The organism is Janthinobacterium rivuli (genome assembly GCF_009208735.1).
In the GTDB taxonomy this organism is placed as follows: Bacteria; Pseudomonadota; Gammaproteobacteria; order Burkholderiales; family Burkholderiaceae_D; genus Janthinobacterium.
Genome location: NZ_WFLJ01000020.1, coordinates 1 through 56,132 on the forward strand (window position 1 = coordinate 1; position 56,132 = coordinate 56,132).

A 56,132-nucleotide genomic window follows, 5' to 3' on the forward strand; every position below is an offset into this window, starting at 1 on the left:
CGCTGTGGCCGGCATTGGCCCTGGCCAGCGACCGCGACGACGGCGCCAAGCCGCCCGCCATCGTGCTGGCCTTGCCCGATCCGCCCGCCTGGCGGCGCCTGCACGACGCGGCGCCGGGGAGGCCGATCTGGCAGGCGCCGTATGCGGGCGCGCCCGCGCTGTTTGCCGCCAGCTATGCGCGCCAGGACGGCGCTGGCGCGCCGGTGGGGCTGCAATTGCACTGGTATGCGCGCCAGGCGCGCGATGCCGAGCTGCTGACGCATCAGACGTCGCCCTACGGCGCGCGCTGGATCCCCTTGGCGCAACGCATGCGGCAGGTCGACCTGGCCGGCGGCGCCCTGGGCGTGCGCGAAAGCGTGCTGTCCTACGGCGGCGAACGCCTGCTGGTGTGGCGCCTCTACCGCCAGGGCGGCATCGTCACGGCCAGGCCCGCGCTGGTCAAACTGCTGCTGGCGCAAGCCAAGCTGCTTGGCAGGCGCCAGGACGGCGCCGACCTCATCGTCTTTGCCGCCTATGACGAGCTGGCGCCGCCGCCATACGCGCAGCTGCAGGCGTTCTTGCAGGCGGCGCTGCCCGTCATCGAACAACGCTTGCAGGAGCTGCCGCATGGTCCCTGACCTCGACACCGGTGGCGCGCATGCGGTCAGCAGCGCCCCGCTGATCGTGCACGTGATCCACCAGCTCGACGTGGGCGGGCTGGAAAACGGCCTGGTCAACCTGATCAACCATTTGCCGCCGGAGCGCTACCGGCACACCATCGTCTGCCTGAAAAATGCCACGGCATTTCGCCAGCGCCTGACCACCCCAGGCGTCGACATCATCAGCCTGGGCAAGCGCGAAGGCAAGGACTGGCGCCACTACCTGCACCTGTACCGCGTCCTGAAACAGCTGCGCCCGGTGCTCGTGCACACGCGCAACCTGGGTTGCCTCGAAGCGCAACTGCTGGCCTGCCTGGCCGGCGTGCGCCTGCGCGTGCATGGCAAGCACGGACGCGAGATGAGCGACTTGCACGGCACCCGCCGCAAATACCGGCTGCTGCGCAAATGCATGCTGCCGCTGGTGCAGCACTTCATCGCCGTCAGCGCCGACCTGGGACTGTGGCTGGTCGATGCCATCGGCGCGGCGCCCGCGCAGGTGTCGCACATCGGCAATGGCGTCGACAGCGTGCAATTCCATCCGCGCCTGGGGCCGCCGGCCGCCGTGGGCCCGCCCGGATTCCTGTGCAATGGCGCCTTCGTCATCGGCAGCGTGGGCCGCATGACGGCCGTCAAGGACCATGTCTCGCTGGTGCAGGCGTTCCTGCTGTTGCTGGCGCAGCCGGGCGCCCGCGCGCGCCTGCGCCTGCTCATCGTGGGCGACGGGCCGTGCCGCCAGACCTGCCTGGATCTGCTGCGGCAGGCCGGCGCGGCGCACCTTGCCTGGCTGCCCGGCGCGCGCGACGATGTGGCGCAGCTGCTGCGCGCCATGGACCTGTTCGTGCTGCCGTCACTGGCCGAAGGCAGCTCGAACACCATCCTCGAAGCGATGGCGACGGGGCTGCCCATCGTCGCCACGCAGGTGGGCGGCAACGCGGAACTGGTGCAGTCGGGCTGGAGCGGCACCCTGGTGCCGCCCGGTTCGCCCGAGATGCTGGCCGATGCCATGCTCGACTACTACAGCATGCCCGAACTGGGCCCCCGTCACGGCGCGCGCGGGCGGCGCCAGGTGCTGGCCGAGCACAGCCTGCCCGCCATGGCCGGCGCCTACCTGGCCGTGTACGACCGCCTGACGGGCGCGCGCCAGCCTTCTCCCCTGTCCACCCCTCCCTGAAAGGCCTCCCATGTGCGGCATCAGCGGCATTTTTGACTTGCAGGGCCAGCGCGACATCGACGTGCTGCTGCTGGCGCGCATGAACCACAGCCTGCGCCACCGTGGGCCGGACGAAGGAGGTCTGCACCGCGAGCCGGGACTGGGCCTGGCGCACCGGCGCCTGTCCGTGATCGACCTGGCCAGCGGCCAGCAGCCGCTGTTCAACGCCGACCGCAGCATCGCCATCGTCTTCAATGGCGAAATCTACAACTATCGCAGCCTGATGGCCGAACTGCGCCAGTTCGGCCATGTCTTTCGCACCAGCAGCGACACGGAAGTCATCGTCCACGCGTGGGCACAATGGGGCGAGCAAAGCGTGCGGCGCCTGCGCGGCATGTTCGCCTTCGCCCTGTGGGACCGCCGGCGCCATCTGCTGTTCCTGGCGCGCGACCGCCTCGGCGTCAAACCGCTGTACTACGGCGAGGCGCAGGACGGCACGCTGCTGTTCGGCTCCGAACTGAAAGCCTTGCTCGCCCATCCCGCCATGCCGCGCGTGCTCGACCCGCTGGCGGTGGAAGAGTATTTCGCGTACGGCTACGTGCCCGAGCCGCGCAGCATCTTCCAGCAGGCGCGCAAGCTCCCGCCCGGGCATACGCTCTGCATCCGCGCCGGCCAGCCGCTGCCCGCGCCGCAAGCGTACTGGGACATCCCGTTCACGCCGAATCCGCCCGCCAGCGAAGCGCAGGCGGCCGACGAACTGCTGGCGCGCCTGCGTGAAGCCGTGCGCATCCGCATGGTGGCCGACGTGCCGCTGGGGGCGTTTTTGTCGGGCGGCGTCGATTCGAGCGCCGTCGTGGCGCTGATGGCCGGTGCCAGCAGCACGCCCGTCAACACCTGCTCCATCTCGTTCGGCGACCCGGCCTACAACGAAGCGCGCTACGCCGACCTGGTGGCGCGCCGCTACGGCACGGCGCACGTTGCGCGGCAGGTGGAGCAGGACGACTTCGAACTGATCGACCTGCTGGCCAAGCTGTACGACGAACCGTTCGCCGACAGTTCCGCCATGCCGACTTACCGCGTCTGCCAGCTGGCGCGCCAGCGCGTGACGGTGGCGCTGTCGGGCGACGGCGGCGATGAAAGCATGGCCGGCTACCGGCGCTACCGCCTGCACATGCGCGAGGAGAGAATACGCATGGCGATGGACCCCTTGCTGTCGGGCGGCCTGCGCCAATCCCTGTTTGGCACCCTTGGCCGCTGGTATCCGAAAGCCGACTGGGCGCCGCGCTTCCTGCGCGCCAAGACCACCTTCGAAGGCCTGGCGCGCGACACGACGGACGCGTATTTCCACGGCGTCTGCCTGCTGGGCGACGCCATGCGCGCACGCCTGTTCAGCCCCGAGCTGCGCCGCAGCCTGCACGGCTACCGGGCCGTGGAGGTGCTGCGCCGCCACGCGCTGGCCAGTCCCGCGCAAAATCCCCTGTCGCAGGTGCAATACCTGGACCTGAAGACCTATCTGCCCGGCGACATCCTCACCAAAGTCGACCGGGCCAGCATGGCGCATGCGCTGGAAGTGCGTTCGCCCCTGCTGGACCATGAACTGGTGGCGTGGATGTCGGGCCTGCCGCCGCAGTTGAAACTGCGCCGCGGCGAAGGTAAATACCTGCTGAAGAAGGCGCTGCGCCCGCTCTTGCCCGACGACGTGCTGTACCGCCAGAAGATGGGTTTTGCAGTGCCGCTGGCCGGCTGGCTGCGCGGGCCGCTGCGCCAGCGCCTGCAGCAGCGGCTGCTGGGCCCCATGCTGGCGCAGTGCGGCCTGTTCGACATGGACTACGTGCGCCAGCTGCTCGACTTGCATGCGAGCGGCCGGCGCGACTACAGCGCGCCACTGTGGGCGCTGCTGATGTTCGAGTCCTTCCTGCGCCAGGTGCTGCCAGTCGACGGCCGCAAGACGCTGGCGCCCGCACCTGCCATGGCGCTGGAGTGAATCCATGCGCATCCTGCACATCCTCGACCACTCGCTGCCGCTCCACAGCGGCTACACCTTTCGCACCCTGGCCATCCTGCGGCAGCAGCGCGCGCTGGGCTGGCACACCGTGCAGCTCACCAGTGCCAAGCAGGGGCCGTCCGCTGGCCCGCAGCAGCTGGTCGATGGCTGGCATTTCTACCGCACGGCGCCCGATGCGCGTTGGTGGGCGCGCCTGCCCGTGCTGCGGCAAGTGGCCGTCATCGTCGGCCTGGCCGTGCGCCTGCGCCAGCTGGCGCGCCAGGTCAGGCCCGACGTGCTGCATGCGCACTCGCCCGCCCTGAACGCCATCGCCGCCCTGAACGCTGGGCGCGCGCTGGGCATTCCCGTCGTGTATGAAGTGCGCGCTTTCTGGGAAGACGCGGCCGCCGACCATGGCAGCAGCCGGCCCGGCGGCCTGCGCTACCGGCTCACGCGCGCGCTGGAAAACCATGCGCTGCGCCGCGCCGACGCCGTCACCACCATCTGCGAGGGCTTGCGGCGCGAGCTGCGCGCGCGCGGCGTGCCGGCCGACAAAATCACCGTCATTCCAAACGCCGTCGATGCCGGCGCTTTCCATGCCGCGCATGATCCTGCACTGGCGCACACGCTGGGACTCGATGGCCATCCAGTCATCGGCTTCATCGGCTCGTTCTACGCCTACGAAGGCCTGGCCCTGCTGCTGCGCGCCATGCCGCGCATGCTGGCCGCGCAGCCGGCGCTGCGCCTGCTGCTGGCCGGCGGCGGTCCGCAGGAGGCGGCGCTGCAGGCGCTGGCGGCGCAGCTGGACATAGCGCACGCCGTCGTCTTCGCCGGCCGCGTGCCGCACGCGCAGGTGGCCGCGTACTATCAGCTGCTCGACATCTGCGTGTATCCGCGCCTGCCCATGCGCCTGACGGAACTCGTGACTCCCTTGAAACCGCTCGAGGCGATGGTCCAGAGCCGCCTCGTGGTAGCGTCCGATGTGGGCGGCCACCGCGAGCTGATCGAGCATGGCAAGACGGGCCTGCTGTTTCGCGCCGGCGACGCCGAGGCGCTGGCGCGGACGGTATTGAACCTGCTGCTGGCGCCCGACAGCTGGGCGCCGCTAAGGCGCCAGGCGCGCGCCTTCGTGGGCACGGAGCGCAGCTGGGCCTCCAGCGTGGGCCGCTATGCCGACGTGTATGCGCGCCTGGCCGCGCCGGCGGCAACGGCGCCAATGGCCTCGGGAGTGCGGCCATGAAGCTGGCCGGCCTGCGCATCGCCCTGGTGGGCCCCGTCCCGCCGCCGGCCGGCGGCATGGCCAATCAGACGCTCCAGCTGGTCAAGCTGCTGCGCGCCGAGGGCGCGCAGGTGCAGCTACTGCCGGTCAACGGCCCCATGCTGCCGTCCTGGCTGGCGGGCATCCGCTATCTACGTGCGGCGCTGCGCCTGCCCGTCTTCCTGTGGCGGCTGGGGCGCACGGCCAATACGGTCGACCTGTTCCACATCATGGCCAATTCCGGCTGGTCCTGGCATTTGCTGGCCGCGCCAGCGCTGTGGATCGCCAGTCTGAAGGGAAAACCTGCCCTGCTCAGTTACCATGGCGGCGACGCCGCCGCCTTCCTGGACCGCTCGCCGCGCCTCGTCGCGTTCAGCCTGCGCCGCGCCAACGCCATCGTCGTGCCTTCGGCCTTCCTGGCACGCATCTTCGAACAGCACGGCCATATGGCGCACATCGTGCCCAACGTGATTGACCTGGCCCGCTTTGCGCCGGCCGCGCCGCCCCCGACGCCTGGCGGCGGCCCCCGCATCCTCGTCGCGCGCCACCTGGAAAGCCTGTACGACAATGCCAGCGCCGTGCGCGCCTTCGCCCTCGTGCGCAAGACGTATCCCACGGCCAGCCTGGTGCTGGCGGGTGGCGGGCCGCAACGCGAGGCGCTGGAAAAACTGGCGCGCGCGCTGGGCGTGCACGATGCCGTGCGCTTCGCCGGGCAAATCGACAATACCGCGATGCCGGCCCTGTACCAGGCCAGCGACATCGTCCTCAATCCCAGCCTGGCCGACAACATGCCCATTTCCGTGCTCGAGGCGCTCGCCTGCGGTGTGCCTGTCGTCAGCACCAACGTGGGCGGCATCCCCACCCTGCTGCAGGATGGCGTGACGGCCTTGCTGGTGCCGCCCGGCGATCCGGCCGCCATGGCGCAGGCCATCGAGGCGCTGCTGCGCGACCCGCCGCGCGCGCAGGCGCTGGTGGCCGCGGGCCTGGCGCACGCCGCCACCTTCGGCTGGGCCGGCATCGCGCCCAGGCTGGCCGCGCATTACCGCCGCATCCGCGCCGCGCCGCGGCCCGGCTTCTACACGCGCTGCGTGGCCCGCTGGCTGTTTCCCCTGCACGAATGGCTCAAGGGCCACCACAGCGCGCGCCTGCTGCGCCGGCTCGAACGCTCGCAGTGGTGGAGCGCGCAGCAGCTGGAACAGTGGCAACTAGCGCGCCTGCGGGCGCTGCTGCGCCATGCGGGCCAGCACGTACCCTACTACCGCGCGCTGTTCGCCCGCTGCGGCTTCGACCCGGAACAAGTGCGGCAGCTGGCCGACCTGTCACGCCTGCCGCTGCTGCGCAAAAGCGATATCGCCGCCGCGCGCGACAGCTTCAAATCCGCCCGCGCCGTGGGATTGCGGCCGTTCGCCACGGGCGGCTCCAGCGGCGAGCCGCTGCAATTTTTCCTGGGCCGCCGGCGCGTCAGCCACGACATCGCCGCCAAGTGGCGCGCCACGCGCTGGTGGGGCGTCGACATCGGCGACCGCGAAGGCGTGCTGTGGGGTTCGCCCATCGAACTGCATGCACAGGACCGCCTGCGCCGCCTGCGCGACGCGCTGCTGCGCACCACCTTGCTGCCCGCGTTCGCCATGTCGCCCGCGCGCCTGGACGGCTACGTGGCGCAATTGCGCCGCTGGCGTCCGCGCATGCTGTTCGGCTACCCGTCCGCCTTGTGCCGCATCGCCAGCCATGCCAGCGCGCGCGACCTGCCGCTCGACGGCCTGGGCGTGAAAGTGGCGTTCGTCACGGCCGAGCGCCTGTACGACGAGCAGCGCGCGCAGATCGCCGCCGCCTTCGGCTGCCCCGTCGCCAACGGCTACGGCGGGCGCGACGCGGGCTTCATCGCCCACGAATGCCCGGACGGCGGCATGCACGTCACGGCTGAAGACATCATCGTGGAAATCCTTGATGGCCAGGGCCGGCCGCTGCCGCCAGGAGTCACGGGCGAAATCGTCGTCACCCACCTGGCCACGCAAGACTACCCCTTCATCCGCTACGCCACGGGCGACGTGGGCGCGCTGGGCACGCAGCCGTGCGCCTGCGGCCGCGGCCTGCCCCTGCTGCAGAAAATCGAGGGGCGCAGCACGGATTTCCTCACCGCCATGGACGGCACCGTCATGCACGGCCTGGCCCTCGTCTACATCGTGCGCGAACTGCCGCAGGTGCGCAGTTTCAAAATCATCCAGGAAACCCTGCTGCGCACGCGCGTGCTGCTGGTCTGCCAGCCGCGCCTCGATGCCACCACGCGCAACACCATCGTCGCCGGCTTCCAGGCCAGGCTGGGAGCGCAAGTGGATGTCATCATCGAGGAAGTCGACGAGATCGCGGCGGAGGCGTCGGGCAAATACCGGTATGTGGTGAGCGAGGTGACCTAGCAAGGCGGCCTACAACGACATCGGATAGTTCTTCTCCACTACGCGGTCATGCCGGTCCAGTTCTACGGAGCACACCTCCAGCTCCGTGTTCAAGCGGTTCTCGAACCACAGCCGCTCGATGCAGGGCGCCACACACGGCGTGGTGGAATAGTGTTTGAAGGAGACTTCTTCACGCTCCACATGGGTCGGCGTACCGAAGCGGGCACGCACCGCCTGCCGCGTATCTCCAGTCTGGATTTGATAGAACGCCTCCTTGCGGCTGTTGGAGAATACGCAGCATGCGGCGACATAGCAGGCAGGGCTGTGGATGAGCAGGCACAGTAGAATTTTTTTAGGCGACATCTTGAATTGCATGCCATATTGTCGATGACTTTATCCGGCGCGGCAAGCCGGCCGAAACGATGCTGGGCAGAGTCAGAAAGATGCAGCTCTTCTATGCCGACACGATCTGGGCGTTAATACCAGCCCATCGCGCCATCTGTTACCGGAGTGTCGCGGCAGATATCGGCAGCGAAGGATGAGATCGTGTCTGAAAGGCGAACCTGACCCTAGCACTAGTTGCGTTGGCAATCTATTTCGAACAGGCCGGATCAGGCGTGCTAACGATAAGATCGCGGCCAATCTGCTGATTTTATCCTCTCGCCGCGCGTCAGCAAATTGGCGACTTGTATTCAGACGCAGTTAGAGCATCAAGGATTGCTGGCATAGGCTTTGTAATTGCCGTTAATCCACATCCCAACAGGACGCTGATGCGAACCTTTTGGCGTCCAGGTCACCTCGCCGGAATACGCATAGCCACTTCCCAGGAATTCGTACATTCCAAGTCCAACTCTCACAAACATTGCATTCGCCATACTTGCCGAGACCGGGTCTCTATTCAAGCAGTTATAGCAAAAATCGGAAGGAATGATGCTCGATCTGGCAAAGCCGCCCAGTCGCGATGCCGCATCCACAATCTGCTTGTGAGGTATGGGTTCGGTACCATACTGAGCCTGAAGTTGCCTACCAGCGCTCTCAATGGCTCCAACGCGGGATAAACCATTCTTCATTCCTGCCCTCCTCGATATCAAGCAACTGTAAAGAAATACGATTAGCGGCAGAATCTCACTTCGGATAAGATTGTGCTATGGCACTGCCTCAACATCCATTATTTTTTTATTGAAATTAATAACCAATTCCTCATCGACAATTACATCCAATGAAACAATAAGGAGTGCGGCATTTCTGGCGGAAAAGAACTCTTTGACTGCCCCAGAAAATCTCACTTTTGCCACATTCAGCCTTTTCCTCTGCTCATCCTGAAGGTGGATCGATTGATTAAGTTTCGTCAATGCTACTGAAATATCTGAATTATTTCTTGCACTCCCGAAGGCGTGTGAAGTGATTGCAATGGCTTCACTTAATTTTTTATTACCATCAAGTTCAATAACCTCCAACGCCGCCATAGCACGCCGAAGATCCAAATCGGTATCCAGGTAGCGCACCAGCGTAATGGTCTTGTTTTTATGTGCGGCTGCCGTTGCAATCTGCATCGCCAAAACATCATTCTTCCATTCAGACATATCGGCAACTGCAGACGAAAAAATCTCATTTAAATCTTTTTCATAGCCAAAATTTCCAATTGCATTCTCTAGCCGTATAGATGATCTTTTAACATAGGGCGTCATTTTCTCAACGTAACTATTATTATCCTGCCATGAATGGTATGCAGACCAGATAAGGCCAAGCCCTCCCGCGATAGAAAGGAGAAGAATGACGATAAGAACCTGTTTTTTCATCATAGACCCTCCTGGAGGCATTGATTTCCAGAATCCAAAATAGGCACGACGTTGAAAATAGTCACGAATTCTTCAACATCTTTTCCTTGGCAAGTTCATTACGTTATACACATCTTTTACAAAACTCGCTTGGCTCGCCTGGCATGGCCCCTCCCATTGAAATGCTTGCATTAAGCCACCCGCGCATCAGCACATCCGCCGGTCATGAGCATGACCGGGACATCAGGCCTCCAAGGGCATGTCAAGCGGTGCCATCCAGCAACCACCCAGCCGCAGCGGATCACCCGCCGCCATAAACCACCCCATCTGCCGACGATGGGACGGGATCAGCTCCGCCATTTTCAAGCTAGCAACAAGCGAACAATCCCCGATAGATCCTCTTGGCCCACAAACCACTGCGCCTGCCAGCGCTGCGTGCGCAGCGCCTGGCTCGATTCCGGCGCGCACCATGGCGGATACACGCGCAGCGCGCGCTTGCCGCCTTGGCCGGCGCGCGACATCACGCCGCGCTCGATCAGCGCGCTGCGCGGGAAGATGAAAAAGCCGTGCCGCGCGCCGTCGCCGTCGGCCACGGCGATGATGACGGCATCGACGGGATCCGCTTCGTCCAGCGGGGCGATGTCGGCGTCCGGATGGGGGCGCTTCCAGACGGTGACGAACTGGCCGATCTTGGTCGGCGTGGTTTTCGCCACGCGCAAGACCAGCCGCTTGCCGTGCAGGGCGGCGCGGCAGGCGCCGTAGTCCGCGCTTTCCGCTTCCGGCACGGGCGCTTGCGGCAAGCCCAGGAAAGCCCAGGGACCGGCCTTCATTGCGCGCTGAACTCGGCTGCGGCCTTGGCCGCCCACAGCGCTTCGGCGTGGCTGGCGAACGGGCTGTCGTAGCCGTCAACGGTACCGTCCTCGTCGACAAAATACAGCCACCAGCCGTCGCCCTGCGCACGGATGGCCGTCTGGCCCGGTGCGCAGTGGGCTACCACGTCCTGTGACGATGCGAGGGTGGCGATGCGGATGCCGCGGTGAATAAGATGCTCGGGTGTCATGGCAAAATAGCTAATGCAAAATAAATAATGGCGATAGTGTAGCCGCGCCGCCCTGTCCTGGCCAGTGCGCTACACTATTCCTTCATACGGAGGACGACATGGCATCACAGCAAGGCACGGTGGATTTTTTGCTCGACCAGATGGCGGGCGCGGGCGGCATCAGCGCGAAAAAAATGTTTGGCGAGTATGGCCTGTATTACGACGGCAAGATGTTCGCCATCGTCGCCGACGACCAGCTGTTCATCAAGCCGACGGATGCGGGCCGCGCCTGGATCGGCGCGCAAGGCGCGTTGCAGGAAGCGCCGCCCTATCCGCAAGCCAAGCCATACTTTTTGATCGATGGCGGGCTGTGGGACGAGCGCGACTGGTTGAGCCAGCTGGCGCGGCGCACGGCGGACGCCTTGCCGCCGCCAAAACCCAAGCCGCCGCCCAAGCCTAAAAAACAGACTTCAGCTGGCTAGTACGCTGTTCTCGCACGCCTTGCCTTCACGGAAGCATTGCAGGTTGTAATACGTGATGGCGGCGATCTCGCGCAGCGCTTCGATGGTGAAGAAGCCCTGGTGGCCCGTCACCAGCACGTTAGGGAAGGTCATCAATCGCTGGAAGATGTCGTCGTCGATGATGTCGGACGAGCGGTCCTGGAAGAACAGATTGCTTTCCTGCTCGTACACGTCGATGGCGAGCGAACCGAGCTGGCGCGATTTGAGCGCTTCGATGACGGCGCCCGTGTCGATCAGGCCGCCGCGCGAGGTGTTCACCAGCATGGCGCCCTTCTTCATCAGCGGTAATGTTGCTTCGCTGATCATGTGGCGCGTGCTCTCCATCAGCGGGCAATGCAGCGAGACGATGTCGGACTCGGCCAGCAGCCGCGGCAGCTCCACCATCGTGCCCAGCTCGGCGAACGCGGGCGCCGGATACGGGTCGTGGCCCAGCACCGCGCAACCGAAGCCCTTGAAGATGCGCGCCGTGGCCAGGCCGATCTTGCCGGTGCCGACGATGCCCACCGTCTTGCCGTGCAGGGTCGCGCCCAACAAGCCGTCCAGCGAGAAATTGCCTTCGCGCACGCGGGCGTAGGCGCGGTGCGTGTTGCGGTTCAGGGTTTGCACGAGTGCCAAGGTGTATTCGGCCACGGCTTCCGGGGAGTAGGCAGGCACGCGGGCGACAAAAAAGCCCAGGCGTTTCGCCGCTTCGAGGTCGAGGTTGTTGTAGCCGGCGCAACGCAGCAGGATGGCGCGCACGCCGTAGCCGTGCAGCGCTTCCAGCACTGGCGCGTCGAGCACGTCATTGACGAAGACGCAGACGGCTTGCACGCCTTGCGCCAGCACCACGGTTTCCTGGCTCAGCGAGGCACTGTGATACACCAGCTCGATGTTGGCGGCGTCGGGCTGGGACGGCAAGGCTTCATCGAAGAAACGGCGGTCGTAGGGCTGGCTGGCGAAGAAGGCGATTTTCATGGGGCGTCCTGGAACTTGCTGGATGGCAAAACAGCATCATAGCGCAAGCGCCCCGCCCCGCGGCGTACGCCTGGCACCGCCAGCGGCCTATTTGGGTTCGCGGGGCAAGGTCAGCACGTGGCGCAGGTAGGCCGTTTCCTCGGCGTGCTGCGCGTGGTAGCGCTCGCGCGCGGCGCGCATGGCCGCCTGATGGGCATCAACCGTGGCAGGCGTCAGCTCGATGCCAAAATCATCCGGCACGGCCGTGCCGCCGCCGAACAGGCGCGCCAGGATGAAGCGGCCCACGTTGTCGCGGTAGTGCGACGCTTCCCAGTAATAGCGCATCGCGCGCGCGCCCGTCACTTGCGGGATCGGCTCGCTGGTGATGCTGTTGAAGCCGGAAAAATCAAGCAGGCGCACGTCGCAGCCCTGGCGCCGGTAGCGCCCGGCCAGCTGCGCCAGGTCGCGCTGCCATGTTTCCATGGCGTCCCATTTGCCGCGCCAGTACAGCCCGTCGAGCGTGAGCGCGTGCGTGGGATTGATGTACAGGCGCAAGCGCGTGCCGCCCTGGCACAACTTGCCGACACTGGCGTCGAAAGCGCGCAGCGCGGGCGCCGTCGGCCCCAGGCCATCGCCAAATTCCTGCAGGCGCGGCGTGAAGGCGCGCGCCGTGCCGGCCCAGGTACGGTTGCGGCTGGTGAGGCAGGACGCGTCGCGCTGGCCGTTCAGCGCCAGGCTGGACAGGCACACGCCGTCATAGCTGCCGCTGAGGATGCGCCAGGTGTCGCGCGTCATGTCCACCGTCAGGCCGCGCTTGATGTTGAGCAAGGCGCGCCGCGCGAAAAACGCGGGGCCGGCGGCCGTCAAGCCCGGCTCCACCCCGGCCGAGCCCAGCTCCAGCGAAAACGAGGGGGCGTCGATGCCCCACACCATGGTGTCGACATGGCTGACCCTGGCCGCGTGCTCGGCCAGGCGGATGGCCTCGCCGATGGAGGCGCCGGACACGGCGCTGTTGAAGACGCTCTTGCCATCGAACAAGGCGCGCACGCCCGTCGGCAAGCCCATTTCCGTGCGCGAATTGCCGATGTACACGACGGCGGGCCGGTAGCGCGCCACGGCATACGTCTTGCCCCACGCGCTGAGCTTTTCATACGTGGGACGCAGGCGCTGCAGCAGCGGGCTGTCCCACTGGTGCAGCAGATACGGGTCGACGCGGTAATTGACGGCGGACACGAAGGCCAGCGCGGCCAGCACGCAGGCGAAGAAAATGGCGAGGTAGCGACGGGCGGTGGTATCCATGGTCAGCGCGGGAAGTAGCAAAATGAGGAGAGAAATGGCGTTCAGCGCCGGATCAGTGGCCCGTCCAGCACCCGCTGCGCATAGGCCGCCTCGCGCGCGTGTTCCACGCGATAGCGGTCGCGCGCGGCGCGCATGGCCGCCTGGTGGGCGTCGACATTGGCCTGCGTCAGTTCCACGCCGAAATCGGCCGGCGGCGGCGTGTCGCCGCCGAACAGGCGCGCCAGGATCATGCGGCCCACATTGTCCCGGTAATGCGACACTTCCCAGTAATAATGCATGTCGGGCTTGCCGCTGACGAGCGGGGTCGCCTCCATCGTGATGCTGTTGAAGCCGGAAAAATCATGCAGGCGCACGTCGCAGCCCCGCTGGCGGTGGCGCGCGACGACTTGCACCAGTCCCCGCTGCCACGCCTGCATGGCATCCCACTTGCCGCGCCAGTGCAGCGCGTACAAGGTCAGCGCGTGCGTGGGGTTGATGTACAGGCGCAAACGCACGCTGCTGCGGCACAGCTTGCCGATGCTGGCGTCGAGCGCGCGTGTCGAGGGCGGCGTCGGCCCCTGGCCATCGCTGAATTCCTGCAGGCGCACGGGAATGGCGTCCTTGGTGCCGAGCCAGTGCCGCATGCCCTTGAGGGTGCACGTCTCGTCGCGCTGCCCATACAAGGCCAGATTGGAGCGACAGACATCGCCGGCATGGCCGGTGAGGATGCGCACGCTGTCCTCCGTCATGTCCAGGGTCAGGCCGCGCTTCAGGTTGACCAGGGCGCGCCGGGCGAAAAAGCCGTGCTCGGCGCCCGTCAAGCTGTCCTCCACGCGCGCCGCCCCCATGTTCAGGGAAAACGTGGGCGCGTCGATGCCCCACACCATGGTCTCGACGCGGCTGACCCTGGCCGCATGCTCGGCCAGGCGGATGGCGTCGCCGATCGAGGCCCCGGACACGGCGCTGTTGAAGACGCTCTTGCCGCCGAACATGGCGCGCACGCCCGTTGGCAAGCCCAGCTCCGTGCGCGAATTGCCGATGTAGATGATGGCGGGACGGTAGCGCGCCACGGCGTAGGTCTTGGCCCAGGCGCCGAGCTTTTCATTGAGCTGGCGCGGGCGCCGCACCAAGGGGCTGTCCCACTGGTGCAGCAGGTAAGGATCGACCTGGTAGTTCAGCAACGAGACGGCGCCGAGCACCAGCAAGACGCAGGCGAGGAAGCAGATGAGGTAGCGGCGCGCGGCGGTGTCCATGCTCAGAACTGAAAGTAGAGAAATTCGGTGACCCGGTTCATGCCGAAGATGCAGGCGATGAACAGCGCGGCCAAGCCCACGCTCCAGCGGGGCGTGGGGCGCCAGCTGAAGGCCCAAGATCCGGCCGGTTGAAATATGCGTTCAATGGCGGGCTCGTAGAGAAAGAATATTTCTTGCGTGTTCGGCGCCTTGAAGGCCAGCAGCATCGCCGCCAGCAGCACGGGCAAGCCCGGCCCCGCCAGTTCGATCCAGCGGATGCCGCCGAAGGCCGGGTGCAAGCCCCACTGCGCCAGGCTGGCCGCGTGACTGGCCAGGCCGCGCGGCAAGCTCACGCCATTTCCCCCCACCAACGCGCGCGTGATATCCCAGGCCGTGGCCACGTCGGGCGCGCGGAAGAAGATCCAGGCCAGCATGACGGCAAGAAAAGTCAGGACGCCCGGCCACCAGCGCGCCGTGACGGTGCCGAATGCGCGCTGCCACGCCTGCTGCAGCACCAGGTACAGGCCGTGCAAGCCGCCCCAGATGACGAAGGTCCAGCCGGCGCCATGCCACAGGCCGCCCAGCAACATGGTCAGCATCAGGTTACGGTAGCGCATGGCCTGGCCATGGCGGCTGCCGCCCAGCGGGATGTATAAATAGTCGCGCAGGAAACGCGACAAGGTCATGTGCCAGCGGCGCCAGAAGTCGGCGATATTGGTCGCCTTGTATGGCGAATTGAAGTTCAGCGGCAATTTCACGCCAAACAGGCGCGACAGGCCGATGGCCATGTCCGAATAGCCGGAAAAGTCGAAGTACAGCTGGAAAGTGTAGGCCAGCACGCCGATCCAGGCCTCGATCAGGGTGGGTTCGGCGCCGGCCGCGAAGACGGGAATCGCCAGCGGCGACAAGTTGTCGGCGATCAGCACTTTTTTCGCCAGGCCGATGGTGAAGATCGACAGGCCGATGGCGAAATTGGCGGCGCGCGGATGGGCGTTGGACGGGTCGGCGAACTGCGGCATCATGTCGCGGTGGTGCAGCACGGGACCGGCGATCAGGTGTGGAAAATAGCTGACGAACAGCACGTAATGGATGAAGCGGTATTCGCGCACCTCGCCCCGGTAGCAATCGACGAGGAAGGCGATCTGCGTGAAGGTGAAAAACGAGATACCGATCGGCAAGATGATGTCGAGGCCGTGCCACGGCAGGCTGGCGGCGTCGGCACCGGCGGCGATGGCCACGGCATTGACGCTGTCGATGAAGAAATTCGCATATTTGTAATACGCGAGCAAGCCCAGGTTCAAGGCCAGCGCCGCCACCAGCACGCGCTTGCGGGCCGCGCCCGCGCGCGCGCCGATCAGGCGCCCGGCGCCGTAGTTGACGCAGATCGAGGCCAGCAGCAACGGCAGGTAGCGCACGTCCCACCAGGCATAGAAGAACAGCGAGGCCAGCGCCAGCCACGCGGCCGGGGCCAGGCGGCGCCAGCTGGCGGACGCGCCACCGGCGGGTGCCCAGCGATCGAGCAGGAAATAGCCGGCCAGCACGATGGGCAGATAGCCGAACAGGAAGGCGAAGGAATTAAACAGCATGCTGCCTCCTGGCCGGCAGCGATTGCGCCTGGCAGTAACATTCGGCGATCTGGGCCGCCACCCTTTCCCACGTGAAGTGTTCCACCAGGGCTTGCACGCGCGCCCGTTCGGGCGGCAGCGCCAGCAATTGCGCGATGGCCTGGCGCTGCGCGGGACCATCGTCCCAGCGCACCTTGCGCAGCGCAAACGCCGAATCGGGCAAGTCGAGCGCGCTTTGCGCCGTCATGACGACGGGCGTGCCGGCCGCCAGCGCTTCGAGCACGCTCAAGGGAAACACCTCACCCTGACTGGGCAAGGCCGCCACGGCCGCCGCATGATAGGCGCTGGCCAGCAGCGGGTCGGCATGATCGAGCGCGCCCAGCCAGCTAACGTGGGGCAAGTCCAGCAACTGCTGCAGATACGGCTGCTGCTCGCGCGGCGCGGCGCCGATCAGCACCAGCGGCACGCCGACGCCGGCCAGCGCCTGCGCCAGCCCCAGCTGGTTTTTATAGGGCGAGATGCTGCCCACCATCAGCACGAACGGCCCGGCGATACCCGTCTCGCGCAGGAACAGGTCGCCATTGGCCGAGAAGAAATGCGGATTGATCCCGTTCGGCAAGACGCGGATCGACTGCGCCGGCAAGCCGAAGCCCTGCACGATGGCGTCGCGCTCGGCGTCGCCCAAGGCAATGACCACGTCGGCCAGCTGCAAGGCGCGCCGCGTTTGCGCATAGCTCGTTTGCACCATCCACTCCGTCAGGCGCCCGGCCAGCCGGTCGGCCAGCCGCGCGCGCCAGGCGCTGGCGCGGCCCCAGCCCGGCGACAGCAGCGGCGACAGCACCACGGGCACGCCTTGTTCGCTGGCCATTTCCATGATGCGGTAAGTGCCATTGCTCGCCGAAAACACGTGCAGCACGTCAAAATCGGCCAGCCGTTCATGGTTGGCATCGACCAGCTGCACTTCCAGCGGGCGCGCCGCCTGCCGGGGCAGCCGGTTCAGCGCGGCAATGGTTTCGCGCACCTGGATCTGCAAGCCGCCGTCGCGCTGGAACAGCATCGGGTAGGACAAGATACCGACACGCATGGTCATCCTTTCGTGCGCCCGCGCCGATGTCGAAGGCTCAGTGCGGTGATTTGACTGCCAGCCAACGGCCGGCAATCTTGCGTTGCAATAACAGAAATTCGCCGGCGAGCTCATGCTTCAACAGGAACAGACCGGCCAGCCAGCACAGCAAGGTGGCCAGTGCCGTGCCCGCCAGCGCCAGCAGCGCCGGTGTGTCAATTGGCAGCCACAGCAAGGCAGCGACGGGGACAACGCCGCAGCAGCCGCAGAGCAACAGACTCTTGCGCAAGGTGCGCGCCAGGATGCGCCAGTCCAGTGCGCTCAAACGCCGCAGGCATCCGTAGTTGAGCCAGCTGCGAAGCATGCTGCTGAGCACCACGGCCCAGGCCACCGCCACCAGCCCGAATGGCGCCGCGGCCAGCAGCAGCGCCACTTTGATGCCGCCAGCCCAGGTATCGAGCCGCACCTGCGCACGCAGCTGGCCCGTCGCCACGAACAGGTAGCGGGCCATGCTGAACATGCTATACACGGCAGAGGACAGGCACATGATCCGGATCAAGGGCACACAGTCCAGCCATTGCGTGCCATACAACACCTTGACCAGGGGCAAAGCCATGCAGGCGAGGAAGAGAAAGAACGGCCAGGCCAGCGCCGTCATGTAACTGATCGTGCGCAAATACACGAGTTCCGCCCCGCCCTGCCCACCCTGCACCCCTTCCTCCCGCGCACGGGCCGCGAACAGGGGAAACACCACGGGAGAAATGGCGCTGGTGATGGCCTGGTTGAAGATATTGAGCACGCTTTGTGCCTTGCCGAACAGGGCCAGGCTTTCAATGCCGATCAGCTTGCCAATGATGAGGTCCGGCGCCGCCACGCCCGCCTCGTCGACCAGGCCGCCACCGGTCGCATACGCGCCGAAGCGGCCGATGGCGCCCATGCCGCGCCGCCCCGGCAGCCACGGCAGTGCTGCAGGACGCACCAGCAGACTGACCAGCAGCGAGGCGCAGGAGCCGGCCAGCGCCGCCCACACCATGCTCATATAACTGTAGCCCTGCAGCGCCAGCAGCACGGCCACCAGCAGATTGACCACGCTATTGGCCGCGTTGATGGCGTAGATGGCGCGAAAGCGCAGTTGCCGGCGCAGCATCGGCAACGTCAGCGCGCTGAACGGGATCAACAGGAAATTGATAGCCAGCAGGCGCAGCACCAGGGTCAGCCGTGGCTCGCCATAGAATTGCGCCAGCGGCGCGCTGGCCAGCAGCACCAGGCCCGCCAGCAGCCAGGCGACGAGCAGGCTGGTGGCCAGCGCGGCCCGCAATTTGACGGCATCAAGCTGCTTTTCCTGGATCAGGTATTGCCCCACACCAAAGTCGCGCACCACTTGCGCCAGCGCCACCAGCACGGCGCCCAAGGAATACACGCCCACTTCGGCCGGCGTCAGCAGGCGCGACAGTACCATGGTGGCGACGATGCCCAGCAGCAGCACCGTGTATTTTTCGGCGAAGGAAAAGAAGAATGAATGGCGGGTGGCGCTCATGCGGACCGCCCGCGCCTACACGAGGCCGGCATAGAACTGGCGCAACTGACGCTCCAGGCGCGGCATCGAATAGCGCTGCACGGTTTCCTCGCGCGCCAGCCGTCCCATGCGGGCACGCCGTGGCGCATCCGCCAGGAGCTGCGCCACGGCCGCGCAAGCGGCGTGCTCGTCATCGAGCGGCAGCAGCAAGCCCCCTTCGCTGTCGTACAGGATATCGTGGGTGCCCGGCACATCCGTGCCCACGGCCGGCACGCCGCAGGCCATGGCTTCGATGGTGGCGATGCCGAAGCCTTCATTCTTGCTCAGCAGCACATGCAGGTCGAAGGCCGGCATCAGCCACTCGATGCGCTGCTGGAAGCCGGCAAACACGATTCTTTCCTGCAGGCCCATCTGTTGTACCTGCAGCCGCAGCATGGCGTCCAGCGGCCCCGTGCCCACCAGCACTAAATACAAGCTGGGAAATTGCGGCGCCAGGCGGGCGAACAGGGACAGCAGCGCTTGCGGACGTTTTTGCGCGGAGAGCCGCGCCACGCTCCCCAGCACGAGCGCGTCCGGCGGCAGTCCCAGCTGCTGGCGCGCCAGTATTCTCCGTTCCGGCGAGACGATGAACGTGTCCGTATCGACACCGTTGGGGATGACGGCCAGCCGCGTTTCCGGCGCCAGCATGTCGCGATACAGGTCGAGGAAATGCCGCATGGACGAGGCCGACACGGCATACACGCCCTTGACGCTACGAAACGCTTCCTGCAAGCGGGGCCGCTGCCAGTCGCTGAACGGTTCCAGGGGAAAGGCATTGTGCACGCTGATCACGGCCGGCAAACGGCATCGCCGCGCCAGCCACAGGATGGAAGCGCCATAACTGGTCCAGCAAAACGCCACGTGGACCAGGTCGGGCCGCAGCCGCCGCAGCCGCCACGCGCCCGTGATCCTGGCGCGCAGCCAATTCCAGCGGCGCCAGGCCCAGTGTTCGAGAAACAATGGCGGTTCATACACGCGCACTTGCAGCTGTCTTGCGCGCAAGTCTTGCGCCCAGGCGGTAAAACCGGGAAAGCGCCGCAGCGCCAGCACGCTGTCATAGCCGCTCGCGCCCAGCATTCTGGCCTCTTGCGCCATGCGCAGTTCCATGCCGCCCAACTCGCCCGAATAACTGCTGATGACGATGCGCGGCAACCGTTTGCGCCGGCCCCGCCACGCTTCATGAAAGAAGCCCCGCAGCCAGGCCCGCTCCCACTGGCGCAGGAACAGGTCGGCTGCGTCGCGCCGCAGCCAGGCCCGCACGGCGCCGAGGGAATCGCGCACGTATCTTCCCAGCATCCAGCGCGGCACGCCGAGCAGCTCCACACTCGGCGCAAAGGTCGCCAGCCGGCATTGGCCACGGCCAAACAGCATGGCACGGCGCAGTATCCAGGCGCGCCGCACCTGCGGGACGCGGATGATGTGGGCCACCTTCGCCCGCGGACAGAACCAGGAAGGATTGCCGGCCGTATGCATCTCCAGGTTGAGCCGGGTTTCGCTGCCCATGGCGTAGTTGGCGCCCTGCGGGCCGATGCTTTCGTCGTAGCGGGCACCCGCCTCGAAGATGCGGCGGCGTATCGCCATGTTGGCGCCCCAGACGAGGCCAGGATAGATGGGGGCGTCGCGCAGGTCGGCGCTGGTGATACCCCACGTCAAGCCGACGGGGGTCAGGCGCAGCAGCCAGTCCGCCGGCGGCTCGCGCCAGGCAGGCACGATGGCGCCGCCGAACAGGGCGTAACCGGGGTGGTCGCGCGCGCTGTCCTGCAAGCGGCACAGCCAGTCGGATGCCGGCATGGCGTCATCGTCGCCAAAGACAAACAGCTCGCCGCCGTCGCCGCTGTAGCGCAAGGCGTGCTCGACGGCGCCATTCAGGGCGGGACTGCGTCCGCGCCGCGCCACATAGACGGAACTCAAGGGCAAGCGGCCGCGGAAGGCGGCAATCACCTCGGCGGTGGCGTCCGTGCTGCCATTGTCGGCGATGACCAGGCGCCAGCCGCCCACGGGCGCACGCAGCCCCATGTAGGCGCGCAATACCTGGGGCAAGGTGCCGGCGCCATTGTAGGTCGCCATGAGAACGGTCAACAAGGACATGCCTCCTTGGTCTTACTATCACAAAACTATGTACTGAAGAGTATTGAACCAGTGTACTGAGCCTGCCCGCCGGCCCGTTGACAGGCATCAAGACCATGCCAACCCGGGCAACACCAGGAGCATCCCCCTTCATGCGCGACATACTGATCATCATCATCATCCTGGGTTCCCTGCCCTTCATCCTGAAGTCGCCCCCCATCGGCGGCCTGATGTGGATATGGGTCAGCGTAATGAATCCACACACGCAAGCTTGGGGCTTTGCCACCCACTTCCCCTTCGCCTTCATCATCGCCATCGCCACCATGCTCAGCCTGGTCATGACGCGCGAGCCGAAAAGCTTGCCGCTCACGCCCGTCAGCGTGCTGCTGCTGCTGTTCGTCGCGTGGATGAATGTCACTGCCCCGTTCGCCCTGCTGCCGGCATCGTCGTGGATGCAGTGGAACAAGGTCATGAAGATCATGCTGATGAGCTTTGTCATCATGATGGTGATCCGCACGCGACGCGACATCGTGCGCCTCGTGTGGGTGCTGGTGGGCTCGATCGGCTATTACGGCGTGAAAGGCGGCATCTTCACCATCCGCAGCGGCGGCACGGAACGGGTCTGGGGGCCGGAAGAAACCTTTATCGGGGATAACAATTCGCTGGCCCTGGCCCTGATCATCACCATTCCCCTCATGTATTATTTGCAGCAAAACACGGACAGGCGCTGGGTGCGCCACGGCTTGTCCGCGGCGATGCTGCTCTCGGCGCTGGCAGCGCTGGGTTCGTATTCGCGCGGCGGCCTGCTGGCCATCGCCGCCATGGGCCTGTTCATGTGGCTGAAAAGCGACCGCAAGCTGGTGCTGGGCGCGCTGCTCGCAGCGGTCGCGCCCTTGCTGCTGGCCTTCATGCCAGAGCGCTGGGCCGAGCGCATGGATACCATCAACACTTATCAGGACGATGTGTCCGCCATGGGTCGCCTGAATGCCTGGCGCATGGCGTGGAACCTGGCGCGCGACCGTTTCCTCGGCGGCGGCTTCGACGTGTCCGATGCCGCCATCTTTGCCCGCTATGCGCCCAATCCCATGGACGTGCATGCGGCGCACAGCATTTATTTCCAGGTGCTGGGCGAACACGGCTTTGTCGGCTTGCTGATATACCTGGCGCTGGGCATCGCCACCTGGCGCACGGCGGCCGCCATCATCCACCGCACGCGGGGCAAGCCCGAATTGCGCTGGGCGCACGGCCTGGCCACCATGAGCCAGGCCAGTCTGATCGGCTTTGCCGTGGGCGGTGCCTTCCTCAGCCTGCTGTACTTCGACATGCCGTACTACCTGATGGCCGCCCTGATTGCCACGCGCAATATTGTCGAACAGCAAGCCACGGCGACCATGGCCGGCCAGGCCAAGGCCAGGGCGGCCATCGCGGAGCAGCCATGACGGCCACCTTGTCGATCTTGCTCTACCACCGCGTGCCAGCGCGGCCCGATCCCCTGTTCCCCGGCGAAGTCGATGCGGCCCTGTTCGAGCGACAGTTGCGCCTGTTAAAACGTTTTTATACGCCCCTGCCGCTGAGCGAAGCCGTGCGGCGCCTGCAGGATGGCAGCCTGCCGCCGCGCGCCGCCTGTATCACCTTCGACGACGGCTATGCCGACAATGCGCAAGTCGCCCTGCCGCTGCTGCTGCGCCACGGCTGGCACGCCACGTTTTTTATCGCCACGGACTATCTGAATGGCGGACAGATGTGGAACGACGCGGTGATTGATGCCGTGCGCCAGGCGCCAGGCCCCGTGCTGGACTTGCGCGAAGACGCGCTGGGGACCTTCCCCGTCGCCAGCCTGGCGCAGCGGCAGGCAGCCATCGCCACCTTGCTGGGCCAGCTCAAATACCTGCCGTTCGGCCGGCGCCAGCAGCTGGCCATGCGGATCCGCCGCCAGGCGGGCGCCACGGCGGGGCCGCCCGCCATGCTGAGCACGGCCCAGCTGCGCCAGCTGCAAGCGGCCGGCATGGGCCTGGGCGCGCACACGGCCAGCCACCCTATCCTGTCGACCTTGCCGGACCACGCCGCGCAGCGCGACATCGCCGATGGCAAGCGCCAGCTGGAAAGCCTGATCCAGGCGCCCGTCACCCTGTTTGCGTATCCCAATGGCAAGGCCGGGCGCGACTATGGCGCGCCGCACGTGGCGATGGTGAAAAGCCTGGGTTTCCAGGCGGCCGTCGCCACGGACTGGGGTGTGTCGCGTCCCGGCGCGGGACTCGACCTGCTGCAGCTGCCCCGCTTTACGCCGTGGGATCGAGGACGCCTGGCGTTTCTGTGGCGCATGCGGCAAAACCGCCTGCTAGCGCACCCAGCGCGCCCGGATGCTGGCTGAGCCATTGTTCCAGCATCAGCAGCAGCCACACCATGGTGCCGTGGTAGGCCGGATGTTCCGCCAGCAAGCGCCCCTGCAGGTCATCGATGAAGGCGGGCCGCACGATGCCGCGCCCGCGCAGCTGCGTCAGATTGTCAAACGCAAATTCGCGCAGCGGCGCATGGCTGTGCAGCCACTGGCCGAAGGGCAAGCCGAAGCCGTGCTTCTTCTTGCCCACGATGGCCGGCGGCAGGATCTCGGCCAGCGCCCGCTTGAAGAAGGGCCGCAGCTGTCTGCCGTCGAGCTTGTCCTGCGGCGCCAGGCGGGCAGCGAACGCCACCATCGCATCGTGCAGGAAGGGAAACGCCGCTTCCACGCCGGCCAGCTCGCACGCCTTGCGCACCTTGAACAGGTCGTTGTCGGCCAGGGTGAAGCGCATGTCCAGCGCCAGCAGCTCGTTGATCTGGCTCAAGCCCTGGCCTTGCCGCTCCCAATATGCGCCATTCACGCAACCGGGCGCCATGCCCGGATCGATGGTGTCGATGAAGCCCGCTTCCAGCACCGTGCGGTGGCCATGGCGCAGCAGCAAGTTGTAGTCGTCGAGCCTGGCCGGCAGCGGCAGACTGGCCTGCTCGATGTAGCGGCGCGCTTTGTCCCCCAGGCGCCAAGGCTTGCCTTTCTGTTCACGGAATAGCAGCGGCTCAATGATGGCCTGGCGCAAGATGACGGGCAAGCGCTCGTACTGCGACAGCAAGGCCTGGTGCGCATAGCGCGCATTGCCGCCAAACAGTTCATCGCCGCCGTCGCCGCCCAGCAAGCGCGTCACGCCATCCTCGCGCGCCATCTGCGCGCAATAGTAAGCAGGAATGGCCGACGCATTGCCGAAAGGCTGGTCGAAGATGGCCGCCATGGCGGGGATCGCAGCCAGCACGTCGCTTGGCGTCACGTAGCGTTCGTGGTGGATGCTGCCCGCATGGCTGGCGGCCAGGCGGGCATACGCCATTTCGTCATAGCCGGGCGCGTCGAAGCCGATGGAATACGTGCGCGCGGGCCGGCCCGTCACCTGACCGATGATGGCGGCCAGGGTGGAACTGTCGGTGCCGCCGCTGAGAAACGCCCCCGTGCGGTCCGCATCCGGCCCCAGGCTGCTTTCCACGGCCAGCCGCAGCAGGCGCAGGAATTCCTGCTTGTTGCCGGCGAAGCTGGCCCGCGTGCGCGCCGCCGGCTCCTGGAAGACCAGCTGCCAGTAGCTGCCCTTGCATTGCCTGCCGCCCCGCACATGCAGGTATTCGCCGGGCAGCAAGCGCTGCTGGCCCAGGTACGCCGTGGCCGGGCCGGGCACCATGTGGAAGTACAGGTAGTGATACAGCGCTTGCGGGTCGAGCGCGCCCCGCACGGACGGATGGGCCAGCAAGGCGTCATGCGAGGAGGCAAAGAACAGGCCTTGCGCATTGCCCGCATAGCTGAGGGGGTGGATGCCGGCGCGGTCCACGGCCAGCAAGGCCGAGCCGGAAAAAGCGTCGAGGATGGCCAGCGCGAATGACCCGGACAGGCTGGCGCAGGCGGCCACGCCACGGCTCAGCCACAGCGAAGCGAGGCGGCACGCCACGTCGTCGGCCGAACCGTCGAGCTCGGGCCGGCCCCAGATGGCCACCTGCAAGCCATCCTGCTGATACACATGGCGGCTGCCGTCGATGGCGGCCACGGCCACACCGCCCACGTCGCTCAAGCTGGCGGCCAGGGGCGCGCTATCGAAACGCGACAAGGGCGCGGCCATGCCGGCCAGCGCGCTTTGCGCCACGCCATCGGCCGCCATGCCGCCGACATCCGCGCCGCCAGGCGCCGCCAGCCAACCGCACAGGCCGCTCATACGAGCACCTCGGCCGGCAGCGGATGACCAAGAAAGGCCGTCGGACTGGCCGTCAAGCCATACGCGCCCGACTGGAACACCACCGCCAGATCGCCCTCCTCGGCGCGCGCCATCTCCATCTGGTCGGCCAGCAAGTCCAGCGGCGTGCACAGCGGCCCCACGACGGAGGCCACCTCGCGCGGACCGCCGTGCAGCCGGTTGCCGATGGCGACCGGATAATTCTTGCGGATCAGCTGGCCAAAATTGCCGGAAGCGGCCAGGTGATGGTGCAAGCCGCCATCCGTGACGAGAAAGACTTGCCCGTGCGACACCTTGCGTTCGAGCACCTTGCACACATACACGCCCGCCTCGGCCACCAGATAACGGCCCAGCTCCAGGTTCAGGCGCACGTCCGGCGCCGCCTGGTCCAGGATGGCGAGCTGCCGCTGCAAGCCTGCGGCGACGGGAGCCAGGTCGAGCGCCTGGTCGCCGGGAAAATACGGCACGCCGAAGCCGCCGCCGATATTCAGCGTGCGCAGGGGCGACGGCGCGCTGTCGGCCAGATGCAGGGCCAATTGCACGCTGAGGGCCTGCGCTTCGGCCAGGGCCGCCCCCGACAGGCTTTGCGAACCCGCATACAAATGAAAACCATGGAAATCCAGCCCCAGCTGACCGATGCGGCCCAGCAGCGCCGGCACGAGGGCCGCATCGACGCCAAACGGCTGCGCGCCGCCGCCCATGCGCATGCCCGTGCGACGCAGGGCGAAATCGGGATTCACGCGCACGGCCACCCTGGCCGTCACGCCCAGCCGTTCACTGGCCAGCGCCACCCGTTCCAGCTGGGCGCCCGATTCCACGTTGATCAGCACGCCGGCCGCCACGGCCCGCGCCAGCTCGCCGTCGCTCTTGCCCGGCCCAGCAAAACTGATGTGTTCCGATGCCATGGTCGTATCGAGCGCGGTGGCCAGTTCGCCGCCCGAGGCCACGTCGATGCCATCGACCAGCCCCGCCAGGCACTGCACCACGGCCGGCATGGGATTGGCCTTCATCGCGTAATGCACGTGCACGCCAGCGGGCAAGGCGGCGCGCAGTTGCGCCACGCGACGCGTGATGCGCGCGCGTTCATACGCGTAAAACGGCGTGCTGCCGACTCTCTGGGCCAGGCGGCGCAAGGACATGCCGCCGATCTGCAGCATGTCGCCCTCCACGGCGAACTGCCCCAGGGAAGCGTGCGACGGCAAGTCCGTACCGTTCGAGCGGATCAAGTCTTTCATGCGGCGTCTCCCGATTGGACCGCATACGCGCGCGCCAGTTCCCTGGCCAGCAAGGGGCGGTCGATCTTGCCGTTCGGATTGCGCGGCAGCACGCCGTCGCGGATCTCCACCCACAGCGGCACCATGTAGCTGGGCAAGCGCGCGCGGCAGGCGGCCAGCACGCTGTCGCGCAACAATTCCACGCCCGGCGCGGGCGTGACGAGCAAGGCGATGGCCTGGCCCAGCACGGCATGCGGCAGGCCCAGCGCGGCGGCCTCGCCCACCAGACCGCTCGCATACGCGACTTCCTCGATCTCGGCCGGGCTGACCCGGTAGCCGGACGTCTTGATCATGTCATCGCTGCGCCCCACGAAATACAGATAGCCCTCCGCATCGCGGCGCACCGTGTCGCCCGACCAGACGGCCAGTTCCGGCAGCACCAGGCCGCTCGCCTGCGGCGGCAGCGGCTTGAAGCGCTCGGCCGTGCGGGCCGCGTCGTTCCAATAGCCGAGCGCCACCAGCGCGCCACGGTGCACCAGCTCGCCCGGCTCGTCGGCGTCGCACACGCTGCCGTCCGGACGCAGCACCAGCACTTCCGCGTTGGGGATCGCCTGTCCGATGGAATCGGGGCGCCGCTCCAGCTGTTCCGGCGCCAGGTAGGTGGAGCGGAACGCTTCCGTCAAGCCATACATCAGGTAAACCTGCGCGCGCGGCAGCGACTGGCGCAGCCGGTCGAGCGTGGGGCGCTGCATCACGCCGCCCGAATTGGTGATGTAGCGCAAGGGCGTGGACAAGGGCCAGCTCAGCTGCGACAGCTGCACCCACAACGGCGGCACGGCGGCCAGGCCCGTGATGACTTCCTGCTCGACGGCTTCGACGATGTCGCGCAGCAGCAGATAATTCATCAGCACGGCGCAGGCGCCGCTGGCAAACGCCGTCGTCAACTGGCTCAGGCCATAATCAAAGCTGAGCGGCAGGACGCACAGGATGCGGTCCTCCGGCGTGTTGCGCAGGTAGGACGACACGCTGAGGGCGCCCGCCAGCATGTTGCGGTGCGACAGCACCACGCCTTTCGGCCGCCCCGTGCTGCCCGAGGTATACAAGATGGCGGCCATGTCCGTGTCGATCGCCACATGCGGCCTGGGTGCGCCAAAGGCGGGCACATCGGCGGGCACGGCGTTCCACGGCAGCACGCGCAGCGTGCCCAGGCGCGATTCCACGTGCCCCTCGCCCGTCAGCAGCACCGTGCGCAAGTCCGGACACGCGGCCAGCGCGGGCCCCAGTTGCGCCAGGCGTTCGCGCGACGTGACGAGGATGTCCACGTTGCAATCGGCCAGGATGTACGCCACCTGCTCCGGCCTGAGCAGCGGATTGACGGGCACGAACACGCCGCCGGCCGCCGCCGCGCCAAACATGGCGCTGACGTTTTCCGGGCGTTTTTCCAGGTACACGGCCACGCGCGCGCCACGCTGCAAGCCCAGGCTCAGCAGGCTGCCGGCCGCCTCGCGCACGGACTGCGCCAGCGCGGCATAGCCGAGTTCCTCGCCCTGCCACGACAGGGCCGGCGCCTGGGGCGCACGCTGCGCCGTTTCAAAGATCAGATCGTGTATCAGTGTCGCCATCGTTTCATCCCCGGGTTGCCATGATTGCCATGCATTCCCCTATGATTCAGACAAACGGCCACAGCGGTCTTGATTTTGATCAATTAACAGTTTCAGCAACACAGCTTGAGCGCGCGCAAGACCGCCGCTGGCCGCTGCGCTCTAATGGACAGCGTTGGCTGCAAAGCCGCCCCATCCGTGACTGCCATGGCCAGCTTCGCCCTTATTCCCCGGTTACACCGGCTTGCCGCCAGCCTTCGCCAGCTGAGCTGGCGCGACAGCGCGTGGCTGGCCGTGGCGCGGCTGCTGGAACGCGTACCGGGCGGGCGCTGCGCGCTGTACCGTTATCAATTCGTCGCACAGGCCGTGGCGCCCGGTTCGCTGTGCCGCGGGCGCGGCCAGGCGATCGCCGTCGCGCCCTGCCTGGCGGAGGCGGACTTGCCGCCCGGCCCCGAACGCCGGCCCGGCGCGCTGCGCGAACGCTACCGGCAAGGCGCGCAATGCCTGGTGGCGCGCAACGAGTCAGGCATGCTGGGCTGGATCTGGCTGCTGCGCCACGGCTGCCAGGAAGACGAGGTGCGCGCCCGCTATGCGCTGGCGTCGAACCAGTCCTCATGGGACCTGGACGTGTGGGTGCATCCCGAGCAGCGCGGCGGCCTGGTCTTCGCCCGCCTGTGGGAAGAGGCCAACGCCGTGCTGCACGCGCAGGGCGTGCGCTGGTCGTGCAGCCGCATCTCGCGCTTCAACCGCGCCTCGCTGGGCGCCCATGCGCGCCTGGGCACGCACGCGCTGGGCACAGCCACCTTTATCCGCTGCGGGCGCTGGCAATGGATGGCCGCCAGCCTGCCGCCGTATCTGCACCTGTCGCGCGGGCCGGACGATGTTCCCTGCCTGGCCTTCGATACGTCTTCCCTGCCGCACTACCCTTCCCTGGAGCTGACATGCCGCATCTTGAAGCAGTAAAGCACATCCTCGACACCACGCTGGGCTTGAACGGACGCGCGCTGGAAGCCCACACGCCGCTGCTGGGCAGCGTGCCGGAGCTCGACTCGATGGCCGTGATCGGCGTGATCACCGCGCTGGAAGACCATTTCGGCATCACCGTCGCCGACGACGACATCCACGCGCGCCACTTCGCCACCGTGGGCACGCTGCACGATTTCGTCTCTGCAAAGCTGCGACCATGAACCGCGCCGCCCTCGACGCCTTGCCGCTGCTGCCCTTCTTCCTGCCCGCCAGCGGCGGCCAGCGCTACTGCCTGCTGCACCTGCCGCCACCGGGCCGCGGCGCGCGCGGCGGCATCGTCTACGTGCATCCCTTCGCCGAGGAACTGAACAAGAGCCGCCACGTGGCCGCCGCGCAGGCGCGCGCCTTTGCCAGCTTTGGCTACAGCGTGCTGCAGATCGACCTGTTTGGCTGCGGCGACAGCAGCGGCGACTTTGGCGAGGCGCGCTGGGACATCTGGCACAACGACCTGCACCTGGCTTGCGCGTGGCTGGCGCAGCGGGTCGACGGCCCGTTGACCCTGTGGGGCTTGCGCCTGGGCGCCCTGCTGGCCCTCGATTTCGCCAGCCGCGCGCCGCTGCCCCTGGCGCGTCTGCTGCTGTGGCAACCGGAATTCGATGGACGGCGCGTCATCGACCGCTTCCTGCGCCTGCGCCTGGCCAGCGGCATGCTGGCCGGCGGCGCACCGGAAGCGCCCGGCCAGGCGCGCGCCGCGCTGGCGCAGGGTGACTCCGTGGAGGTGGCCGGCTACCTGCTGGCGCCCGAGCTGGCGCACGCCATCGATGGCGTCAGCGCCTCCGCGCTGCAGCCGTCCGTCCCGCCGGTGCCCGTCTACTGGCTCGATTACCAGGGGCCGGAACAGGCTTCGTCGCCCTTGCCGCCATTGGCGCGGCAATGGCGCGACCAGGGCGCCGCCGTCCACGTGGCCAGCTTCGGCGACGGCCCGTTCTGGCACAGCGGCGAGCTGCTGGCGTGTCCGCAACTGCTGGACGCCACGCGTGCGCTGTGCCGCGACTGGCTAGACGAGGAAAGGACGCCGCCATGAAGCGCGACAGCATTCAGCAGCACCTCGCAGGGCGGACCGTGAACGAACTGGCCCTGCGCTTTCGCAGTGCGGCCACAGACGACGAGGCGCAGGCGCGCATGGTCGGCATCCTCAGCCTGCCCGACGCGCCCGGCCCGCGCGGCGTGGTGATCGTCACGGGCGGACCGCAATACCGCGTGGGCAGCCACCGCCAGTTCGTCCTGCTGGCGCGCGCCCTGGCCGCGCGCGGCGTGCCCGTGCTGCGTTTCGACTTGCGCGGCATGGGCGACAGCGAGGGTGGCGCGCGCGACTACCGCGCCGCCGGCCCCGACATCGCCGGCGCGCTGGCGCAATTCTTCGCCGCCGTGCCGGCGCTGCGCGAGGTGGCGCTGTGGGGCTTGTGCGACGGCGCCACGGCGGCGGCCTGCCATGCGCCAAGCGACGCGCGCGTCCATGCGCTGGTCCTGCTCAACCCGTGGGTGCGCAGCGGCGCCGGCCTGGCGCGCGCCACCTTGCGCCACTATTATCTGCCACGCCTGCTGCGAGGCGCCTTTTGGCGCAAGCTGGCCAGCGGCGAAGTGCGGCTGGGCGCCAGCCTGACGTCGCTGCTCCAGGTGGCGGCCGCCACGCGGGAAGCGGCGCAGGAAGACGACGCGCCCGCGCCTGCCCTGCTGCGGGCGTTGACGCAATTCCAGGGCAAGGTGCTGCTGGTCCTCAGCGGCGACGACCTGGGCGCGCGGGAGTGGCAAGCCCTGCTCGATGGCGATGCCGCGTGGCGCGGCGTGGCCGCCCGCCCACAATGGACACGGGCGCAGGTCGATGGCGCCAACCACACCTTCGCCAGCGCCGCCTGGCGCGGCGAAGTGGAACAGCTGTGCGCACGCTGGCTGCAGTCATGGTAGCGCCAAGGCCAAAACGCGTGCTGATGATCGCCTACCATTTTCCGCCCCTGGCCGGCGGCAGCGGCATCCTGCGCACCCTGGGCTTCGCGCGCCACCTGCCCGACTGCGGCTGGCAGCCGCTCGTGCTCAGCCCCAGCGCCCTCGCGTACGCGCAACGGGGCGATTCCCAGCTGGCGCGGAGCGGCGCGCAAGCCACCGTGCGGCGCACCCTGGCGCTGGATGCGGCGCGCCACCTGGCCATCGGCGGGCGCTATCCGCGCTGCCTGGCGCTGCCCGACCGCTGGAGTTCCTGGTGGCTGAGCGCCGTGCCGGCCGGCCTGCGCATGATCCGGCAATACCGCCCCGACGCCATCTGGTCGACGTATCCGATCGCCACGGCGCACCTGATCGCGCTGACCTTGCAAAAACTCAGCGGCCTGCCGTGGATCGCCGACCAGCGCGACCCGATGCTGGATGACAGCGATCCGCTGGCGCCGTATCCGCCCGAGCCGCGCCTGCACCGCATGCATGCATGGATCGAACAGCGCATCGCGGCGCGCAGCGCGGCCATCGTCTGCACCACGCCGGGCGCCATCGCGGCACATCAGCGGCGCCTGGAACAAGTGGCGGGCGAGCGTTTCCACCTGATCGAGAATGGCCATGACGATGACGAGGGCGTCGCGCCGCCGGACGGTCCGCGCGGCCACCGCAGCCGCTTCCTGCTGCTGCACAGCGGCGTGATCTACCCGTCCGAGCGCGATCCGCAAGCGCTGTTCGAGGCCCTGGCCCGGCTGCGCGGCGACGGCGTGCTGCACGCGCGCAATTTCCAGCTGGTGCTGCGCGCCACGGGCCACGATGCGTGGCTCGCGGGATTGCTGGCGCAATACGGCGTCGAGGATCTGGTGACCCTGGCGCCTTTGCAGCCGCATGGCGCGGCGCTGCAGGAAATGCTGGCCGCCGACGGCTTGCTGCTGCTGCAGGCAGCCAACTGCAACGCGCAGATTCCCGCCAAGCTGTATGAATACCTGCGCTGCCGCCGCCCCATCCTGGCGCTGACCGACCTGGCGGGCGACAGCGCGGCCAAGCTGCGCCAGTGCGGTATCGACACCATCGGCCAGCTGGCCTCGAGCGGCGACTGCGCGCGCGCGCTGCTGCGCTTCCTGGAACTGGCGCGCGCGGGCGGCGCACCCTTGGCCAGCGACAGCACCATCGCCCTGCAAACGCGGCAGGCGCGCAGCCGGTCGCTGGCCGATTTACTGGACCATGTCAGCCACAGGAGAACACCATGAAACGTCTGCTCATCGCCTGCACCCTGTCCCTCATCTGCGCAAGCGCTTCGGCCAAGGCCGCATGCCCTCCCTACGTCAAGGGCACCACGGGCGGCGACTATATGAACGCGGAAGACCGCAAAGACCTGTCCGTGGTCGAAAGCTATCATTTCACGCGCGCCGTGGAAACGCTCACGCAGGGCAACACGGGCAGCCTGGGCGGCGACATCAGCTACACGCTCGAACACTTCCCGAATCACCACCGGGCGCTGGCCTCGATGGCCAGACTGGGCTTGCGTCAGAAAAGCGCGCAGCCAACGGGCGCCCGCTACACGGTGAGCTGCTATTTCGAACGGGCGATCGCCTACGCGCCGCACGACGTGACGGCGCGCATGGTGTACGGCAATTACCTGCTGGCCACGGGCCAGGATGCGACGGCGCTGGAACAGCTGGACGCGGCCAGCCGCCTGGCGCCCGAGCAGGCCACCATCCAGTACAACCTGGGCCTGATGTACGTGAAAAAGAAGGAGTACGAGAAGGCCAGCGCGCACGCGCAAAAAGCCTATGCGCTGGGCTTTCCCCTGCCGGGGCTGAAGAATCAGCTGAGGGCGGCGGGCAAGTGGCGCGAACCGCCGCCGGCGCCCGCCGCCGCCAACGTGGAAGCGGCGGCCGCCACGCCGGAAGAAGCGGCCGTGCCGCCAGTTGAAAAACCTAGCGGGGAATGACGGATGGACGGCTGGTCACGCTCAAATGGCCCGTCGGCGAGGCGGCCAGCGCGGCGGCCAGGTCGCGCCGCGACTGCGCCTTGTCGGCAGCCTCGCCGATGTGCGCCAGTTCCGCCGGCTGCAGCACGGTGGCGGTGAGCAGCATCACTTCGCCGTACGGCGTGTCGAAGGATGGGGGAATGGTGGCCGTACCCTGGGCCAGCAGCACGCCCACCTGTTCGTTCTCGTCTTCCAGTCCCTCGGGCGCATCCTGCACGTCCAGCACCATCGACACGCTGCCGTGGCGCTGCACCAGCAAATCGATGGAGCCGTGATCGGCCACGTTCTGGCTGACCTGGTAAATCACGTCGAAGAGCCAGGATTGCGCCACTTCCTGGCCGTCGAAGGCGGACAGCGGCGCTTCGATGCACACTTCCAGCAGGTGGCCGCGCGGCACGAACACATCGTCGTCATCCTCGAACGGATCGCTCAAGCCATCGCTGGCGATCACGATCGAGTCGGGCCGGCGGATCACGCGCCAGGCCTGGCGCAACGAGGGCCAGCGCGGGCCGCCCATGAAGGCCGGATTGACGAGGGGCGCCAGCACGTCGGCATCTACTGTGCCCAAGGTGACATAAAACGCGTCGCGCGCGGCGCAGGCCGCGGCCAGCATGCGCGCGCCCGCTTCCTTGCCGACGACGGCGTCGTCCGGTTGCGCTACCTGGGGAATATCGTTATCAGGCATGTTATTAATCCTCTATTTACGACACCTGACAAAACCGTAGCGAGCGTACGCGCAGCAGGTTTTTTCAGGTGTCAATCGGCAGGTGGAAAGTCTTGATAGGAACGGGGCAGATAGCCCCAGATGCGCGCCACCCGGCCGCGCACCTCGAAATCGAAGCCGATGCGCGCCAGCTCGGGCACGATCCACACGCCATGGTCGATGATGGTCTTTGGCAGCAGCATGCCCACGTGTTCTTCCGAATACAGGCTGATGTCGAACCATTCCACGCCCATGAACGGGAACGGCGGGTGGAAATCCCACTCCGTGTCCCAGCCCGAGACGTAGCCGGACACGGAGCCATAGCGGTACGAAGGCAGCCATTCTTGCTGCCCGCGCATGAAGGCCAGCAGCTCATTCCACTTGCAGTCGTTGGCGGCGCCGGCCAGGTTGCGCCGCGCGATGTGGCCGCGCAGCTTGCGCTTGATGGCGTCGCCGCCGGCGTCGGCCAGCGGCAGGCTGTGCTCGGCCACTGCTTCGGCCATCAGCGGGCCACCGGTTTCACCTTGGACGCGGCCAGCACGGCGCGCGCGCGGGCCGTGTCGATATCGTCGGCCGTGGCCAGCGCCACGCCCATGCGGCGGCGGGTGAACGATTCCGGCTTGCCGAACAGGCGCAGGTCGGCGCCCGGCACGCTCAAGGCGTCGGCCACGCCTTCGAAGGCGATGCCTTTCGCTTCCAGCTGGCCGTAGATGACGGCCGAGGCGCCCGGCGAACGCAGCGCCACGTTGACGGGCAAGCCGAGGATGGCTTTCGCGTGCAGCTCGAATTCGCTCTGCACCTGGCTGGCCATGGTGACCATGCCCGTGTCGTGCGGACGGGGGCTCACTTCCGAGAACCACACCATGTCATCCTTGACGAACAGCTCCACGCCGAACAGGCCCAGGCCGCCCAGGTTGTCCGTCACCTTGCGGGCGATCTCGCGCGCCCGTTCGAGGGCCAGCGGCGCCATGCGGGCCGGCTGCCACGATTCGACGTAGTCGCCGTGCACCTGCAAGTGGCCGATCGGCTCGCAGAACTGCGTCTCGATCTGTCCCGAGGCGCCGACTGCGCGCACCGTCAGCAGGGTGATTTCGTAATCGAAATCGATGAAACCCTCGACGATCACGCGGCCCGTATCGACCCGGCTGCCGCTGGCCGCATACGCCCACGCCGCGTCCACATCAGCGGCGCCATCGAGCTTGGACTGGCCCTTGCCCGACGACGACATCACGGGTTTTACCACGCACGGGAAACCGATCTCCTGGCATGCAAGCTGCAACTCCTGCAGGCTGCTGGCAAAGCGGTATGGCGACGTCGCCACGCCCAGGGTTTCCGCCGCCAAGGTGCGGATGCCTTCGCGGTTCATCGTCAGCACGGCCGCGCGCGCGTTCGGGATGCAGGTGATCTGTCCGGCCGCTTCCAGCGCCGCCAGGGTATCGGTGGCGATGGCTTCGATTTCCGGCACGATCAGGTCCGGCTTTTCCAGGTCGATCAGGGCGGCCAGCGCCACGCCGTCGCTCATGTCGATCACGTGCGAGCGGTGCGCCACCGGATGGCCAGGCGCGTTCGGATAGCGGTCGACGGCGATCACTTCCACGCCCAGGCGCTGCAGCGAAATGATCACTTCCTTGCCCAGTTCACCGGAACCGAGCAGCATGACCTTGATGGCGGTGGAAGACAGGGGTGTGCCGAAGGTGCGGGGCGCGATGGTGCTGCTGGTGCTAGTGGTCATGGCAGTGCCTGTAAGCGGAGGGAAAGATGGCCGGGACTATAACAAATGCCGGCCATCTTGGACAGGGTGCGCCGCTGGCGTGCGGCCGCGCTACCCCGCATACGCCCGCTTGATGGCGTCGATGTCGATCTTTTTCATGCCCATCATGGCCTGCATCACGCGCCCGGCCTTGGCGGGGTCGGGGTCCGTCAGCAGCTTGATCATCAGGGTGGGCACGATCTGCCACGACACGCCGAACTGGTCCTTGAGCCAGCCGCATTGCTGGGCTTCCTTCGGGCCGCCTTCGGACAGCAGCTGCCAGTAATGGTCGACCTCGTCCTGGGTTTCGCAGTTGACCTGGAAAGAAATCGCCTCGGAAAACTGGAATTGGGGGCCGCCGTTCAAGCCCGTGAACGTCTGGCCATCCAGCTCGAACGCCACCGTCAGCACGCTGCCCGGCGCCTGGCCGTGGATTTCCCTGCCCTCCTCGCCATAGCGCAGGATCTGGCCGATCTTTGAATTGGGAAAGATGCCCGTATAAAACCGGGCCGCCGCTTCGGCGTTGCCGTTGAACCATAAACACGGGGTAATCTTTTGTACGCTGTGCATGATGTCTCCCTAGTCCGGAATAGGAACGCCTTCCCTGTGCGGGAAGGACCGTCACCAATAATAGTCACTATTGTGCGGCCATGGCGCGCGGTGGCGTTTGATCCTGTAACTGCGCCACCAGGAAATCGATGAACACGCGCAGGCGCGACGGCAAATGGCCGCTGGCCGGCCACAGCAGCCAGAACGCCGTGCGTGCCTGCGTATGCGCGTCCAGCAGCGAAACCAGTTGCCCCGCCGCCAGCTCGCGCTGCACGGCGAACGCGGGCAGGTAGGCGATGCCCTGCCCTTGCACGGCCAGGAAGACGCGCATTTCCAGGCTGTTGCAGACCATGCCGGACGCCGGCTGGGTTAGCGCGTCCATCAGCGGCCACGGCTCCAGGCGGCCCGTGGCGGGAAAGCGGTAGTCCAGGCGCGCGTGTCGCAGCAGCGCGGCGCCATCGGCGGGCCGGCCATGGCGCGCCAGGTAGGCGGGCGACGCCACCAGCAAGCGGCGGAATGAGCATAGTTTGCGCCGCATCAAGCTTGAATCGGCCAGCTCGCCCGTGCGTACGGCGGCGTCAAAACCGTCGCTGACGAGGTTGACCATGGCGTCGGAAAAATCGAGATCGAGTTCGATGGCAGGATAGGCTTGCATGAAAGCGCCGATGGCCGGCTCGAACAAGCCGCTGTAACGTGGCAGGCTGATGCGCAGGCGGCCGCTGGGGCCGCTGCTGGCCTCGCTCAATTCCCGCTCGGCCGCTTCTACCTCGGCCAGGATGCGCTTGCAGCGCTGCAGGAATTTTTCCCCTTCCGCCGTCAGCGCCAGGTGCCGCGTGCTGCGCTGGAACAGGCGCGCACCCAGCCGCGCCTCCATGCGCGCCACGCTCTTGCCCACCGCCGACGATGACAGGCCCAGCAGCCGCCCCGTGGCCGAAAAACTGCCGCTGTCGGCCACCTGCACGAACATGGCGATGCCGCCCAAGCTATCCATTTGCGCTCCATTCAAGACATTCACGTCCGATATGTTGATCAGTTTAGCCCATTTTTCTTCAATGACGGGGGCGCCATACTCGGCCCTCCTTCTTTCAGAGCTGACACCCATGCCTTCCTCTTCACGCCTTTCCCTCCCCCTGCAGGTGCTGGCCGCCTGCCTCACGGGCTTGCTCATACCCCTGTGTTTCACGGGCCCGGCCGTGGCGCTGCCCGCGCTCGGCGCCGAACTGCACGGCAGCGCCGCCGCCCTGAACTGGGTCATCAATGCGTATATCCTCAGCTATGGCAGCGCCATGATGGTGGCCGGCAGTCTGACGGACGTGCTGGGACGGCGCCGCGTCTGGCTGGCGGGGCTGGCGCTGTTTTGCTTGGCGACATTAGCCATCGCCGTCGCGCCCTCGGTGGCATGGATCGCCGCGCTGCGCTTCGTGCAGGGCCTCGGCGGCGCGGCCGCGTTCGCCGCCGCCATGTCGTCGCTGGCGCCCCTGTTCCACGGCGCGGCGCGCGGCCGGGTGATGAGCGTGCTGGGCACGACCTTCGGCCTGGGCCTGGCCTTCGGCCCGCTGGCGGCCGGCGCCATGCTGGCACTGGCCCGCTGGCCCGCCATCTTTTACGCCACGGCCGCGCTGGGCGCCATCGGCATGCTGCTGGTATGGGGCAGCGTGCCGGCCGATCCGCCGCGCGGCAAGGGCCGGCTGGACTGGCCTGGCGCACTCAGCTTCAGCGCCGCGCTGGGCCTGTTGACCCTGGGCATGCTGCTGGCGCCGGAACACGGCTGGCGCAGCAGCGCCGTGCTGCTGTCCATCGCCGCATCCGCGTTGCTCTTGTGGATGTTTATCGCGGTCGAACGGGGGACGGCGCAGCCCCTGCTGGACCTGTCGCTGTTCCGCCAGCGCCGCTTTCTCGCCGTGCAAGTGCTGGCCGCCTCGCCCGCCTTCCTGTTCATCGTGCTCATCGTCATGCTGCCGGGGCGCTTCATCGGCATCGACGGCATGTCCGCGCTGGCGGCGGGCCGCCTGATGATCGCCCTGGCCGCGCCACTGCTGCTCGTGCCGATGCTGGCGGCGCTGCTGTCGCGCTGGATCACGGCGGGCACGCTGTGCGCGGCGGGATTGCTGCTGGCCGCGGCGGGCCTGGCCTGGCTGGCGCTGGTACTCGCTGGCGGTGGCGGTGCGGCGCTGGCCGGCCCGTTGCTGCTGATCGGCGCGGGCATCGGCTTGCCGTGGGGCTTGATGGATGGCATGGCCTTGAGCGTGGTGGAAACGCAGCGGGCCGGCATGGCGACGGGCATCTTCAATACCGTGCGCATCAGCGCCGACGGGGTGGCGCTGGCTCTGGCGGGCGCCTTGCTGGCGGGCCTGATCGGCACGGGGCTGGCGCGCCAGCTGCCCAGCGACTTGCCCGTGCTGGCGGCCGCCAGCCGCGCCGCGCTCGGTGATATCCAACAGGCAACGCAGCTGCTGGGCGGCCAGGAAGCGCTGCTGCGCGCCAGCTACGACGCCGCCTTCCGCCAGTTGCTGAACGGCCTGGCCGTGCTGGCAGTGGCGCTGGCGGCGCTGGTGCCGTATTTACTAGGAAAGGATAGGACTCACGCGTCGAGTCCGTAGAACACCGCGATCAGGACGGCGATGTTGTTGCAGGCGCGCGAGAAGGTCGTTGTCGCGTAGGCAACGGCCACGCCGGGGCTGCGGTAGCGCAGGTAGACAAAGCTGAACATGGCGCCCGAACCGAGGGCGACGATGGCGTGCAGCAAGCCGCCGCTGATGAAATGCACGATGGCCCACAGGATGGCGCCGATAAAAATGCTCAGCTGGCGGCTGGCGCCCAGGCGCTTGAGGATTTCCAGCGGCAGCAGCTGGCCGAGGAAGGTTTCCAGGATGGGAGAATAGATGACGACCCAGAACACCAGCAGGGGCAGCGACATTTCGCGCTTGAACTTGGCCAGGCCCGTGTGCGCGCCCCAGTATTCGGGCGGCAACAGCCATTTGGTGAGGAACAGGATGGCAAAGCACAGCATGCAGGTGAGCAAACCCCAGCCGAGGCCGGCAAGGGCCAGCTGCAGCACGGGCGGCGCCGGTCCGTCGTCGTCCGGGCTGGATAGATCATGGCTGCTGCGCACTTGCATGAGTCGTCCTGGCGGTGATCCAGCTCTCATTGTAGCGCGGAATAGAACTGCTGGCGCATGGCTGCCGGCGCGCCGCGCTGCGGCGCGTCCGCCGTCAGGCCGCCAGGCGCAGGCGACCGTTGGCCGGCGCGGCCAGTTTGAAGATGCCCACTTCCTGCTCCAGCTGCGCCGCCTGCTGCTGCAGTTCGTGCGCGGCGGCCGCCGCCTGCTCGACCAGGGCCGCGTTTTGCTGGGTGACCCTGTCCATGTCGACGATGGCGCGGTTGACTTGTTCGATGCCGGCGCCCTGCTCCTGCGTGGCGTGGCTGATCTCGGCCATGATGCCCGTCACCCTGCCGATGCCGGCCACTACGTCATGCATGGTGGCGCCCGCCTGCTCGACGAGCAGGGTGCCCGTGCCCACCTTGCTGACGGAATCGTCGATCAGCAGCTTGATTTCGCGCGCGGCGGCGGCGGAACGCTGTGCCAGGCTGCGCACCTCGGTGGCGACGACGGCGAAGCCGCGCCCCTGCTCACCGGCGCGCGCCGCTTCCACGGCCGCGTTCAAGGCCAGGATATTCGTCTGGAAGGCGATGCTGTCGATGACGCCGATGATGTCGACGATCTTGTTCGACGAGGCATTGATCAGGCCCATCGTGTGCACCACTTCGGCCACCGCCTTGCCGCCCTGCTCCGACACCTTCGACGCTTCACGCGCCAGGTGATTTGCCTGCTGGGCGTTGTCCGCATTCTGGCGCACGGTGGAAATGAGCTCTTCCATCGATGAGGCCACCTCTTCGAGGGAGCCGGCCTGCTGTTCCGTGCGCTGCGACAGATCGCGGTTGCCCGAAGCGATCTCGGTCGAGGCCGTGGCGATGCTTTCCGTTCCGTGACGCACCTTGCCGACGATGGCGGCCAGGTTGTCGCGCATGGTCTTGATGGCAAACAGCAAGCTGCTGTCGTCGCCGTCGCGCGTGTGCACGTCGATGGCCAGCTCACCGAGCGCGATGCGCCCGGCGATCGAGGCCGCATACGCCGGTTCGCCGCCCAGCTGGCGCAGCAATCCCCGCGTGATGACGGTGGCGACCGCAATACAAATGAGCACGCTGAGCGCGGCCAGCACGCCGATCCAGCGCAGCGACTGGCCGTAGATGGCGCGCGCGGCCACGCTGGCCTGCTCCGATTCAAGCAGCACGTTTTTCAGCACGGCATCGATATCGGCGACGATCTGGCGCCGCAGCGGGCTGCATTCCTCGACGAGGAAGGTGCCGTACTGCTCCATCTGCCCGGTGGCGCGGAACTGGCGCGGCCGCTGCAATTCCCGCGCCATGGTTTTGAGCCCCGTGCTGACCTTCTCGAACTGGGGGTCGCCGGCGAACTGCGGCGCCAGGCGGGCCAGCGCTTCCAGGTACAGCGCCTTCTGGCTGTCGAGGATGGCCAGCTCTTTTTCGGCGGCGGCCTGCTCATGGAAGATATACGCGTTGCGGGCGGCCAGGCCCGTCTGGTCGAGCGCTTCGCGCGCCACGTACAGGGGTTCGAGTTTTTCCAGTTGAACTTTTTCTTGCGCGTCCATGGCGCCGGAGATGGCGCCGATGCGCAGCAGCGCGAACGCCGCCAGCACCAGCATGAGTACGACCAGCAGCCCGAAGCCTGCGCTCAGGCGCGCGCCTATCGTCAAACGATTGAATGACATCATTGTTGTTATTGCCCTGTAATAAAGTTGATTGTTGCTGGTTATCTGAAAACCAGCGATCCGCTCGCCGTCGTGTTGCCTTTCCTGCATGGCGCAGGATGGGTCTCTAACTGGCGTTTTTTGGGCAGTCAGCTTCTAATGTCGGGCAATGCAGGCGCGCGGGGGAGACCCTCACGCCATACAACAGCACACTGAATTATAAGCGAACAGCGTTATGGATGATTTCACGCGTCCGCTTTTAATGCTTTGATGCAAGTCAACAGGGGACGGATCAGCCCGCGCCCGGGGCGTCGATGACGGCCATGGTGATGCGCGAAATGCAGCACAGCTTGCCATCGTCGTCGGCGATGCGGATTTCCCAGACCTGGCTGGTGCGGCCCCGGTGGATAGGCGTGGCGCGCCCCGTCACCTGGCCGCCGCGCACGCCGCGCAGGTGGTTGGCATTGATTTCCTGGCCCACGCTCACGTGGCGGCGGGAGTCGAGACAGGCATTCGCGGCCATGCTGCCCAGGGTTTCGGCCAGCAGCACGGACGCGCCGCCATGCAGCAGCTTGAACGGTTGCATGGTGCGGTGGTCGACGGGCATGGTCGCCTCGATCCAGTCGGGGCCGAAGGCCGTGAATTCGATGCCCAGGTGGCGCATGGCCGTGCCTGCACTGGCGGCGTTCAGGGTAGCCAGGTCGAGCGGTGCGTGCCAGATTTCCATCGTTACCTCGTATCAATGTGGAGAAAGGTCCATTGTAGGACAGTGCTCTCCCGCGTGCCGCTTCATCTTTCCTTCACCCTGGCACGGGGTGGCGCTGGCATTAACTGGTTATAATTGCCCCATTCTTAAAAAACGAGGTTGTGTATGAAGTGGGCCTTGCTGGGCATTTTTGTGTTTTCTGTTTTACATATTCATTTTCGTGGCAAGGTGCGCCTGCCGTTCCGCCGCCAGATCTTCGATCACTCCTCGTTCATGGCGCCGCTGAACCTGTTCATGCACACCTTTTCCAAGGTGCCGGCCACGCCCTATTTAGCCGTCGAGCAATTCCCGGAATTGGCGCCGCTGCAGCAGAACTGGCAAATCATCCGCGATGAAGCGCTGCGCATGCAGGAAATGAAAAAAATCAAGGCGGCGGAAAAGAACAATGACGTGGGGTTCAATTCCTTCTTCAAGTATGGCTGGAAGCGTTTCTACCTGAAATGGTATGACGCGAACCACCCGTCGGCACAGCAGATGTGCCCACAAACCTATGCGCTGCTGCAATCGATTCCCTCGATCAAGGCGGCCATGTTCGCGGAACTGCCGCAAGGCGGCAAGCTCAACCCGCACCGCGACCCGTTCGCCGGCTCCCTGCGCTACCACCTGGGCTTGCAGACGCCGAACGACGACCGCTGCTTCATCGACGTCGATGGCGAACGCCACAGCTGGCGCGACGGCCAGGCCGTGATGTTCGATGAAACGTATATCCACTGGGCACGCAACGATGCCGACAGCGACCGCATCATCCTGTTCTGCGACATCGAGCGCCCGATGCGCTACCGCTGGGCGCAAGGCTTGAACCGCTGGCTGGGCCGCACCCTGATGACGGCCGCCGCCTCGCCCAACGAACTGGGCGACCAGGTGGGCGGCGTGAGCAAGCTGTTCCAGATTTCCTGGACCATGGGCCAGTACCGCCGCCGCTTCAAGGCGTGGAACAAGACGGCCTACCAGGTCACCCGCGTGGCCCTCGTCGTGGGCGTGATCGCGCTGATCTACTTTATCTAAGCGCCGACATCGATGCTTCGACAGAAACCGCCTTCGGGCGGTTTTTTTATCATGCGATGCCAATCACCAGGAGAATCAGACAATGACCGAACGCGACCGCCAATACGATATCCAGATCGGCGACGATGCATGGATCGAGTTCATCAGCCTTGATGGCCGCTATGACCAGGCCATCGATATCGATGCCCTGCTGGACGGCCTGTGGCCGCTGATCTGCCGCCTGGAAACCCATTGCGTGGCCGGCTGCTGCGGCATGGATGCCTTCGATTTCACGCCCGAAGGCATCACCGCGGCGCTGCTTGAGCTTGACCGCGCGCAACTGCGTGCCGCCTGCACGCAAGCCCGCGGTGCCGTGGCGGCGGCCGCCAGCGACGTCTTCACGAGCAACACGATGAATCACATGGCCGACAAACGCGTGTTTCTGCAATTGCTCGAGCATCTCGACCGCTGCCTGGCGGACCCGCAAACGGCCTAGCCGGCAAGCCAGCTGCGCCAACATCGGCGATAATACTGGCTCACACCACTCTTTTCTTTTATTTATGCGCGACATCATTGCCGGATTTCTACGTTTCCAGAAGGAAGTCTTTCCTGAACGCCGAGAGCTGTTCAAGACATTGGCCACGGGACAGACGCCCAAGGCCTTGTTCATTTCCTGCTCCGACAGCCGGATGGTGCCGGAACTGGTGACGCAGCGCGAACCTGGCGAACTGTTCGTGATCCGCAACGCGGGCAACATCGTGCCCTCGTTCGGCCCGGAACCGGGCGGCGTGAGCGCGTCCGTCGAATTCGCGGTCGCGGCCCTGCAGGTGACGGACATCGTCATTTGCGGCCATTCCGATTGCGGCGCGATGAAAGCCATCGCCACCTGCACCTGCCTCGATCACATGCCGGCAGTCAAGAACTGGCTGCGCCATGCGGATGCGGCGCGCATGATCAATGAATCCGTCGAGCATGCCACGGAACAGGACCGCATCGACGGCATGGTACGCGCGAATGTCGTGGCACAACTCAACAACATCCGCACGCACCCCTCGGTGGCGCTGGGCATCACGCAAAAACGCCTGACCCTGCATGGCTGGGTGTATGACATCGAAAACGGTTCGCTCGATGCGCTCGACGAGTCCACCGGCCAATTTGTCCCGCTGGCGGAACATCCGGCCTCGAAGCTGTAAGCGCAGGTTCTCCCCGTCAAGCGCAACATGGCGCTTGACCTTGTCCAGGCGGGAAGGTGCAAGGTAACGGTACTCAAGGAGATTATCGTATGCCAACCATCACCGTATTACCCCATCCCGAGCTGGCTCCCGCAGGCGCCGTGTTTGACGCGCCGCAAAACATGAGCATTTGCGACGCCTTGCTGCTCAACAAAATAGACATGGAACACGCCTGCGGTCAGGTGGGCGCCTGTTCCACCTGCCACGTGGTCGTGGTTCAGGGTTTCGATACGCTCAATGCGCTGGGCGACAATGAAGAAGACATGCTGGACCAGGCCTGGGGCTTGCAGCCCCAGTCGCGCCTGTCGTGCCAGGCGCGCGTGAGCGGCGCAGACCTGACGGTGGAACTGCCCCGCTACACGCTCAACCACGCCAAGGAATAGCCCCCGGCGCGCCAGCCTGCTTACCTGACTTTGCTTACCACATGATCACGCGCTGCTCGGGTGGCAGATACATCGGGTCGCCTGGCTTGATGCCGAACGCTTCGTAGAAACCGGGCTGGTTTTTCACCGTGCCCTTGGCGCGGAATTCGCCCGGCGAATGCGGGTCGCTCTTGATCTGCGCGATGGCCGCTTCCGGGCGCAATTTCGCGCGCCATTTCTGCGCGAAGCCGATGTACAGGCGCTGTTCGCCCGTCAAGCCATCGATGACGGGCGACGGCTTGCCGCCGAGCGAACGCTGGTAAGCTTTATAGGTGATCGACAGGCCGGAATTGTCGCCGATGTTTTCACCCAGGGTCAGTTCGCCATTGATATGGTAGCCAGGCACGGGGCTGTAGGCGCCGTACTGCTTGACGAGGCCGGCCGCCAGCGCCTTGAAGGCCGCGCGGTCCTCCGCCGTCCACCAGTTGCGCAAACGGCCCTTGGCGTCGTACTGGCTGCCGGAATCGTCGAAGGCATGGCTGATTTCATGGCCGAAGGTGATGCCCAGCAAGCCGTAATTGACGGCGTCTTCCGCCTTCACGTTGAAGAATGGCGGCTGCAGGATGGCGGCCGGGATCGTGATCGCGTTGAGGGCCGGGCTGTAGCTGGCGTTGACGGTTTGCGGCGTCATCGACCATTCGTCGCGGTCGACCGGCTTGCCCAGCTTGGCCAGATTCTGCTGGCGGCTCCACGCGCGCGCGGCGCGCACGTTGGCGATCAGGTCGTTCGACCGCGTCTGCATGCTGCCGTAGTCGCGCCAGGTATCCGGGTAGGCGATCTTCGGCTTCAGCGCGGCCAGCTTGAGCTGGGCTTCCTTCTTGGTTTCCGGGCCCATCCAGTCGAGTTGCTCGATGCCATCCTTGAACGAGGCGACGAAATTGTCAAACATGGCCATCACGCGTGGCTTCGTTTCCGGCGGCAGATACATTTGCACGTAGCGCTTGCCGACGGCGTCGCTGATGGCGCCATCCGTGAAGCGCAGCGCCAGCTGCCACTGCGGTTCGCTTTGCGGCACGCCGCGCAGCACCGTGCCGTCAAAGGCGAAACGCTCCTTGACCGTGGCGCTGTCCAGGTAAGACGCATAGCTTTCGATGATGCGCCAGTTCAGGTAGCTCTTCCACGCTTCCAGCGGCACGGCGGCCACGCTCTCGGAAAAGCCTGTCATGAAGCTGGGCTGGCGCACCACGGCCGAAGCGGCTTTCGGCGCCAGGCCGGCGGCCGTAAAGTAGGCGTTCCAGTCGAAGGCCGGCGCCAGGGCCGCGAATTTGTCGAAATCGACGCGGTTGTACGACTTGACGGGGTCGCGCATCTGCACGCGCGTCCATTGCACGGCCGCCAGCCGGGTTTCGAGGTCAAGGATTTGCGCCGCGTGATCGGCAGCGGCCTTGTCGCCGCTCATGGCCAGCATGGTTTCGATATGCTTGAGGTACTTGGCGCGCACGGCTTGCAGCTTGGCGTCGTCCTCCTTCAGGTAGTAATCGCGGTCAGGCAAGCCCAAGCCGGACTGGCTGATGTTGACCGTGTAGCGCTCCGGGTCTTGCGCATCGGGCGCCACATAGGCGGAAAACGGCGTGCCGACGCCATTGCTCTGCAGGTAGGCGAACAGCGCCGGCAAGTCTTTCTTGTCTTTCACGCCAGCCACGCGGGCCAGTTCGGCCTTCAAGGGCTTGAAGCCGGCCGCATTGCGCGCCGTCTCGTTCATGAAGCTCGTGTACAGGTCGGCGATCTTGTGCGCTTCGCTGCCGGGCTTGCCGGGGTTCTTGACGGTGGCGTCGATCAGGCCGCGCAGCTGGCCCTGGGCGATTTCGCGCAATTCGATATACGTGCCCCAGACGGATTTGTCGGCCGGGATCTCCGTATTGCGGGTCCACACGCCGTTGACGTAGCCGTAGAAGTCGTCCCTGGGGCTGACGGCCGGATCCAGGGTTTTCAGGTCGATGCCGGAGACGGGCGCGATCGCATTGGTAGCTTGGGCGTACAACGACGGCGAGGATAAGGCGAACAAGGCGCAGCAGGCGGCGCTGATGAGTGAGCGTTTCACGAAGAGTCCCTTAATTGTTTTAACTACATGTTGGAGAACATGCTGTGTCCAGGCATGAAAGGCCGGATTATAGACGGCCTGCCTGCCGCGCAACAATGTCGGTTGAACAATTCCAGTGCACCGATGTTCGCTGAGGCACGCCTCAAGCCCGCGCCGATGATCAGCAAATGTTACCATCTAGCAATAACCATAGCGGTCGTTCACCACCTGTTTTTGCCTGGCTCGTTGACTGGAGAAGTTTGATGCAGGAATGCAGATTCAATATTTTCGGCACGCTGATTGCCGTCCGCGGGCATCCGGGAGCATGGCGCGCCTTCTATCTCGGTGCGGAAGGCAAGCGCCGGCCCGCCGATTTCATCATTCCCGACGATATTGGCGCCGATGCCTTGTGCGAGTACCTGGCTGACCTGTTCCATGAAGAGGCGACGCCGCGCAATAACACGGCAACACAAATCGGCTCGTCCGCGTTCGAGGCCTAGCCTACTTTACCGGTTCGAACGTCACCGTCAGTCCATTTCCCGTGGTCCTGATCTGCGTGGGCACGAATTGCACGCCCGCATAGCGCAGCTCGTCGGGCTTGAAGGTGTAGATCGGTGTTTCATGCATGAGCTGGTCGGCCACCAGGCTGGCCACCTTGGCGAACTGGCGCTGCTGCGACTCGTCCATGCCGTCGATGACCACCTTGTCCACGCTCGCCTCGCTCAGGTAGACGGCATTGCGCTGGGGGTCGAGCACGAGCCGTCCGGACATGGCCAGGCTGCCGCGCCAGCTCTGGCGTATGAACGGCGGGAAGACGCTGGCGTCCACGCTGAGGGCGACCCTTTCCCGCTCGGGCTGCAGCGACAGTTGCGGATGCGTCAGCTTGACGTCCAGCACGGACAACACGCGCTTGTCGATGGGAAAGCGGCGCTCCAGGCCCTGCTGCATCTTGCTCAGCGACACATTCACGTCGCGCGGGCCGATCAGGGTGGAACACGCGGCCAGCACGCTGCAGGCCAAGGCGGCGATGGCGGCGGTTTTCAGCAAGGGGCGGAAAGCGGTCACATTCATGGATAGTCTCGGTGGAAAGATCGCGCCATCTTACACATGGACCCGCTTCAATACAAACGGCGCCCGGCTTGCGGCGGGCGCCGTTTTTTTACGTCAACGTCTTATTAATGCACGAACAGGGCGATCAGTATGACGATGGGCAATGGAATGCCCAGCAGCAGCAAGAGGATGGAACGCATGGCAGACTCCTTGATTGAGATGGTGGGGTTCAGATGGTGACGTGGCGCAGCACGCGCTCATGGTCGCGCTGGCGGCCGCCAAACGTTGCCGCCAGGCTGGCCACGAATGCGCCCAGCAGCAAGGCGACGAACATCCACAGCGCCGTGTGGGCGCCGGCCTTGCGGGCCGTGTCAGCCGCCTGTTGTGCTTTCGCCTTGGCATCGGCGGCGGCCTTGGCGGCGCGGGCGTAGACGGCGTCGACGCGCGCTTCCGCTTCAGCCTGCGTCACGCCCGTGCGGCTGGCCACGACCTGACCCAGATAGGCGCGGTCATCGGCGGCCAGGCTGCCCGTGGACAGGCTGGTAGCGAAGATCTTTCCGATTTCCACGCGCTGGTCGGCCGTGCCGGTATTGGCCACGGGTGCCGCCACGGTGCCGGTGCCAGCAGCAGGCGCGGCGCGCAGCAGCATGTCCGAGAAATAGTCGAGCGGATTGGCGCCGCCCTCGCCCGCCTTGGTGCCAGCCGCAGCGGCGCCCGCCCCTACTGCCGGGCCCACTGCCGCCGCCACGCCGCTGCCCGCGTCGATGGCGCCGCTCAGCACGGCGCGTGTGCCGCCAGCCAGCAGGGCGACGGTGAGCAAGGTCGCCACGGCCCAGGCCAGCAAGCCGTGCGCCGTATCGCGGAAATGCACCTCATCCGTGTGGATGGCACTCCATTTCACGCGCAGCCGGCCCGCCATGTAGCCGCCTATACCGGACGCGGCCAGTTGCATGAAGGCCAGCCAGGCGATGGTGGACACGCCAATGGCCGTGGCGTTGAACGACCATGGCGACACGGACGACAGGCCCAGGCCCACGCCGAGGATCAGCAAAATGAAGGACAAGGCGGCCGCGGCGGCCGCGCCCGCCAGCACGGCGCCCCAGGAAACGCCCGGATTGTTCAGGTCGGACACGGACAATTGTGTAGCTTGCATGAAATACTCCCTTGATGGTTGATGTCTTGAGCCGCTCAGGCGGCCACGCCCGTCAGCTGTTCCTTGCGCGCGGCCATTTCCTTGCCCAGCGCATCGAGGTCGACGGCCGTATCGCGCACCTTGGGAAACATGTCACCCTCTTCTTCCTGGACGTGGTGGTCGATCTGTTCGGACAGCACCTTGACCTTGGCGTCGTACAGGTCGTCGGCCGGATCCATCGCGGCAATTTGCGCGATGAGCTCCTTGGCGCTCGCGTGCTCGACGAGGGCTTCATCCATCAGGTCGCCGTCGTGGATGGGGCGGCGCACGGCCGGGTAGAAAATCTCTTCTTCCAGCTGCGTATGCACGGTCAATTCCTGGCAGATCTGGTCGGCCAGCTTTTTCTTGGTGGCAAATGAGCGGTCGCTCAAGCCTTCATATTGGGCAAACAAGGCCTTCACGGCCTTGTGGTCCTGCATTAATAAATTGATCGCATTCATGGCGCCTCCTTGTTGTAGATGAGACAAGGATGCGCCACGGCAGCGCCTGCGTATGTGCGACGCCTTACACAAAATTCATATTCAGCGATTGCCTACTTGATGCCGTGATGGCCCATCAAGTCGTACAGGGTGGGCCGGCTCACGCCCAGCAGCTCGGCCGCACGGGCGATATTGCCGTCGGCGCGCGCCAGCGCGCGCACCATCACCCTGTATTCGGCCCCTTCGCGGGCCTGGCGCAGGTTCAGCGGTTCATCCTGGACGGCCGCCTGGGCGCTGGCGGGCAAGCCCAGGTCGTCGGCGGCGATCTGCGGCCCGTCGCACATGATGACGGCGCGCTTGATGCAGTTTTCCACTTCGCGCACGTTGCCGGGCCAGCCATAGCTTTCGATCAGCTGCAGCGCGCCCGCGCTGAAATGCAGGGCGCCGCGCCCCTCGCTGGCGCAGAACTTGTTCTTGAAGTGTTGCGCCAGCAAGGTGCAATCGCCGGCCCGCTCGCGCAGCGGTGGAATGCGCAAGACAATTTCGCTGAGGCGGTAAAACAGGTCTTCGCGGAAACGCCCCTGCTCCGCCAGCACCTTCAGATCCTGGTGCGTGGCGCAGACGATGCGCACATCGACGGCGATCTCGGCGCGCCCGCCCACACGCTCGATCACCCGTTCCTGCAGGAAGCGCAGCATTTTCGCCTGCAGCGCCATCGGCATGTCGCCGATTTCATCGAGAAAGAAGGTGCCGCCGTGGGCCAGCTCGATCTTGCCCAGGGTTTGCCGGGCCGCGCCCGTAAACGCGCCCCGCTCATAGCCGAACAGCTCGCTTTCCAGCAGGTTTTCAGGGATGGCCGCGCAATTGATGGCAACGAAACGCTGCGCGTGGCGGCTCGACAGCGCATGCAGTCCCCGCGCGATCAATTCCTTGCCGCTGCCCGAGTCGCCCAGCAGCATCACGCTGGCCGACGAGGGCGCCACCTTTTCCACGCTACGGCACAGTTTGAGCATGCCAGGGTCGCGGCTGATGATGCCCGCCAGGGGCGAGTCCGCCTGCGTCTGCAGCATGCGGCGGTTTTCCTGTTGCATCGCGTGCAAATAAAACGCGCGGGCGATGACCAGGCCCAGCATGTCGGCCTCGAACGGCTTCTGGTGAAAATCGTAGGCGCCCAGCGCGATGGCTTTCAAGGCATGCGCGCGCTCCTGGTTGCCCGACAGGATGATGACTTTCGTGTCCGGCGCCAGCGCGAGGATTTGCTGCAGGGTGGCCAGGCCTTCCGTGGCGCCGTCCGGATCGGGCGGCAAGCCCAGGTCCATCGTCACGACAGCCGGCTGGTGGCGCCGCACCAGCGCCAGCGCCGCCTCGCGCTCGCCCGCCAGCAAGACCTCGTAGCCATCGAAACTCCAGTGCAACTGCTTTTGCAGGCCGGGATCGTCTTCGATGACCAGCAGTTTTTGTTTGCCCATGGCACTCCCTTGCTATGCCGCATGCAGCGGCAGGATCACGCGAAACGTCGTGCCCACTTGCGGCGCGCTGCGCACTTCCAGGCTGCCGCCCACTTCGCGCAGGTATTCGCGGCTTTCGAACACGCCGATGCCCATGCCCGCCGTCTTGGTGGTGTCGAACGGTTTGAACAAACGTTCGCGGATGAATTGTTCGCTCATGCCCTGCCCCGTGTCGTCGAGCTCGACGACGGCCGTCTGCTGCTCGCGCCGCAGCCGCACGGCCACCTTGCCATCGCTGGCCGTCGCCTCGATGGCGTTCTGGATCAAATGCCCCAGCACCCTTTCCAGGCGCGCGCGGTTGGCCAGCACCGTCAGCTCGCCATCGACGATTTCCAGGCGCGGCGCCGGCGCCAGACTGGCCTTGGCCGCCACGGCCTGGCGCAGCAAACCGTCCAGCAGCAGCGGCGCGGGCGCTTCCGGCGCCTCGCCGCGCGCCAGTTTCTGCAGCAAGGTTTTCATCTTCTGCACGGAATGGTCCAAGGTGCCCAGCATGTCTTCCTGGAAAGCGGGATTGGCGCGGTGCTTTTCCGCATTGCTCAATAGCAGCGACAGCTGGAACACGAGGTTTTTCAAGTCGTGGACGATGAAGGTGGACATGCGGTTGAACGAGTCGAACTGGCGCGCCACCGTCAGGGTATCGAGCGATTCGCGGTGCGCCAGATAGCTGGCGGCCTGGCTGCCGGCAATTTTCAGCACGTCGCGGATTTCCCAGTTCAGGCCGATACGCGTGCGGGGCCGCGCCAGCGCGACAAAGGCGAACAGCTGCCCATGCAGCATCAGGGGCACCAGCAGCCACACGTCGGGCAGCGCCAGCAGCGCGGGCGGCAGGCGCAAGTCGCCGTACTGGCGCGGGTTGTGCTGGCAGTCAGGCACGTCGATCACCCAGTGCCGCGCTTCCAGGAACTGGCACAGCGAACCGGACGCCGGCTCGCTCCACGTGCACGGCGGCCAGTTCCAGCTGGCGGCCGGGGCGAACTGCCCATGTTCGCGCAAGATCCACAGCGCGCCCGCGCGGCTTTCCACCAGTTGCGCCATGGCCTGTATCGTGCGTTCGCCCAGCGCCGGGCCATCTTCCGACAAGGCGCGCGTAAATCTCAGCCACTCCTCGCGGTAATCGAAGATGGCATTGTAAAAATGCTTGTTGATCGTCACCTTCAGCTTGGCGCGCAGGCTGCCGGAAAACAGCACGCCCGCCAGCAGCAGCGCCGCGCCGCCCAGGTAAGCCATTTGCATCAGGGAACCCCAGGTGCCGCCGAAATAGCGCAAATAGTAGGCGCTGGCCGCCATGGCCAGCAGGTAGATGGCCGAACCGAGCAAGGCGGCCGAGCGGTACAGCATCTGGCGCGAGACGGACAGGCCCAGCGCCCAGCCCGGATTGCGCGCGGCCGACACGGCCAGCAGCGGCGCGCACAGCGCATCGACGATGCCGCGCGCGGCCCAGATGTCATCGTTGACCGTGCGAAACAGCAAGGCGTCGCTGTACAGGTAAAAATCATAGGCGAACAGGCCGCCCACGCCCAGGCACGCAAACTTGATGCCCCAGCGTTTCAGGGGCGGCGTGTTGCGGTACCACTGTTCCACCAGCAACATGCCCAGCACGGCCAGCAGCAAACGGCAGACGCTGGCGATGAAACGCGCCGGCAAGGGCAGCGCCAGCCAGGAGGAGGCCATGGAGAGCAGCCAGGGTGCCAGCGCCGTGAGGGCGATGCCGGCCAGCACCAGGCGCAAGCGGGGCCGCGACGGTTCGATCAACAGCAGCAGGAAGACCAGCCAGGCCAGGGTGCGCAGCAGCTCGAGCGCGTCGCCGGCCAGTGCGATGCGCTGCCCCAGCAGCACCAGCACCACCGTGCCCGTGGCCCAGCCGCCCGTCGCCAGGCACGCGACCAGCAAGGCGCACACGTTCTGCCGCGCGCGCCAGTTGCTGATAAGCAGCAGCGCCAGCGCGAAGAAGGCCAGCGATGCCAGGCCGTGGCTGAGGGCCGCCGCGTCCGCCGCCGCCAGCCAGTCCGACTGCGCCTGTATCATCGGCTGCCCTTGCCAAACAGCACCACCTGCACCGTGTCGAGCAGGATCAGCAAGTCGAGGAACAGGCTATTGTTTTTCACATAATATAGATCGTATTGCAGTTTTTTCACGGCATCGTCGACGGAGGCGCCATATTGATAGCGCACCTGCGCCAGGCCCGTGATGCCCGGCTTGATGCTGTGACGAATGTTGTAGTACGGCACCTGCTGCTTCAATTGTTCGACAAAGTACGCGCGTTCGGGGCGCGGTCCCACGAAACTCATCTCGCCGCGAAACACATTGAGCATCTGCGGCAGCTCGTCGATGCGCAGCTTGCGGATCAACTTGCCCACGCGCGTGATGCGCGCATCGTTGTCCAGCGCCCAGATGGGCTTGCCATCGCGCTCGGCGTCGCAGCGCATGCTGCGAAATTTCAGCACATGGAAGGGCAAGCCGTCGCGCCCCACCCGCTCTTGCTGGTAAAACACGGGGCCGCCGTCTTCCAGGCGGATGCACACGGCCGTCACCAGCATCACGGGCAGCGCGGCCAGGCAGATGACGCTACTGGCGGCCAGGTCGAACAAACGCTTCGAGGCGGCGCGGAAAAAACTCTGGTCGAAGCCGCCTCCATAGATCAGATAGCTCGGCTGCAAGGAATCGATGCGGATCTGGCACGCTTCGCGCTCGAAAAACGTGGCCGCATCGATCACCTTGACGCCGCCCAGCGCGCATTCCAGCAATTGCTTGACGGGAAACGCGCCATTGCGGCGGTCGCTGACGGACACAACGATCTCATGCGCGGCATGGCGCTGGGCCATGGCCAGCAGCGAAGGTTCGGCCGGCAGCAAGGCCGAGGCCGGCACACAGCATTGCTCGCCAGCCAAAGCGATGCAGCCGACCACCGTAAACTGGTGAAATCCGATCTTGCTGGCCGCCAAGTCCATGCACTCGCGCGCCAGCGCCCCGCCGCCCACGAGGATCAGGCGGCCTTCCATCAGCGCCGATTGCGAGGATTTGAACACCACGAGGCGCGCCAGCAACACGCCGATGGCGCCCAGGCCGAAGATCAGCACGCCGCCGCGCCCGAAATGCAGGGCCGGGATGAAGCGTATCAGCACGCTGAGCACGGCAAAACCCAGCGCGAACGACGGCAGGATGCGCAACAGGGTGTTGCGGATGTCTTCGCGCGAGCGGTGCTGGTACATGCCCAGCGCGCTCATGCTGAACACGATGACCAGGGCAAAGATCGAGGAAGACAGATAGACCTCGCCCGCTCGCACCAGACGGCTGCCATCGGCCAGCCACAGCAGCGATGTCAGGGTGGCCGACAGCAGCAGGATCATAATTTCCAGCAACAGCAGGATAAACGCTGTTTTCGAGACGTAATGGCTGAAGATGCGGATCATGGGGGCCTCCTGCGGCAAAGGCGGCACACCGCGCATCAGGCGGTCCGCCACCGGTCTTGCCATCATGGCGAACTGTTCCAGCAGGACATTGATGCGCCACAAGCTACGGCCCCAGCTATCTTTCGCTTGCAGAATTTATCTCAACACATTACCGAATGCAGGGAAATGGCATATAGTATGCTTCCCCTAAAAAAAGATAAATGTCATGAAATTTGATGTAGCGATTGTCGGCAGTGGCCTGGCGGGTTTATCGGTTGCACTGCATTTAGCTGAGACGCGCACTGTCGCGATCATTTCCAAACGCGCGCTGCTCGATGGCGCCAGCAACTGGGCGCAAGGCGGGATCGCGGCCGTGCTGGACTCGGGCGACAGCCACCAGCAGCACATCGAAGACACCCTGATCGCGGGCGGCGGCCTGTGCGACGAGAGCGCCACGCGCTACATCGTCGAGCACGGCCGCGAGGCCATCGAGTGGCTGATCGAGCAAGGCGTGCCGTTTACGCGCGACGCCACGGCGGAACTGGGTTTCCACCTGACCCGCGAAGGCGGACACAGCCAGCGCCGCATCATCCACGCCGCCGACGCCACCGGACACGCCGTGCAAGTGACCCTGGAAGAAAAGGTGCGCGCCCATCCGAACATCAGCCTGTTCGAACACCATTGCGCCATCGACCTGATCACTTCCGACAAGCTGGGCATGAAGCCGACCCAGCGCAACGCCCAGCCCCATTGCCACGGCCTGTACGTGCAGGATGAGCAAACGGGCAAGGTGCACACCTTTGCCGCCGAGCACACCGTGCTGGCCACGGGCGGCGCCGGCAAGGTGTATTTATATACAACGAATCCAGACACGGCCAGCGGCGACGGCATCGCCATGGCCTGGCGCGCCGGCTGCCGCGTGTCGAACATGGAATTCATCCAGTTCCACCCGACCTGCCTGTACCACCCGTATGCGAAGTCGTTCCTGATCACCGAAGCCATCCGTGGCGAAGGCGGCTTGCTGAAATTGCCGCCCGAAGCAGGCGCGGCCGCCGGCACGCGCTTCATGCTGGCCCACGATGAGCGGGCCGAACTGGCGCCGCGCGACGTCGTGGCGCGCGCCATCGACTTCGAAATCAAGAAGCGCGGTCTCGACTACGTGCACCTGGACATCAGCCACAAGCCGGCCGAATTCCTCATCGAACACTTCCCCACCATCTACGCGCGCTGCCTGGAACTGGGCATCGACATCACCAAGCAGCCGATTCCCATCGTTCCCGCCGCCCACTACACGTGCGGCGGCGTCGTCACGGATCTGTCCGGCCGGGCCGACTTGCCGGGCCTGTATGCGGTCGGTGAGACGGCGTGCACGGGTCTGCATGGCGCCAACCGCCTGGCGTCGAATTCCTTGCTGGAATGCATCGTCATCGGCCGCGCCTGCGCGCAAGATATCGAAAGCAAGGAAAAGCTGGGCACGCCATATCTGCCCGACTGGGATGAAAGCCGCGTCACGGATGCGGATGAAGAAGTGGTGATTTCCCACAATTGGGACGAGCTGCGCCGCTTCATGTGGAATTACGTGGGCATCGTGCGCACGACCAAGCGCCTGGAACGGGCCCAGCACCGCATCGCCCTCTTGAAGGAAGAAATCGACGAGTACTACCGCAACTTCCGCATCACGCACGACTTGCTGGAGCTGCGCAACCTGGTCGACGTGGCCTCGATGATCGTCAACAGCGCCCTCTCCCGCCGCGAAAGCCGCGGCCTGCACTTCAGCCGAGACTATCCGGAAACCTTGCCGAAGGCGATAGCCAGCGTGCTGACGCCGCCGCACCGCTAGAGTGCAACAAGCGCCTTCTCATTTTGGAAGCTGGCGCATTGTGCGATGAATCATTGCGGTGTTGCGCCATTTGCCAAAAGCGGCCCCGCGGCAGGCAGCGTGCTCTTGAACGGGCGAAATCGGCCATCACTGGACATAAAGTGTAGGTGCCAAAGACCAAAAGCTTCGCTACGCTGTGCACCTCCCTGTAGGTGACTTTGGTGTGGTTTTGCTCGTCCTATTTGCTCTATCTGTCTATGCAGCTTGGGCGATTAATGGGAAATACTTCCACTGCTACGGCTGGCCGCGCATCGGATGAGACAACACAGTCTGGCTTGTTGGGGAGTGCTATTTTTTGCTTGTTGGCTGTATAGGAAAGTGGCGTTTGGTGCGCCGATAAGGCTAGCCCTTCGACGACTGTCCGCTGTGGGGTGGATCCTTGCAACGACGGCAACCGGCCCAGGAGCGGACGTTGAATAGGCATGCGCTGCTTCTTGTCTGCCTTTACGGGCAAGAACACAATCGTCTTCAACGATTCTGAACTCAAGTCGATTTTGCGTCGAATTTTCCTGACCTGCTTTCAGCGAGGCTAACTACTGCAAGAGCAGCCGTTCGATAGCGTAGATGTTGTTTAATTCAGGGCGTGCAGTCGCCCGTTTCTAAATATGGAATCAATGACAGTGATGGCAATAAAGTGGAGGAACCAGGAGGTGCGAAGCTACAATGGCCTCATGTGCAGCAACGGTGACATCTACGAAGTGCACGAAACCTGGATGGCCAGAGTACATGAAAAACAGGAGCTTGGCGGTTGGCTCAATGTCGCGATTCTGGCGCAAGAAGAGCTGTATGATGGACAGTACATAGTTAAATGCGGAGAGGCTATGGAACACGGCTCAATCGGCGTAGTCGTTTTGGAATCGCTGCAAAATCATGAACCTGTTTGGACGTTTGTTTCGGATCAATCCAATCCATTTGATCAAATAACAATCAAGGGCGGCTGGGTTGTGGTGCTGTCAACGTCAGGCGCCGTGTTACGGTTTGGTGCGCCAATGAGGGAGGCAAGGCTTCTGCTTCCGAGTACGTCGATCCATGATACTAACGACGGGCGCTT

At 65.7% G+C, this 56,132-nt stretch carries 52 protein-coding genes (1 of these 52 running past the window's edge); 22 read left to right on the forward strand and 30 right to left on the reverse strand.

Annotation, left to right across the window (positions count from 1 at the left end; translation table 11 throughout):
• The 5 genes from GCN78_RS23455 to GCN78_RS23475 all read left to right on the forward strand — a co-directional run.
• On the forward strand, positions 1 to 617 hold a 617-nt coding region (locus tag GCN78_RS23455; protein ID WP_152253855.1), incomplete at its 5' end, for an exosortase C-terminal domain/associated protein EpsI.
• The gene (locus GCN78_RS23460; RefSeq protein ID WP_152253856.1) at positions 607 to 1,809 is read left to right on the forward strand and encodes a TIGR03088 family PEP-CTERM/XrtA system glycosyltransferase; all 1,203 of its coding nucleotides are present in this window, start codon (positions 607 to 609) and stop codon (positions 1,807 to 1,809) included. The genes GCN78_RS23455 and GCN78_RS23460, both read left to right, overlap by 11 nt.
• Before the next feature lie 10 nt (positions 1,810 to 1,819).
• Complete coding sequence (locus GCN78_RS23465) at positions 1,820 to 3,772, forward strand: XrtA/PEP-CTERM system amidotransferase (protein ID WP_152253857.1); 1,953 nt, start codon at positions 1,820 to 1,822, stop codon at positions 3,770 to 3,772.
• Positions 3,773 to 3,776: 4 nt separating this feature from the next.
• The gene (locus GCN78_RS23470) at positions 3,777 to 5,012 is read left to right on the forward strand and encodes a TIGR04063 family PEP-CTERM/XrtA system glycosyltransferase (protein ID WP_152253858.1); all 1,236 of its coding nucleotides are present in this window, start codon (positions 3,777 to 3,779) and stop codon (positions 5,010 to 5,012) included.
• Complete coding sequence (locus tag GCN78_RS23475) at positions 5,009 to 7,444, forward strand: glycosyltransferase (RefSeq protein ID WP_152253859.1); 2,436 nt, start codon at positions 5,009 to 5,011, stop codon at positions 7,442 to 7,444. The genes GCN78_RS23470 and GCN78_RS23475 overlap by 4 nt, the downstream gene beginning before the upstream one ends.
• 9 nt (positions 7,445 to 7,453) lie before the next feature.
• Here the strand turns inward: GCN78_RS23475 and GCN78_RS23480 are convergent, their stop codons facing one another.
• From GCN78_RS23480 to GCN78_RS23500, 5 genes are all read right to left on the reverse strand, one after another.
• Complete coding sequence (locus GCN78_RS23480; RefSeq protein ID WP_152253860.1) at positions 7,454 to 7,798, reverse strand: hypothetical protein; 345 nt, start codon at positions 7,796 to 7,798, stop codon at positions 7,454 to 7,456.
• A 335-nt stretch (positions 7,799 to 8,133) separates the two neighbouring features.
• The gene (locus tag GCN78_RS23485; RefSeq protein ID WP_152253861.1) at positions 8,134 to 8,493 is read right to left on the reverse strand and encodes a DUF7225 domain-containing protein; all 360 of its coding nucleotides are present in this window, start codon (positions 8,491 to 8,493) and stop codon (positions 8,134 to 8,136) included.
• A 75-nt stretch (positions 8,494 to 8,568) separates the two neighbouring features.
• Positions 8,569 to 9,225: a hypothetical protein gene (locus GCN78_RS23490; RefSeq protein ID WP_152253862.1), complete on the reverse strand. Its 657-nt coding sequence runs from the start codon at positions 9,223 to 9,225 to the stop codon at positions 8,569 to 8,571.
• Between the two features lie 338 nt (positions 9,226 to 9,563).
• Complete coding sequence (locus GCN78_RS23495; protein ID WP_152253863.1) at positions 9,564 to 10,031, reverse strand: MepB family protein; 468 nt, start codon at positions 10,029 to 10,031, stop codon at positions 9,564 to 9,566.
• Positions 10,028 to 10,261: a hypothetical protein gene (locus GCN78_RS23500; RefSeq protein WP_152253864.1), complete on the reverse strand. Its 234-nt coding sequence runs from the start codon at positions 10,259 to 10,261 to the stop codon at positions 10,028 to 10,030. The genes GCN78_RS23495 and GCN78_RS23500 overlap by 4 nt, the downstream gene beginning before the upstream one ends.
• A 98-nt stretch (positions 10,262 to 10,359) precedes the next feature.
• On the opposite strand from GCN78_RS23500, the gene GCN78_RS23505 reads away from it, so the two are divergent.
• A complete protein-coding gene (locus GCN78_RS23505) occupies positions 10,360 to 10,722 on the forward strand; it encodes a TfoX/Sxy family protein (RefSeq protein WP_152253865.1) in 363 nt (120 codons plus the stop codon).
• Here the strand turns inward: GCN78_RS23505 and GCN78_RS23510 are convergent.
• The 7 genes from GCN78_RS23510 to GCN78_RS23540 form a co-directional block, all read right to left on the reverse strand.
• Positions 10,711 to 11,715: a 2-hydroxyacid dehydrogenase gene (locus tag GCN78_RS23510; protein ID WP_152253866.1), complete on the reverse strand. Its 1,005-nt coding sequence runs from the start codon at positions 11,713 to 11,715 to the stop codon at positions 10,711 to 10,713. The two genes, GCN78_RS23505 and GCN78_RS23510, sit on opposite strands and share 12 nt — an antisense overlap.
• An 87-nt stretch (positions 11,716 to 11,802) precedes the next feature.
• A complete protein-coding gene (locus tag GCN78_RS23515; RefSeq protein ID WP_152253867.1) occupies positions 11,803 to 12,993 on the reverse strand; it encodes a hypothetical protein in 1,191 nt (396 codons plus the stop codon).
• A gap of 41 nt (positions 12,994 to 13,034) precedes the next feature.
• Entirely contained in the window at positions 13,035 to 14,225 is a 1,191-nt protein-coding gene (locus tag GCN78_RS23520; protein WP_152253868.1) for a hypothetical protein, read from the reverse strand.
• A gap of 2 nt (positions 14,226 to 14,227) precedes the next feature.
• Positions 14,228 to 15,790 (reverse strand): MBOAT family O-acyltransferase, encoded by a 1,563-nt coding sequence (locus GCN78_RS23525; RefSeq protein WP_152253869.1) that lies wholly within the window; start codon positions 15,788 to 15,790, stop codon positions 14,228 to 14,230.
• Positions 15,780 to 16,853, reverse strand: coding sequence for a glycosyltransferase family 4 protein (locus GCN78_RS23530; RefSeq protein WP_226939792.1), 1,074 nt, complete (start codon positions 16,851 to 16,853; stop codon positions 15,780 to 15,782). The genes GCN78_RS23525 and GCN78_RS23530 overlap by 11 nt, the downstream gene beginning before the upstream one ends.
• 37 nt (positions 16,854 to 16,890) lie before the next feature.
• Complete coding sequence (locus GCN78_RS23535; RefSeq protein ID WP_152253871.1) at positions 16,891 to 18,369, reverse strand: lipopolysaccharide biosynthesis protein; 1,479 nt, start codon at positions 18,367 to 18,369, stop codon at positions 16,891 to 16,893.
• Positions 18,370 to 18,384: 15 nt separating this feature from the next.
• On the reverse strand, positions 18,385 to 20,469 hold the full coding sequence (locus GCN78_RS23540; protein WP_226939793.1) for a glycosyltransferase: 2,085 nt from the start codon (positions 20,467 to 20,469) through the stop codon (positions 18,385 to 18,387).
• A gap of 137 nt (positions 20,470 to 20,606) precedes the next feature.
• On the opposite strand from GCN78_RS23540, the gene GCN78_RS23545 reads away from it, so the two are divergent.
• The gene (locus GCN78_RS23545) at positions 20,607 to 21,893 is read left to right on the forward strand and encodes a putative O-glycosylation ligase, exosortase A system-associated (RefSeq protein WP_152253872.1); all 1,287 of its coding nucleotides are present in this window, start codon (positions 20,607 to 20,609) and stop codon (positions 21,891 to 21,893) included.
• Positions 21,890 to 22,825 carry a polysaccharide deacetylase family protein gene (locus GCN78_RS23550; RefSeq protein WP_152253873.1) on the forward strand — a complete coding sequence of 312 codons (936 nt, stop codon included), beginning with the start codon at positions 21,890 to 21,892 and terminating at the stop codon, positions 22,823 to 22,825. The genes GCN78_RS23545 and GCN78_RS23550 overlap by 4 nt, the downstream gene beginning before the upstream one ends.
• Here GCN78_RS23550 and GCN78_RS23555 read toward each other — a convergent pair.
• The 3 genes from GCN78_RS23555 to GCN78_RS23565 are packed head-to-tail and all read right to left on the reverse strand — an operon-like array spanning position 22,734 to position 27,528.
• Positions 22,734 to 24,674 carry an asparagine synthetase B family protein gene (locus GCN78_RS23555; protein ID WP_152253874.1) on the reverse strand — a complete coding sequence of 647 codons (1,941 nt, stop codon included), beginning with the start codon at positions 24,672 to 24,674 and terminating at the stop codon, positions 22,734 to 22,736. The two genes, GCN78_RS23550 and GCN78_RS23555, sit on opposite strands and share 92 nt — an antisense overlap.
• Positions 24,671 to 25,927 (reverse strand): pyridoxal-dependent decarboxylase, exosortase A system-associated, encoded by a 1,257-nt coding sequence (locus GCN78_RS23560; RefSeq protein ID WP_226939794.1) that lies wholly within the window; start codon positions 25,925 to 25,927, stop codon positions 24,671 to 24,673. Before GCN78_RS23560 ends, GCN78_RS23555 begins: the two co-directional genes overlap by 4 nt.
• A complete protein-coding gene (locus tag GCN78_RS23565; protein WP_152253875.1) occupies positions 25,924 to 27,528 on the reverse strand; it encodes an acyl-CoA ligase (AMP-forming), exosortase A system-associated in 1,605 nt (534 codons plus the stop codon). The genes GCN78_RS23560 and GCN78_RS23565 overlap by 4 nt, the downstream gene beginning before the upstream one ends.
• A 186-nt stretch (positions 27,529 to 27,714) precedes the next feature.
• On the opposite strand from GCN78_RS23565, the gene GCN78_RS23570 reads away from it, so the two are divergent.
• The 6 genes from GCN78_RS23570 to GCN78_RS23595 are packed head-to-tail and all read left to right on the forward strand — an operon-like array spanning position 27,715 to position 32,410.
• A complete protein-coding gene (locus GCN78_RS23570) occupies positions 27,715 to 28,470 on the forward strand; it encodes a GNAT family N-acetyltransferase (protein ID WP_226939795.1) in 756 nt (251 codons plus the stop codon).
• A complete protein-coding gene (locus tag GCN78_RS23575) occupies positions 28,449 to 28,694 on the forward strand; it encodes an acyl carrier protein (protein ID WP_152253877.1) in 246 nt (81 codons plus the stop codon). The genes GCN78_RS23570 and GCN78_RS23575 overlap by 22 nt, the downstream gene beginning before the upstream one ends.
• Positions 28,691 to 29,557, forward strand: a complete 867-nt coding sequence (locus GCN78_RS23580) for a hydrolase 2, exosortase A system-associated (RefSeq protein ID WP_152253878.1) — start codon at positions 28,691 to 28,693, stop codon at positions 29,555 to 29,557. The genes GCN78_RS23575 and GCN78_RS23580 overlap by 4 nt, the downstream gene beginning before the upstream one ends.
• Entirely contained in the window at positions 29,554 to 30,438 is an 885-nt protein-coding gene (locus GCN78_RS23585) for a hydrolase 1, exosortase A system-associated (protein WP_152253879.1), read from the forward strand. Before GCN78_RS23580 ends, GCN78_RS23585 begins: the two co-directional genes overlap by 4 nt.
• A gap of 23 nt (positions 30,439 to 30,461) precedes the next feature.
• Positions 30,462 to 31,706, forward strand: a complete 1,245-nt coding sequence (locus tag GCN78_RS23590) for a glycosyltransferase (protein ID WP_193316839.1) — start codon at positions 30,462 to 30,464, stop codon at positions 31,704 to 31,706.
• Positions 31,703 to 32,410 carry an ABC transporter permease gene (locus GCN78_RS23595; RefSeq protein WP_226939796.1) on the forward strand — a complete coding sequence of 236 codons (708 nt, stop codon included), beginning with the start codon at positions 31,703 to 31,705 and terminating at the stop codon, positions 32,408 to 32,410. Before GCN78_RS23590 ends, GCN78_RS23595 begins: the two co-directional genes overlap by 4 nt.
• Here GCN78_RS23595 and GCN78_RS23600 read toward each other — a convergent pair.
• The 5 genes from GCN78_RS23600 to GCN78_RS23620 all read right to left on the reverse strand — a co-directional run bounded on the left by GCN78_RS23600 (position 32,397) and on the right by GCN78_RS23620 (position 36,442).
• Positions 32,397 to 33,134, reverse strand: coding sequence for a hypothetical protein (locus GCN78_RS23600; protein WP_152253880.1), 738 nt, complete (start codon positions 33,132 to 33,134; stop codon positions 32,397 to 32,399). The genes GCN78_RS23595 and GCN78_RS23600 overlap by 14 nt on opposite strands.
• Positions 33,135 to 33,205: 71 nt before the next feature.
• On the reverse strand, positions 33,206 to 33,655 hold the full coding sequence (locus tag GCN78_RS23605) for a DUF6678 family protein (RefSeq protein ID WP_152253881.1): 450 nt from the start codon (positions 33,653 to 33,655) through the stop codon (positions 33,206 to 33,208).
• The gene (gene purT, locus GCN78_RS23610) at positions 33,655 to 34,884 is read right to left on the reverse strand and encodes a formate-dependent phosphoribosylglycinamide formyltransferase (RefSeq protein WP_152253882.1); all 1,230 of its coding nucleotides are present in this window, start codon (positions 34,882 to 34,884) and stop codon (positions 33,655 to 33,657) included. The genes GCN78_RS23605 and purT overlap by 1 nt, the downstream gene beginning before the upstream one ends.
• Positions 34,885 to 34,974: 90 nt before the next feature.
• Positions 34,975 to 35,472: a VOC family protein gene (locus GCN78_RS23615; RefSeq protein WP_152253883.1), complete on the reverse strand. Its 498-nt coding sequence runs from the start codon at positions 35,470 to 35,472 to the stop codon at positions 34,975 to 34,977.
• A gap of 67 nt (positions 35,473 to 35,539) precedes the next feature.
• Positions 35,540 to 36,442, reverse strand: a complete 903-nt coding sequence (locus GCN78_RS23620; protein WP_152253884.1) for a LysR family transcriptional regulator — start codon at positions 36,440 to 36,442, stop codon at positions 35,540 to 35,542.
• 109 nt (positions 36,443 to 36,551) lie between these two features.
• On the opposite strand from GCN78_RS23620, the gene GCN78_RS23625 reads away from it, so the two are divergent.
• Positions 36,552 to 38,051, forward strand: coding sequence for an MFS transporter (locus GCN78_RS23625; protein ID WP_152253885.1), 1,500 nt, complete (start codon positions 36,552 to 36,554; stop codon positions 38,049 to 38,051).
• Here the strand turns inward: GCN78_RS23625 and GCN78_RS23630 are convergent.
• The 3 genes from GCN78_RS23630 to GCN78_RS23640 form a co-directional block, all read right to left on the reverse strand.
• Positions 38,033 to 38,569, reverse strand: coding sequence for a type II CAAX prenyl endopeptidase Rce1 family protein (locus GCN78_RS23630; RefSeq protein ID WP_193316840.1), 537 nt, complete (start codon positions 38,567 to 38,569; stop codon positions 38,033 to 38,035). The genes GCN78_RS23625 and GCN78_RS23630 overlap by 19 nt on opposite strands.
• Positions 38,570 to 38,663: 94 nt before the next feature.
• Entirely contained in the window at positions 38,664 to 40,244 is a 1,581-nt protein-coding gene (locus GCN78_RS23635) for a methyl-accepting chemotaxis protein (RefSeq protein WP_152253887.1), read from the reverse strand.
• Between the two features lie 268 nt (positions 40,245 to 40,512).
• Complete coding sequence (locus tag GCN78_RS23640) at positions 40,513 to 40,947, reverse strand: hotdog fold thioesterase (protein WP_152253888.1); 435 nt, start codon at positions 40,945 to 40,947, stop codon at positions 40,513 to 40,515.
• A 144-nt stretch (positions 40,948 to 41,091) separates the two neighbouring features.
• Here GCN78_RS23640 and lpxO point away from each other — a divergent pair, with 144 nt between their 5' ends.
• The 4 genes from lpxO to fdx all read left to right on the forward strand — a co-directional run bounded on the left by lpxO (position 41,092) and on the right by fdx (position 43,585).
• The gene (gene lpxO / locus GCN78_RS23645) at positions 41,092 to 41,991 is read left to right on the forward strand and encodes a lipid A hydroxylase LpxO (protein WP_077404091.1); all 900 of its coding nucleotides are present in this window, start codon (positions 41,092 to 41,094) and stop codon (positions 41,989 to 41,991) included.
• Between the two features lie 82 nt (positions 41,992 to 42,073).
• A complete protein-coding gene (locus GCN78_RS23650) occupies positions 42,074 to 42,466 on the forward strand; it encodes a DUF6331 family protein (protein WP_152253889.1) in 393 nt (130 codons plus the stop codon).
• Positions 42,467 to 42,530: 64 nt separating this feature from the next.
• A complete protein-coding gene (locus GCN78_RS23655) occupies positions 42,531 to 43,163 on the forward strand; it encodes a carbonic anhydrase (protein ID WP_152253890.1) in 633 nt (210 codons plus the stop codon).
• Between the two features lie 89 nt (positions 43,164 to 43,252).
• On the forward strand, positions 43,253 to 43,585 hold the full coding sequence (gene fdx / locus GCN78_RS23660) for an ISC system 2Fe-2S type ferredoxin (RefSeq protein WP_152253891.1): 333 nt from the start codon (positions 43,253 to 43,255) through the stop codon (positions 43,583 to 43,585).
• Positions 43,586 to 43,619: 34 nt separating this feature from the next.
• Here fdx and GCN78_RS23665 read toward each other — a convergent pair whose 3' ends face one another.
• Positions 43,620 to 45,665, reverse strand: a complete 2,046-nt coding sequence (locus GCN78_RS23665) for a M13 family metallopeptidase (RefSeq protein WP_152253892.1) — start codon at positions 45,663 to 45,665, stop codon at positions 43,620 to 43,622.
• 242 nt (positions 45,666 to 45,907) lie between these two features.
• Between GCN78_RS23665 and GCN78_RS23670 the strand changes: the two genes are divergently transcribed.
• Complete coding sequence (locus GCN78_RS23670; protein WP_152253976.1) at positions 45,908 to 46,144, forward strand: DUF7661 family protein; 237 nt, start codon at positions 45,908 to 45,910, stop codon at positions 46,142 to 46,144.
• A 1-nt stretch (position 46,145) separates the two neighbouring features.
• On the opposite strand, the gene GCN78_RS23675 is transcribed toward GCN78_RS23670, so the two are convergent.
• From GCN78_RS23675 to GCN78_RS23700, 6 genes are all read right to left on the reverse strand, one after another.
• Positions 46,146 to 46,715 (reverse strand): DUF1439 domain-containing protein, encoded by a 570-nt coding sequence (locus GCN78_RS23675; protein ID WP_152253893.1) that lies wholly within the window; start codon positions 46,713 to 46,715, stop codon positions 46,146 to 46,148.
• Positions 46,716 to 46,923: 208 nt separating this feature from the next.
• Positions 46,924 to 47,847 carry a hypothetical protein gene (locus GCN78_RS23680; protein WP_152253894.1) on the reverse strand — a complete coding sequence of 308 codons (924 nt, stop codon included), beginning with the start codon at positions 47,845 to 47,847 and terminating at the stop codon, positions 46,924 to 46,926.
• A 35-nt stretch (positions 47,848 to 47,882) separates the two neighbouring features.
• Entirely contained in the window at positions 47,883 to 48,326 is a 444-nt protein-coding gene (locus tag GCN78_RS23685; RefSeq protein ID WP_152253895.1) for a hemerythrin domain-containing protein, read from the reverse strand.
• A gap of 92 nt (positions 48,327 to 48,418) precedes the next feature.
• Positions 48,419 to 49,774, reverse strand: coding sequence for a PEP-CTERM-box response regulator transcription factor (gene prsR, locus GCN78_RS23690; protein WP_152253896.1), 1,356 nt, complete (start codon positions 49,772 to 49,774; stop codon positions 48,419 to 48,421).
• Positions 49,775 to 49,786: 12 nt separating this feature from the next.
• Positions 49,787 to 51,838, reverse strand: a complete 2,052-nt coding sequence (gene prsK, locus GCN78_RS23695; RefSeq protein ID WP_152253897.1) for an XrtA/PEP-CTERM system histidine kinase PrsK — start codon at positions 51,836 to 51,838, stop codon at positions 49,787 to 49,789.
• On the reverse strand, positions 51,835 to 53,223 hold the full coding sequence (locus GCN78_RS23700) for a TIGR03013 family XrtA/PEP-CTERM system glycosyltransferase (RefSeq protein ID WP_152253977.1): 1,389 nt from the start codon (positions 53,221 to 53,223) through the stop codon (positions 51,835 to 51,837). Before GCN78_RS23700 ends, prsK begins: the two co-directional genes overlap by 4 nt.
• A gap of 205 nt (positions 53,224 to 53,428) precedes the next feature.
• Here GCN78_RS23700 and nadB point away from each other — a divergent pair, with 205 nt between their 5' ends.
• Entirely contained in the window at positions 53,429 to 55,042 is a 1,614-nt protein-coding gene (nadB, locus tag GCN78_RS23705) for an L-aspartate oxidase (RefSeq protein WP_152253898.1), read from the forward strand.
• 752 nt (positions 55,043 to 55,794) lie between these two features.
• On the forward strand, positions 55,795 to 56,132 hold the 5' portion of the coding sequence (locus GCN78_RS23710) for a hypothetical protein (protein WP_152253899.1). It continues 4 nt past the right edge of the window; only the first 338 of its 342 coding nucleotides appear in the window; the start codon lies at positions 55,795 to 55,797; its stop codon lies beyond the right edge, outside the window.

Coding starts and splice junctions, on each gene's coding strand:
- GCN78_RS23490 (WP_152253862.1), bottom strand. CDS start 9,225: ATGATGAAAAAACAGGTTCTTATCGTCATTCTTCTCCTTTCTATCGCG.
- GCN78_RS23535 (WP_152253871.1), bottom strand. CDS start 18,369: ATGAGCGCCACCCGCCATTCATTCTTCTTTTCCTTCGCCGAAAAATAC.
- GCN78_RS23590 (WP_193316839.1), top strand. CDS start 30,462: ATGATCGCCTACCATTTTCCGCCCCTGGCCGGCGGCAGCGGCATCCTG.
- GCN78_RS23625 (WP_152253885.1), top strand. CDS start 36,552: ATGCCTTCCTCTTCACGCCTTTCCCTCCCCCTGCAGGTGCTGGCCGCC.
- GCN78_RS23480 (WP_152253860.1), bottom strand. CDS start 7,798: ATGCAATTCAAGATGTCGCCTAAAAAAATTCTACTGTGCCTGCTCATC.
- GCN78_RS23530 (WP_226939792.1), bottom strand. CDS start 16,853: ATGCGTGTCGGTATCTTGTCCTACCCGATGCTGTTCCAGCGCGACGGC.
- GCN78_RS23560 (WP_226939794.1), bottom strand. CDS start 25,927: ATGAAAGACTTGATCCGCTCGAACGGTACGGACTTGCCGTCGCACGCT.
- GCN78_RS23655 (WP_152253890.1), top strand. CDS start 42,531: ATGCGCGACATCATTGCCGGATTTCTACGTTTCCAGAAGGAAGTCTTT.
- lpxO (WP_077404091.1), top strand. CDS start 41,092: ATGAAGTGGGCCTTGCTGGGCATTTTTGTGTTTTCTGTTTTACATATT.
- GCN78_RS23545 (WP_152253872.1), top strand. CDS start 20,607: ATGCGCGACATACTGATCATCATCATCATCCTGGGTTCCCTGCCCTTC.
- prsR (WP_152253896.1), bottom strand. CDS start 49,774: ATGGGCAAACAAAAACTGCTGGTCATCGAAGACGATCCCGGCCTGCAA.
- fdx (WP_152253891.1), top strand. CDS start 43,253: ATGCCAACCATCACCGTATTACCCCATCCCGAGCTGGCTCCCGCAGGC.
- GCN78_RS23635 (WP_152253887.1), bottom strand. CDS start 40,244: ATGATGTCATTCAATCGTTTGACGATAGGCGCGCGCCTGAGCGCAGGC.
- GCN78_RS23670 (WP_152253976.1), top strand. CDS start 45,908: ATGCAGGAATGCAGATTCAATATTTTCGGCACGCTGATTGCCGTCCGC.
- GCN78_RS23675 (WP_152253893.1), bottom strand. CDS start 46,715: ATGAATGTGACCGCTTTCCGCCCCTTGCTGAAAACCGCCGCCATCGCC.
- GCN78_RS23525 (WP_152253869.1), bottom strand. CDS start 15,790: ATGCTGTTTAATTCCTTCGCCTTCCTGTTCGGCTATCTGCCCATCGTG.
- GCN78_RS23505 (WP_152253865.1), top strand. CDS start 10,360: ATGGCATCACAGCAAGGCACGGTGGATTTTTTGCTCGACCAGATGGCG.
- GCN78_RS23580 (WP_152253878.1), top strand. CDS start 28,691: ATGAACCGCGCCGCCCTCGACGCCTTGCCGCTGCTGCCCTTCTTCCTG.
- GCN78_RS23565 (WP_152253875.1), bottom strand. CDS start 27,528: ATGGCGACACTGATACACGATCTGATCTTTGAAACGGCGCAGCGTGCG.
- GCN78_RS23475 (WP_152253859.1), top strand. CDS start 5,009: ATGAAGCTGGCCGGCCTGCGCATCGCCCTGGTGGGCCCCGTCCCGCCG.
- GCN78_RS23700 (WP_152253977.1), bottom strand. CDS start 53,223: ATGATCCGCATCTTCAGCCATTACGTCTCGAAAACAGCGTTTATCCTG.
- GCN78_RS23500 (WP_152253864.1), bottom strand. CDS start 10,261: ATGACACCCGAGCATCTTATTCACCGCGGCATCCGCATCGCCACCCTC.
- GCN78_RS23685 (WP_152253895.1), bottom strand. CDS start 48,326: ATGAATGCGATCAATTTATTAATGCAGGACCACAAGGCCGTGAAGGCC.
- GCN78_RS23485 (WP_152253861.1), bottom strand. CDS start 8,493: ATGAAGAATGGTTTATCCCGCGTTGGAGCCATTGAGAGCGCTGGTAGG.
- GCN78_RS23465 (WP_152253857.1), top strand. CDS start 1,820: ATGTGCGGCATCAGCGGCATTTTTGACTTGCAGGGCCAGCGCGACATC.
- GCN78_RS23600 (WP_152253880.1), bottom strand. CDS start 33,134: ATGCCTGATAACGATATTCCCCAGGTAGCGCAACCGGACGACGCCGTC.
- GCN78_RS23680 (WP_152253894.1), bottom strand. CDS start 47,847: ATGCAAGCTACACAATTGTCCGTGTCCGACCTGAACAATCCGGGCGTT.
- nadB (WP_152253898.1), top strand. CDS start 53,429: ATGAAATTTGATGTAGCGATTGTCGGCAGTGGCCTGGCGGGTTTATCG.
- GCN78_RS23630 (WP_193316840.1), bottom strand. CDS start 38,569: ATGCAAGTGCGCAGCAGCCATGATCTATCCAGCCCGGACGACGACGGA.
- GCN78_RS23605 (WP_152253881.1), bottom strand. CDS start 33,655: ATGGCCGAAGCAGTGGCCGAGCACAGCCTGCCGCTGGCCGACGCCGGC.
- GCN78_RS23640 (WP_152253888.1), bottom strand. CDS start 40,947: ATGGAAATCTGGCACGCACCGCTCGACCTGGCTACCCTGAACGCCGCC.
- GCN78_RS23515 (WP_152253867.1), bottom strand. CDS start 12,993: ATGGATACCACCGCCCGTCGCTACCTCGCCATTTTCTTCGCCTGCGTG.
- GCN78_RS23650 (WP_152253889.1), top strand. CDS start 42,074: ATGACCGAACGCGACCGCCAATACGATATCCAGATCGGCGACGATGCA.
- purT (WP_152253882.1), bottom strand. CDS start 34,884: ATGACCACTAGCACCAGCAGCACCATCGCGCCCCGCACCTTCGGCACA.
- GCN78_RS23575 (WP_152253877.1), top strand. CDS start 28,449: ATGCCGCATCTTGAAGCAGTAAAGCACATCCTCGACACCACGCTGGGC.
- GCN78_RS23510 (WP_152253866.1), bottom strand. CDS start 11,715: ATGAAAATCGCCTTCTTCGCCAGCCAGCCCTACGACCGCCGTTTCTTC.
- GCN78_RS23620 (WP_152253884.1), bottom strand. CDS start 36,442: ATGGATAGCTTGGGCGGCATCGCCATGTTCGTGCAGGTGGCCGACAGC.
- GCN78_RS23460 (WP_152253856.1), top strand. CDS start 607: ATGGTCCCTGACCTCGACACCGGTGGCGCGCATGCGGTCAGCAGCGCC.
- GCN78_RS23495 (WP_152253863.1), bottom strand. CDS start 10,031: ATGAAGGCCGGTCCCTGGGCTTTCCTGGGCTTGCCGCAAGCGCCCGTG.
- GCN78_RS23585 (WP_152253879.1), top strand. CDS start 29,554: ATGAAGCGCGACAGCATTCAGCAGCACCTCGCAGGGCGGACCGTGAAC.
- GCN78_RS23520 (WP_152253868.1), bottom strand. CDS start 14,225: ATGGACACCGCCGCGCGCCGCTACCTCATCTGCTTCCTCGCCTGCGTC.
- GCN78_RS23615 (WP_152253883.1), bottom strand. CDS start 35,472: ATGCACAGCGTACAAAAGATTACCCCGTGTTTATGGTTCAACGGCAAC.
- GCN78_RS23550 (WP_152253873.1), top strand. CDS start 21,890: ATGACGGCCACCTTGTCGATCTTGCTCTACCACCGCGTGCCAGCGCGG.
- GCN78_RS23595 (WP_226939796.1), top strand. CDS start 31,703: ATGAAACGTCTGCTCATCGCCTGCACCCTGTCCCTCATCTGCGCAAGC.
- GCN78_RS23470 (WP_152253858.1), top strand. CDS start 3,777: ATGCGCATCCTGCACATCCTCGACCACTCGCTGCCGCTCCACAGCGGC.
- prsK (WP_152253897.1), bottom strand. CDS start 51,838: ATGATACAGGCGCAGTCGGACTGGCTGGCGGCGGCGGACGCGGCGGCC.
- GCN78_RS23570 (WP_226939795.1), top strand. CDS start 27,715: ATGGCCAGCTTCGCCCTTATTCCCCGGTTACACCGGCTTGCCGCCAGC.
- GCN78_RS23555 (WP_152253874.1), bottom strand. CDS start 24,674: ATGAGCGGCCTGTGCGGTTGGCTGGCGGCGCCTGGCGGCGCGGATGTC.